The sequence below is a fragment of the Caldiplasma sukawensis genome (assembly GCF_052315375.1).
Taxonomy (GTDB): Archaea; Thermoplasmatota; Thermoplasmata; order Thermoplasmatales; family Thermoplasmataceae; genus Cuniculiplasma.
Window position 1 is genome coordinate 56,133 of the sequence record NZ_JBLSDG010000004.1, and the last position, 52,627, is coordinate 108,759.

General features: G+C 35.4%; 49 protein-coding genes, 2 tRNA genes and 1 pseudogene (1 of these 52 running past the window's edge). 21 read left to right on the forward strand and 31 right to left on the reverse strand.

The window, feature by feature from the left end; translation table 11 throughout:
* The 3 genes in view from ACNF4Z_RS03645 to ACNF4Z_RS03655 are tightly spaced (at most 21 nt apart) and all read right to left on the reverse strand, a layout consistent with a single transcriptional unit that may run on beyond the window.
* A protein-coding gene (locus ACNF4Z_RS03645; RefSeq protein WP_458327891.1) for an N-acetyltransferase family protein crosses the window boundary here: on the reverse strand, positions 1 to 52 show its start. The gene continues 455 nt to the left of window position 1, outside the view; only the first 52 of its 507 coding nucleotides appear in the window; the start codon lies at positions 50 to 52; the stop codon falls past the left edge of the window.
* A gap of 2 nt (positions 53 to 54) precedes the next feature.
* Positions 55 to 384 carry a transcriptional regulator gene (locus ACNF4Z_RS03650; RefSeq protein ID WP_458327892.1) on the reverse strand — a complete coding sequence of 110 codons (330 nt, stop codon included), beginning with the start codon at positions 382 to 384 and terminating at the stop codon, positions 55 to 57.
* Between the two features lie 21 nt (positions 385 to 405).
* Positions 406 to 645: a hypothetical protein gene (locus ACNF4Z_RS03655; protein ID WP_458327893.1), complete on the reverse strand. Its 240-nt coding sequence runs from the start codon at positions 643 to 645 to the stop codon at positions 406 to 408.
* A 48-nt stretch (positions 646 to 693) separates the two neighbouring features.
* Between ACNF4Z_RS03655 and ACNF4Z_RS03660 the strand changes: the two genes are divergently transcribed.
* The 3 genes from ACNF4Z_RS03660 to ACNF4Z_RS03670 all read left to right on the forward strand — a co-directional run bounded on the left by ACNF4Z_RS03660 (position 694) and on the right by ACNF4Z_RS03670 (position 6,160).
* Entirely contained in the window at positions 694 to 2,106 is a 1,413-nt protein-coding gene (locus ACNF4Z_RS03660; RefSeq protein WP_458327894.1) for an RtcB family protein, read from the forward strand.
* Positions 2,107 to 3,102: an amidohydrolase family protein gene (locus tag ACNF4Z_RS03665; protein WP_458327895.1), complete on the forward strand. Its 996-nt coding sequence runs from the start codon at positions 2,107 to 2,109 to the stop codon at positions 3,100 to 3,102.
* Positions 3,103 to 3,163: 61 nt separating this feature from the next.
* Positions 3,164 to 6,160: a hypothetical protein gene (locus tag ACNF4Z_RS03670; protein ID WP_458327896.1), complete on the forward strand. Its 2,997-nt coding sequence runs from the start codon at positions 3,164 to 3,166 to the stop codon at positions 6,158 to 6,160.
* A gap of 11 nt (positions 6,161 to 6,171) precedes the next feature.
* Here ACNF4Z_RS03670 and argS read toward each other — a convergent pair whose 3' ends face one another.
* The 8 genes from argS to ACNF4Z_RS03710 all read right to left on the reverse strand — a co-directional run bounded on the left by argS (position 6,172) and on the right by ACNF4Z_RS03710 (position 16,615).
* Positions 6,172 to 7,812 carry an arginine--tRNA ligase gene (gene argS, locus ACNF4Z_RS03675; protein WP_458327897.1) on the reverse strand — a complete coding sequence of 547 codons (1,641 nt, stop codon included), beginning with the start codon at positions 7,810 to 7,812 and terminating at the stop codon, positions 6,172 to 6,174.
* A 30-nt stretch (positions 7,813 to 7,842) separates the two neighbouring features.
* On the reverse strand, positions 7,843 to 9,114 hold the full coding sequence (locus ACNF4Z_RS03680; RefSeq protein WP_458327898.1) for a 3-phosphoshikimate 1-carboxyvinyltransferase: 1,272 nt from the start codon (positions 9,112 to 9,114) through the stop codon (positions 7,843 to 7,845).
* Positions 9,102 to 9,899: a shikimate kinase gene (locus ACNF4Z_RS03685; protein WP_458327899.1), complete on the reverse strand. Its 798-nt coding sequence runs from the start codon at positions 9,897 to 9,899 to the stop codon at positions 9,102 to 9,104. The genes ACNF4Z_RS03680 and ACNF4Z_RS03685 overlap by 13 nt, the downstream gene beginning before the upstream one ends.
* On the reverse strand, positions 9,896 to 10,696 hold the full coding sequence (locus tag ACNF4Z_RS03690) for a shikimate dehydrogenase family protein (protein ID WP_458327900.1): 801 nt from the start codon (positions 10,694 to 10,696) through the stop codon (positions 9,896 to 9,898). The genes ACNF4Z_RS03685 and ACNF4Z_RS03690 overlap by 4 nt, the downstream gene beginning before the upstream one ends.
* 1 nt (position 10,697) lies before the next feature.
* Positions 10,698 to 11,753, reverse strand: coding sequence for a 3-dehydroquinate synthase (locus ACNF4Z_RS03695; protein WP_458327901.1), 1,056 nt, complete (start codon positions 11,751 to 11,753; stop codon positions 10,698 to 10,700).
* An 11-nt stretch (positions 11,754 to 11,764) separates the two neighbouring features.
* Positions 11,765 to 12,406 (reverse strand): HAD family hydrolase, encoded by a 642-nt coding sequence (locus ACNF4Z_RS03700; protein ID WP_458327902.1) that lies wholly within the window; start codon positions 12,404 to 12,406, stop codon positions 11,765 to 11,767.
* Between the two features lie 5 nt (positions 12,407 to 12,411).
* Positions 12,412 to 14,091, reverse strand: coding sequence for a B12-binding domain-containing radical SAM protein (locus tag ACNF4Z_RS03705; RefSeq protein ID WP_458327903.1), 1,680 nt, complete (start codon positions 14,089 to 14,091; stop codon positions 12,412 to 12,414).
* Positions 14,092 to 14,236: 145 nt separating this feature from the next.
* Positions 14,237 to 16,615: a M1 family metallopeptidase gene (locus tag ACNF4Z_RS03710; RefSeq protein WP_458327904.1), complete on the reverse strand. Its 2,379-nt coding sequence runs from the start codon at positions 16,613 to 16,615 to the stop codon at positions 14,237 to 14,239.
* 89 nt (positions 16,616 to 16,704) lie between these two features.
* Between ACNF4Z_RS03710 and ACNF4Z_RS03715 the strand changes: the two genes are divergently transcribed.
* Genes ACNF4Z_RS03715 through ACNF4Z_RS03725 form a run of 3 tightly spaced genes read left to right on the forward strand, consistent with a single transcriptional unit; the run spans position 16,705 to position 18,844 of the window.
* On the forward strand, positions 16,705 to 17,637 hold the full coding sequence (locus tag ACNF4Z_RS03715) for an ABC transporter ATP-binding protein (protein ID WP_458327905.1): 933 nt from the start codon (positions 16,705 to 16,707) through the stop codon (positions 17,635 to 17,637).
* Positions 17,634 to 18,410, forward strand: coding sequence for an ABC transporter permease (locus ACNF4Z_RS03720; protein WP_458327906.1), 777 nt, complete (start codon positions 17,634 to 17,636; stop codon positions 18,408 to 18,410). Before ACNF4Z_RS03715 ends, ACNF4Z_RS03720 begins: the two co-directional genes overlap by 4 nt.
* A 56-nt stretch (positions 18,411 to 18,466) precedes the next feature.
* A complete protein-coding gene (locus tag ACNF4Z_RS03725) occupies positions 18,467 to 18,844 on the forward strand; it encodes a 30S ribosomal protein S8e (RefSeq protein WP_458327907.1) in 378 nt (125 codons plus the stop codon).
* 243 nt (positions 18,845 to 19,087) lie between these two features.
* Here the strand turns inward: ACNF4Z_RS03725 and ACNF4Z_RS03730 are convergent, their stop codons facing one another.
* Genes ACNF4Z_RS03730 through ACNF4Z_RS03740 form a run of 3 tightly spaced genes read right to left on the reverse strand, consistent with a single transcriptional unit; the run spans position 19,088 to position 22,699 of the window.
* Positions 19,088 to 20,104, reverse strand: a complete 1,017-nt coding sequence (locus ACNF4Z_RS03730; protein WP_458327908.1) for a hypothetical protein — start codon at positions 20,102 to 20,104, stop codon at positions 19,088 to 19,090.
* Complete coding sequence (locus tag ACNF4Z_RS03735; RefSeq protein WP_458327909.1) at positions 20,085 to 21,623, reverse strand: gamma-glutamyltransferase family protein; 1,539 nt, start codon at positions 21,621 to 21,623, stop codon at positions 20,085 to 20,087. Before ACNF4Z_RS03735 ends, ACNF4Z_RS03730 begins: the two co-directional genes overlap by 20 nt.
* Entirely contained in the window at positions 21,620 to 22,699 is a 1,080-nt protein-coding gene (locus ACNF4Z_RS03740) for a M24 family metallopeptidase (protein WP_458327910.1), read from the reverse strand. Before ACNF4Z_RS03740 ends, ACNF4Z_RS03735 begins: the two co-directional genes overlap by 4 nt.
* Positions 22,700 to 22,836: 137 nt before the next feature.
* Here ACNF4Z_RS03740 and ACNF4Z_RS03745 point away from each other — a divergent pair.
* The 3 genes from ACNF4Z_RS03745 (at position 22,837) to ACNF4Z_RS03755 (ending at position 24,346) form a co-directional block, all read left to right on the forward strand.
* A tRNA-His gene (locus tag ACNF4Z_RS03745) sits at positions 22,837 to 22,908 on the forward strand.
* A gap of 149 nt (positions 22,909 to 23,057) precedes the next feature.
* Complete coding sequence (locus ACNF4Z_RS03750; protein WP_458327911.1) at positions 23,058 to 23,381, forward strand: DNA-directed RNA polymerase subunit L; 324 nt, start codon at positions 23,058 to 23,060, stop codon at positions 23,379 to 23,381.
* Entirely contained in the window at positions 23,378 to 24,346 is a 969-nt protein-coding gene (locus ACNF4Z_RS03755) for a methyltransferase domain-containing protein (RefSeq protein WP_458327912.1), read from the forward strand. The genes ACNF4Z_RS03750 and ACNF4Z_RS03755 overlap by 4 nt, the downstream gene beginning before the upstream one ends.
* Here ACNF4Z_RS03755 and ACNF4Z_RS03760 read toward each other — a convergent pair.
* From ACNF4Z_RS03760 to fbp, 5 genes are read right to left on the reverse strand one after another with little or no spacing between them, the layout of a single operon-like run.
* A complete protein-coding gene (locus ACNF4Z_RS03760) occupies positions 24,333 to 24,914 on the reverse strand; it encodes an ArsR/SmtB family transcription factor (protein WP_458327913.1) in 582 nt (193 codons plus the stop codon). The two genes, ACNF4Z_RS03755 and ACNF4Z_RS03760, sit on opposite strands and share 14 nt — an antisense overlap.
* A 10-nt stretch (positions 24,915 to 24,924) precedes the next feature.
* Positions 24,925 to 25,515: an archaeal heat shock protein Hsp20 gene (hsp20, locus tag ACNF4Z_RS03765; RefSeq protein ID WP_458327914.1), complete on the reverse strand. Its 591-nt coding sequence runs from the start codon at positions 25,513 to 25,515 to the stop codon at positions 24,925 to 24,927.
* 55 nt (positions 25,516 to 25,570) lie between these two features.
* Positions 25,571 to 26,230 carry a DedA family protein gene (locus ACNF4Z_RS03770; protein ID WP_458327915.1) on the reverse strand — a complete coding sequence of 220 codons (660 nt, stop codon included), beginning with the start codon at positions 26,228 to 26,230 and terminating at the stop codon, positions 25,571 to 25,573.
* Positions 26,227 to 26,709 carry a deoxycytidylate deaminase gene (locus ACNF4Z_RS03775; RefSeq protein WP_458327916.1) on the reverse strand — a complete coding sequence of 161 codons (483 nt, stop codon included), beginning with the start codon at positions 26,707 to 26,709 and terminating at the stop codon, positions 26,227 to 26,229. The genes ACNF4Z_RS03770 and ACNF4Z_RS03775 overlap by 4 nt, the downstream gene beginning before the upstream one ends.
* A gap of 3 nt (positions 26,710 to 26,712) precedes the next feature.
* On the reverse strand, positions 26,713 to 27,870 hold the full coding sequence (gene fbp, locus ACNF4Z_RS03780) for a fructose-1,6-bisphosphate aldolase/phosphatase (protein ID WP_458327917.1): 1,158 nt from the start codon (positions 27,868 to 27,870) through the stop codon (positions 26,713 to 26,715).
* A 142-nt stretch (positions 27,871 to 28,012) separates the two neighbouring features.
* Here fbp and ACNF4Z_RS03785 point away from each other — a divergent pair, with 142 nt between their 5' ends.
* From ACNF4Z_RS03785 to pyrI, 3 genes are read left to right on the forward strand one after another with little or no spacing between them, the layout of a single operon-like run.
* Positions 28,013 to 29,335 carry an aldehyde dehydrogenase family protein gene (locus ACNF4Z_RS03785; protein ID WP_458327918.1) on the forward strand — a complete coding sequence of 441 codons (1,323 nt, stop codon included), beginning with the start codon at positions 28,013 to 28,015 and terminating at the stop codon, positions 29,333 to 29,335.
* Between the two features lie 43 nt (positions 29,336 to 29,378).
* Positions 29,379 to 30,299: an aspartate carbamoyltransferase gene (pyrB, locus tag ACNF4Z_RS03790; RefSeq protein ID WP_458327919.1), complete on the forward strand. Its 921-nt coding sequence runs from the start codon at positions 29,379 to 29,381 to the stop codon at positions 30,297 to 30,299.
* Between the two features lies 1 nt (position 30,300).
* Entirely contained in the window at positions 30,301 to 30,777 is a 477-nt protein-coding gene (pyrI, locus tag ACNF4Z_RS03795) for an aspartate carbamoyltransferase regulatory subunit (RefSeq protein ID WP_458327920.1), read from the forward strand.
* A gap of 1 nt (position 30,778) precedes the next feature.
* Here the strand turns inward: pyrI and ACNF4Z_RS03800 are convergent, their stop codons facing one another.
* The 4 genes from ACNF4Z_RS03800 to ACNF4Z_RS03815 form a co-directional block, all read right to left on the reverse strand.
* Complete coding sequence (locus tag ACNF4Z_RS03800; protein ID WP_458327921.1) at positions 30,779 to 31,417, reverse strand: hypothetical protein; 639 nt, start codon at positions 31,415 to 31,417, stop codon at positions 30,779 to 30,781.
* A complete protein-coding gene (locus ACNF4Z_RS03805; RefSeq protein ID WP_458327922.1) occupies positions 31,414 to 31,830 on the reverse strand; it encodes a ribbon-helix-helix domain-containing protein in 417 nt (138 codons plus the stop codon). The genes ACNF4Z_RS03800 and ACNF4Z_RS03805 overlap by 4 nt, the downstream gene beginning before the upstream one ends.
* A 91-nt stretch (positions 31,831 to 31,921) precedes the next feature.
* Positions 31,922 to 32,428, reverse strand: coding sequence for a hypothetical protein (locus tag ACNF4Z_RS03810; RefSeq protein WP_458327923.1), 507 nt, complete (start codon positions 32,426 to 32,428; stop codon positions 31,922 to 31,924).
* A gap of 32 nt (positions 32,429 to 32,460) precedes the next feature.
* Complete coding sequence (locus ACNF4Z_RS03815) at positions 32,461 to 34,785, reverse strand: valine--tRNA ligase (RefSeq protein ID WP_458327924.1); 2,325 nt, start codon at positions 34,783 to 34,785, stop codon at positions 32,461 to 32,463.
* 80 nt (positions 34,786 to 34,865) lie between these two features.
* Here ACNF4Z_RS03815 and ACNF4Z_RS03820 point away from each other — a divergent pair, with 80 nt between their 5' ends.
* A complete protein-coding gene (locus tag ACNF4Z_RS03820) occupies positions 34,866 to 35,348 on the forward strand; it encodes a DUF2240 family protein (RefSeq protein WP_458327925.1) in 483 nt (160 codons plus the stop codon).
* On the opposite strand, the gene ACNF4Z_RS03825 is transcribed toward ACNF4Z_RS03820, so the two are convergent.
* Genes ACNF4Z_RS03825 through ACNF4Z_RS03835 form a run of 3 tightly spaced genes read right to left on the reverse strand, consistent with a single transcriptional unit; the run spans position 35,335 to position 38,649 of the window.
* Positions 35,335 to 36,087: a hypothetical protein gene (locus tag ACNF4Z_RS03825; RefSeq protein ID WP_458327926.1), complete on the reverse strand. Its 753-nt coding sequence runs from the start codon at positions 36,085 to 36,087 to the stop codon at positions 35,335 to 35,337. The two genes, ACNF4Z_RS03820 and ACNF4Z_RS03825, sit on opposite strands and share 14 nt — an antisense overlap.
* Positions 36,071 to 37,354, reverse strand: a complete 1,284-nt coding sequence (locus ACNF4Z_RS03830; RefSeq protein ID WP_458327927.1) for a hydroxymethylglutaryl-CoA reductase, degradative — start codon at positions 37,352 to 37,354, stop codon at positions 36,071 to 36,073. The genes ACNF4Z_RS03825 and ACNF4Z_RS03830 overlap by 17 nt, the downstream gene beginning before the upstream one ends.
* 53 nt (positions 37,355 to 37,407) lie before the next feature.
* Complete coding sequence (locus ACNF4Z_RS03835) at positions 37,408 to 38,649, reverse strand: MFS transporter (RefSeq protein WP_458327928.1); 1,242 nt, start codon at positions 38,647 to 38,649, stop codon at positions 37,408 to 37,410.
* Positions 38,650 to 38,749: 100 nt separating this feature from the next.
* On the opposite strand from ACNF4Z_RS03835, the gene ACNF4Z_RS03840 reads away from it, so the two are divergent.
* The 7 genes from ACNF4Z_RS03840 to fen all read left to right on the forward strand — a co-directional run bounded on the left by ACNF4Z_RS03840 (position 38,750) and on the right by fen (position 44,574).
* Positions 38,750 to 38,911: a hypothetical protein gene (locus tag ACNF4Z_RS03840; RefSeq protein ID WP_458327929.1), complete on the forward strand. Its 162-nt coding sequence runs from the start codon at positions 38,750 to 38,752 to the stop codon at positions 38,909 to 38,911.
* A gap of 6 nt (positions 38,912 to 38,917) precedes the next feature.
* Positions 38,918 to 39,000: transfer RNA gene (locus ACNF4Z_RS03845), tRNA-Ser, on the forward strand.
* A gap of 49 nt (positions 39,001 to 39,049) precedes the next feature.
* The gene (locus ACNF4Z_RS03850) at positions 39,050 to 40,759 is read left to right on the forward strand and encodes a DUF2079 domain-containing protein (protein WP_458327930.1); all 1,710 of its coding nucleotides are present in this window, start codon (positions 39,050 to 39,052) and stop codon (positions 40,757 to 40,759) included.
* A 73-nt stretch (positions 40,760 to 40,832) separates the two neighbouring features.
* Positions 40,833 to 42,200, forward strand: a complete 1,368-nt coding sequence (gene proS, locus ACNF4Z_RS03855; protein ID WP_458327931.1) for a proline--tRNA ligase — start codon at positions 40,833 to 40,835, stop codon at positions 42,198 to 42,200.
* Positions 42,157 to 42,837: an HAD-IB family phosphatase gene (locus ACNF4Z_RS03860; RefSeq protein ID WP_458327932.1), complete on the forward strand. Its 681-nt coding sequence runs from the start codon at positions 42,157 to 42,159 to the stop codon at positions 42,835 to 42,837. The genes proS and ACNF4Z_RS03860 overlap by 44 nt, the downstream gene beginning before the upstream one ends.
* Before the next feature lies 1 nt (position 42,838).
* Positions 42,839 to 43,549: a DNA repair and recombination protein RadB gene (gene radB, locus ACNF4Z_RS03865; RefSeq protein WP_458327933.1), complete on the forward strand. Its 711-nt coding sequence runs from the start codon at positions 42,839 to 42,841 to the stop codon at positions 43,547 to 43,549.
* 5 nt (positions 43,550 to 43,554) lie between these two features.
* Positions 43,555 to 44,574: a flap endonuclease-1 gene (gene fen, locus ACNF4Z_RS03870; RefSeq protein ID WP_458327934.1), complete on the forward strand. Its 1,020-nt coding sequence runs from the start codon at positions 43,555 to 43,557 to the stop codon at positions 44,572 to 44,574.
* Here the strand turns inward: fen and ACNF4Z_RS03875 are convergent.
* The 5 genes from ACNF4Z_RS03875 to smc are packed head-to-tail and all read right to left on the reverse strand — an operon-like array spanning position 44,563 to position 50,664.
* Entirely contained in the window at positions 44,563 to 45,555 is a 993-nt protein-coding gene (locus tag ACNF4Z_RS03875; RefSeq protein WP_458327935.1) for a tyrosine--tRNA ligase, read from the reverse strand. The two genes, fen and ACNF4Z_RS03875, sit on opposite strands and share 12 nt — an antisense overlap.
* Before the next feature lie 20 nt (positions 45,556 to 45,575).
* Positions 45,576 to 46,088, reverse strand: a complete 513-nt coding sequence (locus ACNF4Z_RS03880) for a hypothetical protein (protein ID WP_458327936.1) — start codon at positions 46,086 to 46,088, stop codon at positions 45,576 to 45,578.
* Positions 46,085 to 46,348 carry a hypothetical protein gene (locus tag ACNF4Z_RS03885; protein ID WP_458327937.1) on the reverse strand — a complete coding sequence of 88 codons (264 nt, stop codon included), beginning with the start codon at positions 46,346 to 46,348 and terminating at the stop codon, positions 46,085 to 46,087. Before ACNF4Z_RS03885 ends, ACNF4Z_RS03880 begins: the two co-directional genes overlap by 4 nt.
* The gene (locus ACNF4Z_RS03890) at positions 46,317 to 47,120 is read right to left on the reverse strand and encodes a hypothetical protein (RefSeq protein ID WP_458327938.1); all 804 of its coding nucleotides are present in this window, start codon (positions 47,118 to 47,120) and stop codon (positions 46,317 to 46,319) included. The genes ACNF4Z_RS03885 and ACNF4Z_RS03890 overlap by 32 nt, the downstream gene beginning before the upstream one ends.
* Entirely contained in the window at positions 47,110 to 50,664 is a 3,555-nt protein-coding gene (gene smc / locus ACNF4Z_RS03895; RefSeq protein WP_458327939.1) for a chromosome segregation protein SMC, read from the reverse strand. Before smc ends, ACNF4Z_RS03890 begins: the two co-directional genes overlap by 11 nt.
* A gap of 1,003 nt (positions 50,665 to 51,667) precedes the next feature.
* On the opposite strand from smc, the pseudogene ACNF4Z_RS03900 reads away from it, so the two are divergent.
* A pseudogene (locus ACNF4Z_RS03900) lies at positions 51,668 to 52,627 on the forward strand (hypothetical protein); the annotation flags it as partial.

The following is a 52,627-nucleotide window of genomic DNA, read 5'->3' on the forward strand; positions in this document are numbered from 1 at the left end:
CTGAAACCTTTGCTTTTCTTATAATAATGTCATCTTCGCTGGAAACTTTCATGTTTACTTTCCAAGAAGCTTTTTCAATCTTTCTTCTGTTTCCTCAAGATCCTTCAGTATTTCCCTTAATTCTTCAAGAATCTTTCCCTTATTATTTATAAATTCGGGAGAAAGAAAAGCGCCCTCCATGGATGGCTCTATGACACCAGCCTTTTCAAGTATCCTTAGGGAATACCTTATTTTATGTCCGGGAATTCCAGTGGTTTGTGATATCTTTAATATTCCTGCGGGTTGTTCTATCATGAGAGTCTCTATTATCTTTATATGTCTTTTTGTTGTTTCCAGATTTTCCTTAAGTTCCTGAAACATACTGTGGGTCTCTTTGTTTTCCATACATTACCTCATATTTTATTTTTATAAATTCTTATCTGATAGATTTTCTGGTGGATAGATTATGATACCATTTTCCCTTACAATTTTATCCCCTGCAATCTTTTTTATCTCTTCAATCCTTTTTGAAATGTAGCTGTCAAATCTTTCTCCATCTTCAGATAGTTGTTTAATTTTCAACGCACTCCTTAGGAGGTATACTTCTAGCCTCAATTTGAATCTTAAGTCCTCATCTTCAATACTTTCCACATCAAGAAACTGCATCTCACATGTATAGTTAAAATCTCGTTATGTAATTTCCCATGGTTTCTCATGGATATAATTAAAGAAGAGGAATTAAAATCAACATACTTGATCAGGGACAATGGTAGAGAAGCACGGGTAATAATGGACGAAAATGAAATTTTTGATTACAAAACCAGAATGGAAATACCTCTCAATCAGCTATTGTCCCTTTCAGAGTTTCAAGGTCTTGTGGGTTTGCCACTGGGATTGCCAGACATTCATCAGGGGTACGGTTTTCCAATAGGTAGTGTTGCAGCATATGATCAATACAGTGGTGTTGTAATTCCAGGTGGAGTAGGTTACGATATAAACTGTGGTGTATCAATTGTGAATACTCACCTGAAAAAAGAACAAATTGGGGAAAAGTTGAAACACATTGGCGAAAGAATATTGAAGGAAGTACCTGTGGGGATGGCAAGATCAAAGAACAAAATTACTTTTAACGATCTTTCTCAAATATTGACAGAAGGTCTGGACTGGATGATTGAAAAATACCCGATTCAGAAATCTATTAAGGAAAAAAGTGAAGAGAATGGTTCCATAAAGGACACCGATATTTCAAAAATTTCTGAAACTGCATTGAAACGAGGGATCAATTATTTTGCCACACTCGGTTCAGGAAATCATTTCATTGAAATAGGTGAGGTGGATGAAGCATATGATGAAAGTCTGGCAGAACACTACAATATAGAAAAGGGAGACATCTATGTTATGGTGCACTGTGGTTCAAGGGGTCTGGGACATCAGATTGCTTCAGAATACATTCAAAAAGCAATAGAAAAGACAGGGAATATGGTAAGAGATAAACAAATGAGTTTCATTCCAATGAATGATGAATTATCACTTGAATATATCAATGCCATGAATTGCGCTGCAAATTATTCATTTGTAAACAGACAATTTATAATAGAGAAAATAATGGAAATTATTTCAAAATTTTCTGATCAAAGTGAAATTCAAAATACATTGCTTTATTCAATTTCACATAATATAGCTAGATTTGAAGATGTGGAATGGGAGGGCAAAAGAATCAGATCAATAGTTCACAGAAAAGGAGCAACAAGGGCAATGAAACCATCAGATTCCCACTTTGGGGGAGAAGGTTTCCCTCACCCTGTCATAGTTCCGGGAAGCATGGGGACCGAATCATTCATATTGTGTGGAAAAGAAGATCAAAACTATAGATACATGAGATCAAGTTGCCATGGATCGGGAAGAAAAATGGGAAGAAAAGAGGCAGAAAATCTCCTTTCGGTGGAAAAGGAAGCCAGTGAAATGAATAGAAAAAACATAATGATTTTCACCCCTACTGGAAAGTTTCCCATAGATGAGGCATCTCCTGTGTACAAGGATCCAGAAATTGTTGTAAGGCTGATGGAAGATGCAGGTGTAACTAAAAAAGTGGTAAAACTTAAACCTATGGCTGCGATAAAAGGATAGATGAGAATAGAGGGAAGGTTTTTCGTTGACGGTGAATTTTTAGAAGGTTATGTGGATTCCTCCAGCCTGAGATTCATTGAATCCTCTCAGTCAAGAGATAATGTTTTCATATTTCCATTTCCTGTAAATTCACACACTCACATAGGTGATTCATTTGTAAATGAAGAGCCATTTGGAACGCTTGAAGAGATAGTTGGTCCTGGAGGTTTTAAATTCAAGCAGTTTGCAAGCGTGAAACAGGAAACAATAACAGAATACATGATAAATTCAGCAAGATTTATGCTGAATAGATACACGGATACATTCATTGATTTTAGAGAGGCTGGCCCTAACTTGATTGAACAGATAGAATCTGTAAAAAAAATTGCCCCTGATGGTATAATCCTTGGGAGACCTGCCGATTCAGAGGAGTTTCAGACAATGAAAAATTACATTGAGGGGGTTAATTTTAGTGCGGTTTCAGATATAGACATGGAAAAATCCATAGAGATTTCAAGTGAGGCAAAAAAGGTTGGTAAGATAGTCGCAACCCACTTCAGCGAAAAAAAGAAAGAACCAGTTGAAAAGCTTTCAGAATTGAACCCAGACCTCGTTGTTCACTGTACTGCTCTCCAGAAAAATGAACTTAATGATCTGAAGGAGGTTTGCAGGAACATTGCAATAACACCAAGATCAAATTTTTTCCATGGGATATATGCTGATTATTCTATTTTTTTTAATGAATCCATTAATTTAATGCTTGGAACGGATAATGTTATGACTGCTGAACCCGATATTTTTACAGAAATGGAATTTCTTTATCGCATTTCAAGGAATAGAAATAGAATATCCCCAGAGGATATTCTTAAAATTGCCTTTTCAAACCCATATAAATTCCTTTATGGTAGAAGAGAAAAATGGAAAAGACTACTCATTGTGGAAGACGCAAGATTTTCCCCTTATAGGATGGTAACGTCATTCCATGCTATGAAAAAAATTAGTTCAGCTGTACTTTAATCTTTTTAGAAGAGAATGTTTATATTAGAGGGTTTATTTAGCGAAACAGAGGAAGATAATATTGATCAGTAGTAAGGCAATGTCTGCAATTCTTGTGGCTATGTTTTTAGCTATGATGGCAAGCGCTGCAGTGGGAGCGTCTGGAGCTCCACCATCCTCGCAAGTGTCTGTTAGCGAATATTTGTTGCAGGGTGGAAATCAAATAGGATTTTTAGCAAATCCAATAGTGTATGTAAATTCCACGGTTGGTTCATTTTCAGTTAGCCCTTCAGGAAATCCCGGAACACTGACACTAACATATGGAACTTACAATTTCACAGTGATGCCAGACCGTACAAGTATACAAGGTAATGTTTACCTGACTAACAAGTATAGTGAAATTGTTAACATAAATCAAGAGTATCAGACAGTGGAGATAAACATTACAGCAATATCAACAGTTTATGGAAGTGTAAGTGTTTCTGGCTTAAATGGACAGAATGTGACTGTACAGTTTTCAACAACAGAAGGTTATGTATTCAAAACAGCTTCACTGACTAGTGAGCCCGGGGTCATATCATCTAACATAATAGACAGTCATTTTCCAAACACAGAATTCTTTATGGCAAACATAATATATAATGGAAATACAGCAGACGGAGTTCAGGCATTTGAGCTTGCGCTTGATTCCAGTGGAGCCGCAACCATATACCTGGGAACTAATGTTGTGGATTATTTTGGAACAGTTATTAATAAAACATCTGGCACCCCAATTTCAAGTTTTTCAATAGATGAAGTTAATGTTTCTAAGGATTATTCTTATTCAAAAGTCACGTTCTCTAATGGCATATTTTCAATTGATGCATATAAAAATATAAGCCTGTATGCAGTTGCAAATGGATATGAGCCTATGTCGCTCAACAGAACTGTTCATACTTACGATATGGTATCAACAGTATCCTCAATAGCAACAAAATACAAGCTTTCCAAAAATCTCAAATATGCAAACGAGACAATTATTTACAATCTCTCTTATACCGCAATTCCAGATGTATCATACAGTTATCTTCCAACACTTTCTCTTCAGATTAATGCAATAAATAAATCATCTACAATTAAAAATTTCACTGAAATTTTTGAAGAACAGGTTTTGAATTCACTTCCTAACAATACATATTTCAATTTCCAGGTGAATTCATCCTATTATTCAGTCAACAAATCAAGTGAGAGTGCAATTAAAATTAAATATAACAGTACAAATTTGATGGCAGAATTTTCTGTCTCATATTATAACATGAATATGAGTTCAAAAGACTACAGAAATGCCACAATGGACATATTTGCAAGAGGATACAGTTACACTCCAGGAAAAATACTGTATCCAATTTATGTTGCATATAATAATTCAACTTATTCAGTTAAAAGTGCAACTTCTTCTGTAACATTCGGCAATCCATTTGAAATATATCCTGTTTCAAAGTCAACGGACGTTAAAGTAACATTGGCACCCGGACAGAAACCTTATTTTGTTATTTCTAAAATTATGGAGTACTACAAGGGATTAATGACCTCTAATACAGTGTTGAACAGTTCATCAAAGAATCCAATCATAATAGCACCATACAACTACAATTTCAGTTTAAATGTAAGCAATGCATTTTACAATCCTGTTACAGGGCAATTTGAATACAATCTTCCTGGAGATATGTTCTCGTGGAATGTCAGTGGTACCATGTATTCAGGATATAATATAACACTGAACCTTACTAAATCAACTGTTGTCACTGTAACTGGTAGAAGTTCCTCTGGCTACTATAATTCCTCAAACATTTTAATATACGTTTTGAACAGTTCATACGCCCCATTCATAAATATGAGTTACTCTGTTAACGGAAAAGAAAAATATCTGAACAGCACAGTCACATCAACAGGAAAGGCACAGATATATGTTATGCAAAATCAGGCTGTGACATTCGATGCAACAGCAAGTTCACTTAATGTTACGATTAACTCTGTGAAATATTCAATTTCACTTTATTACTTGTGGGATTTCCCAACATTCAGCACATCAGGGGGAACCGCAACATACAGTTTCACCACTCCATCTTTTGTTGATCCAAACCAGAGTTTCTATCTCAATGTGTCAAGTGCCGGAAACACTAAAACCTCATTGAAGGTCAGTGTGATTGTAAACGACACAACATTACCTGTACCAACGCAGACCTTAATGTACAATGGAAAGAACACATCTACTATAACTGTTGGGTCACCGGATGTAATTACAGCCAATTACACCACTGATTCATATTATCCTGTTTCAAAATTGACATTCAACTGGTCATTCCAGTACTCCAATGGAACTGCATTACCATCAGGAAGTTATTCTGTAATATCGTACAATGTGTCCGACATAAACTATACAAAATCAAACTGGGTGATGGTAACATTCTTCACATTAAATCCAGTAACCGTATCCCTTAAGGTTACAGATCCATCAAATCTGAGCGCATACAGCAATGTATCTTACAAATACTCATATAACGGGCCTCAACTGAAGATAAGTGCCCTGTACTTTACGGGATCTGTAGCACAGGGTGTTTCATCATCACTGCACGTAAATGTTACCAACATAGGAAATTCAACAGCAACCGGAATTAGTATACTTATTTTCGATGGTTCTTCACTTCTTGTGAATGACACCTTTGTTTCTGCCACACTCACAAAGAATCAGACAAAGACATTCAACATAACTGTAAACATGCCAAATTCTGGTTCACAGGTATTAAAAGCAGAGGCATTCACATCAACCCAGCCACTTTACATTCAGGATCAGAATTCTCTTTCAAAGACAATAAGTGTTGGAGTAAATCCTTACAGAATACCTATAGTTATTGCTGTGATTGTCTTAATAATAGTTGTAATAGCTCTGGTTTATTACAGATACTCAACAGGCAGATTCCCATTGATTTCAAGAAAACAAACTCAACAGAGTCAGACTATGCCAGTTCAACAACAAAAGAAGCAGGACACTGTGCAGAAGTCTGATAATCAGGGAAATAAAAACAATAAAAAGAATTAAAAATTAAATTTTTACATTTTGTTTACTTTTTCTAGACCCAGTGTTTTTATGGCATCATTCATTATTATGCTATAAATTCTTGTTAATGCAAGTCTTCTCCCCTCAATTCCATTTTTCTCTCCCAATACCCTGCAATTTTCATAAAATACAGTAAATTTAGTTGCAAGTTCATAACAAAAATTTGCGAGAATGTCTGGTCTAAACATTTTGAAACTTTCCATTAGAATAAAAGGGTACCTGTACAGATTGACAAGGAGATCCTTTTCCTCCCTCCTGAAATCATCAAAGGTATGATTATTAATTGAAGATTCTTTGGAAAGGATGGAATTTGCCCTTGTTAAGGAATACAGTATGAATGGCGCTGAATTACCTTTAAAATCCAATGCCTTATCCCAGTCAAATGTTATGGTCTTACTTGCATTTATTCTTACCATGTCGTACCTTAATGATGATCTTGCAATATTTTCCACAATTGTATTGTCAGTATTTTCATCACCTCGTTCCACCATTATATTTTTCAATCTCTCTATCATTTTATTGTAAACATCCTTCAATGCGATGGCATTACCCTTTCTGGTAGACATTTTCCCTTCAGGAAGATTTACATATCCATAGAACACAAAATCTAGCTCATTAGGATATTTCATTAAATCACTTAGTATATATCTCATTATTTTTCCATGTTCCTTGTGATCCTCCCCAAGTACAACCACACACCTGTCATAATTTGAAAATTTGTACATGTGGTATGCAACATCCCTTGTCACATAAAGGCTTGTACCATTTGATCTTCTCAGGTATATTTTTCTCACCCCAGGCACATCTATATACATGGCATTTCCATCCTCTTTCAGTTCGTCTTTTAGCATCTCAAGAACTCTTTCTGTCTCTCCTGATGTTATGAATTCGGATTCCCAGTTATACTCATCAATTTTTATACCTATTTTACTAAGATCTATGTTTATGTCATCAAGCATTATTTGACATAATTCTCTTATTTTTCCAATAATCTCAACATCTCCGTTTTCATATCTCTCCATGATCTGTTCTGCTTCTTTCTCACTACCTGTTTTCTCGAAGTAATCATATATTTTCCTGTATCCATCAAGAAGTATTTCTGGGGTTGGTTTTTCACCCTTGTGAAATTTCTCATAACCCAGATATAGTGAAACAACCTGTTTGCCTGAATCGTTGACATAATACTGTGAGGTAACTCTGTACCCCATTCTGTCAATAATCCGTACAATGGTATCTCCAATAATTGAATTTCTCACCCTCCCCATGTGAATAGGGCCCGTTGGGTTTATGCTGGTATGCTCAACAGAATATCTTTCAGGGTCCTGGAAAACTTCAGGATAAAGTCCTTTTTCAATTGCCTCATCATACAGATAATTAAAAAGAGCACTCCCGTCCAGCTCAATATTTAAATAATTTTTTTCTAAATTTGCCTCTTTGATCCAGTTAAAATTTTTTAATTTTTCCATGTATATTTTGATCTCTTCCTGAAAATTTTTCCTGTCAGCCAGTCTGAACGTCTTTATTGCAATATCAGTATGACCAGTATTATCGAATTCAATATCACCAATGGTAAGGTCAAATATTCCATCTGAAAGTTTGACCAACTTTTCCTTTATATTTTCAAACAGGAGCATCTCAATCTTATGGTAAATATTCCTGATCTATTAAATTTTAAAGTATTTCAAGCCAAGGACAGTCATGTCTTTTAGAAAGTCGGGGTAACTTTTTGAGATACTTTCCACGCAATCTACTGTGCCACCTTTTGAAAGTAATGATGCAGCGATAGTTTGCATCATAGAAATTCTGTGGTCAGATGCACAGTCAAAAATGGCACTTTCCTTCAGTTCACCTCTTTCAAATGATAAGATTCCTCTATTAATTGTATGTTTCACTCCAATAATTTCTGCATTTTTTTCTATCCAGAATTTCCTGTCACTCTCCTTTCCCTTTAGATATTCTGAATTCTCAACATTTACCAACTTTTTATTGACAGTACTTAAAAGAACCATTGGAGGTACAAGGTCCGGATTTAACTTGGCATCAATTCTATACTCTTTAAAAGAATCATTTTGTAGAGGTTGAACAAAAATTGACCCATTATGCCTCCTTTCCAAGTTCTCATTTACAAAATCAATTATGGCCCTGTCAGGTTGTTTGCTATTTAGATTTAATTCCTTTATCAATATGCCATTTTTTGAATTTATAAGTGCCGAAGAAATAATAAACGATGCCGACGAAAAATCTCTCTCAAGTTTAATATTTTTTTTAATTCCATGGATTGGCCTTTCAATAATGAATTCCTCATCTAACTTTGAAATTTTACCTCCAAATTCCTCAATTATATTAATGGTAAGATCAACATAACCTGAAACAGGCACATGTTTGTTAATTTTAACAAAATTTCCTGAATTTCCGAATATTGCTTGCATCATGAGTATCCCGGATAAAAACTGAGAACTTTTTTCATAGTTTATAAAAGACACTTCAGGAATTCTGAAATTTGAGCCATCAATTATTATCATGTTATTTTCAATGTTCACAATAGACCCGAATTTCCTCAAAAAGCTAAACATATCATCAAGAGGCCTCTGAAGTAGTCTTCCAGATGAGAGTATTTTTGCTCGCATCTTTTTCCCGGCAATTAAAGGCAATATTAGCCTTAGAAGGGTACCGGATTCACCAACGTCTATAACAGAATCATTTGAATTCAAATTACCTTTTATATTTAGAAATCCACCTTCATGCTGAATCTCACCGCCCATTTTATTAATGGAGTCTAAGGCATGTTTCTCATCATCTGACATATTCCACTCTTTTATACTCACACATGATTCTGTGAGCCCTGCAATCAAAAGGACTCTTTGAGAATAGCTTTTGCTGACTGGAGGTATAACTTCTCCATCAAAGTCAGATTTTAAAACCTTTATGGCAACCATTCAAATCCCATGTTATTTAAAATAGTTTTATAAACCGTGAAGCCCATTTTTAAAAACAGTCTGTGATCATTTTCCATCTTTGCTGAATCATCATAAATTAGGAACAAGGATGGCCCTCTTCCATTTATTCCAAGATAATTTGCAGAACTGTTTTTCACTATGTTTTCTGGTATTTTGAATCCACTAATTTTGGAAAGAAGAAAACCGTTTTTAACTGCAATTTCAAGAAAATTTTTTTCATTTATTTCATATGGATCTGGAAAGAGGTCCCTAATCGTTGAAAAATCATTATCACCGAATTTTTTACTTGAAATCTCACCGGAAAATGAAATAATAATTGCGTAAAGAGGAGGAACATCCAATCTCTTTATTAGTTTCCTCTCTTTGTTATCACATATTGTAAGTCCACCCAACAATGAAGCAGCCAGATCATCGGTGGCACCTGTGGCGGATAAGCCAAGTTTAATTGAGATCTCACTACCAATTTTGAGAATGTCATCCATTTTTATCTCAATGTTATTTGTTAAAATATTGAGCATTAAGGCACCCCCAACAATTGCACTTGAACTCTTAAGACCCTGCATTTGTGGTATTTCCTGAATAACTCTGAAATGAATCTGATCTCCCCCGGTAAATTCTGAGATCAACTGTGAAATATGATCTGTCTCTTTCACAATTTTATTTGTACTTTCGATGCACATCTGCATTTTTGTTGCAACTGCTGAACCTCTGCCTGTAGCAAATGCACTCAGAACGGAAATGCCGGAATTGGTATATATTTTCATTTTAAATCAAAATGTTCAATTGTTTCCTTGATTGCATTCTCAAAAATATTTAATTTGCAATAATCCTGAAAGAAAACCCTATATGTTTCATATGCCTGTTCAAAAAACATCAGTCTCCCATTATAAATTTTTTTGCCATATTTTTCTCCCATTCTAAGCAATTTTGTTCTCTCCCTCTGATAAGTCAGATCTATTATATGTGAAGAGTTTATGATTAAATTTTCCTTAATGGGGGGAATATCATCCTCCATCATTCCAATGGTGGTGCAGTTAATTATTATGTCGGCATTGAAATTATCTGAATATGAAATGTATGATCTGTCATTTTTTAGATTTTCCCGTACTGCGGGATTTCTTGTCATAATCTTTAAATTGATATTGGAAAAATTTGTAATAAGGTAATATTTCACTGTATCTGAAAGGTTTCCTCCGCCGAGTATCAGAATATTTTTATTGTTTAGTGATAAATTATTGCTTTCAAAGGTTTTCTTTACTCCAAAGTAGTCAGTATTGAAACCGTGATACTGATCCCCAATCCTCACAATTGTGTTTACATTCCCAATGGCCCAGGCTCTCTCTTCCTTGAACCAAAGATATTTCATAACCTCTTTTTTGAAAGGCGATGTTACATTGTAGCCATTGAAACAGTTTATTGAAGGTTTGAAATATTTACCAATATTATTTTCAGAAACATTCATTGCGCAATAAATTTCATCCCTCCCTTCCATTTCAAATATTCTGTTAAATAAGAATTCACTCCATGATCTATATACAGGGTTTCCCAAAAGTCCGTACATATTAAATCTCCAGACTCACATTGTTGAGCATATTTAAGAATTTTTCAATTCTGATGGGTTCAACCCTTGAAGTTCCTTTACCAGTAATAATTGGAAAATTTAACTTTCCTTCGTGCAATTTTTTATCGTTCATAATATATCTGGCAATTTCAGATGAATTAAAATTTTCTGAAAAGTTTAGTTGAATTTCAAAACTTTTCAATATGTTTTTTAACCTTTTTTCCACATCAAAGTCAGTAAGTTTCAAGTTAAGAGCAATTCTATTTTCTATTATTGTTCCATAAATCACCGCTATTCCATGTTTAATTCTGTTCTCCGTTACTGCCTCAACCGCATGGCCAATTGTATGTCCTATGTTAAGCACCTCCCTAATATGTTCTCTCTCAAAGGGATCCTTCATGCAAATACTCATCTTTGCATCCACATTTTCCATTATTATATTCCCAAGATAGTCCTGATTTTTATATGATTGAACATCTTTCTTCATCAGTATATCAATAATTTTATAATTTAAGGAGAATCCATGCTTTATTATTTCTCCAAGTCCATCTTCAAATAGATTTTTCTTACCAACAACGAAATCAATTATATCAACAATTTTTTCAGGAAATCTGAATGTTCCGATTAAATTCTTTATATTTTTGAAATTAATGCCATTTTTACCACCAATTGAACTATCTACCATTGAAAGTATTGTAGTAGGCATCATAGAAATCCTCAATCCTCTTTTGTATATTGAGGATAAAAATCCTGCCAGATCACCTACGGTTCCGCCTCCTATTGCCACAATCTGGGCATCACGTTCAACATTCATTTCATTAAGTTTTTCAACAACCTCTATGGCACTTTCCATGGATTTTCCATTTTCTCCATCCATAACAGTTATTATTCTATTTTCATCGAATAATTTGTAAATAAACTTGTAGGAGTCCAGAAGTCCCTGGCTTACAATTGCATAACTGTTTGAATCAAAATTTATCTTGTCTATTTTTTCAGAATCTATTAACATAAAATCCTCAGTAGTACCTGCAATTTCGAAAGTTTTTCTGTAGAACATTTTTATAAGCCTCAGGCATTAATTTCATTTATGTATTTTAAAAAATCTAAAGGCCTGTAAAATATTTTTTCGGCACCGCTTTCCTGCAGACAGCTGATACAGGGATCCCCCCATCCCGCACCAAAAGCCTTTATTCCAGCCCTTTTTGCAGCCAAAATATCATACTGTGTATCACCAATGTATACAGTTTCATTAGGTTTAGCTCCTATCCTCTTCATGCATAGAAGTATTGGTTCAGGATCAGGTTTATGCATTTCAGTATCCTCTGCACAGACAATTGCAGAAAAGAATTCAGTTATGGAGTTTGCTCCAAGCATTTTATAAGCTGAAATCTTTTTGCTTGAAGTAACAATGCCAATCCTATATCCATAATTGCTGAATTTTTCTATCACTTCCCTTATCCCTTCATAAAGGCCCAATTTATGCACATTATTGTTAAAGTGCTCCCTGGCAATTTTATAAGCATTTTTGCCTGCTTCTCCATATTTCTCCTCCATTATCTTGGAGACTAGTAAACCTCTAAGATCCTTTACATTCTCATTTTCTGGAACCTTACCAAAAACCTCTATCAAACCGTATTGAGTACAGAGAGCAGAAAACTCTTCACTGTCTATTATTGTACCATCAAGGTCAAATAAAATATTTTTAATCATAAATATTATGCCCTTGAAAGGGCAGACAAGGTAGTTATCTCTTTTATGTTTTCTATCCCGTACCTTTTCACTTTTTCTATGTCCACACCAGCTTTTCTTGCTCTTCTTTCTATGAATTTCATCATAAGGTATCCGCCACCTGATATTATGGAGCCGGTTCCAACCCTGGCGAATACATTTCCGTGGGTGTCTCTGAAACCATCTCTCCTTGCCATCTTTGCAAGATGTCTATAGGATGCATAGTAAACCGCGTACATGTCCTTTGTCAGAAGATCAGTATTAAGATTTCTTGATTTTATCCTTCCAAGTGGCACATTTACCAATGGTGTCACAGTAAATTCGAAGGGTCTGCCCTCGGAATAAGAGTTGCTAAGTCTGTTTATCATTTCAATTGTCTGCCAGTTATCCTCGGGAGTTTCCTCTTCCTGACCTACCTGAATGGTAAATGCTGGTCTCCAGTAGTTTTTAGTTTCAACGTAGACACCTTCCCAAACAATATCCTGCCAGCTTCCATCGGGCCCGATTCTCAATGGAAGTGTTTTATTTGGCATGTGCTTTCTTGCAAGTTCATCACTGCCTGTTTCCACACCAGTCTGAATTCCAATCCAATTATCCGGACCGGCCTTTAATATTTTTGATAATTTTTCCATCAACTCTGGGTATCCTGCCGGGATTGATATTCTCCCATGTGTTGGATTTGAGGTTTTAATTCCCTTAACAGACATAACTGCCTGGAACAGTTCCGTAAGGGCCTCTTCATTGGGTGCAAAATAGTTTCCGTGTTTGTATCCAAATGCCTCATCAGAGTGTAACCAGGCATTAGTGATACCTGCATCCCTGTTTACTTCAATCTCCTTCACAATCTTTTCAATGGGGTAATATCTCAGAGGTCTAAGTGTTACTTCACAGAAATCACAGCCAACACCGCAACCTCTCATAATCTCCACCATCCCTTTCATTGCAGGATTGACTATATTTGGAATCTCTTCCAGCTTTGGATAGGCTGCCTTTGAAAAACCACGGGAGAGGAACAGGGGGTCGTTTTTTGTAACTCTCTTGAAATTTTCATCATAACTGAAATATCCTCTCTGAAACATTTTATTGTCAATGTCGTCATTCATAATTTGTTCAAATAAAAAGGGTGCTATATCATCCGCTTCCCCCTGAAAAACATAATCAAAGTTGTATTTGTCTATCTCATCTCTAAGAATAGTGAATTCCCAGACACCAGGACCTCCAACTATCAGTTTTGCTTTTTTTCCTTTCCTAATTGCATTAATCTTTGATATTAGGGCATCCCAGTCCCTTCTAACCCAAGCATCAAGATTTCCACCAAAAAGGGCGTAGTATGACATGGTTGTTGGGCCTATCCCAAGAGGATCCATTGTTGTTACACCAATTATCTCTGTATCATCCTTTATGAAATTTTCAAGATAATCCTCGTGTGCAACTGCTATTTCCTCTCTTTTGTATTTTGTGAGTAAAGATGCCTCCAGTTTTCTTATTGAATAAGGGGCAAATAGTGCCTCTCCATTTGGCTTTGCTGGTGGTGCAGGGCCTTTGAGAAATTTGTATATCCTTTCCGGTATGGCATTACCAGGGGCGCAGGGTAAAAAATCCAGCAAAGGAAAATTTCTGTATTCATAACTTAGTGTGCTGTCAGAAACAAGTACAATCTTCGTCATCCAATCACTTTCATGATAAATTTTCATAAGTATTAAAGGTTTTTGTCTAATTGACAAAATTTATAATAAAACGGTTGTTCAAAACATACTAAAATAGAGGCTTTTTTTAATATTCAATTTAGTTAGTTTATATATAATAAAAGGATTAATGTTTTAGTAATTTATAGAATCTGTCATTGATTTCCAATCTTTCAAGACCTTTAGAGATGCCCATGTGTATCTTTGCATTATCAATTTTTTTAAGCATATCTCTGGCTTCATTTAATCTACCTATTGCTGTGTATGGTATTGTAGAATATACAAAATTTGAAGCCTGAGATGATCCACTGAAATATTCATTAATTATGTTTACAATCTCACCTGTTTTTTCAAACGCAAGATCCCTGTTTGTTTTTTGCATTGCAAAGGATAGGAAATATGTTGAAATATCCTGTTTCTTTATAATGCCTGATGAAATCAGTTTAATCACTTCATTGAATTTATCTTCACCCGAAAACATTCCAAGTGCTGAAATTATTTTTGTCCTGTCTTCGTCACTTTTGAGCAATTTAAGTTTTTCAATCATCCTCTGGAAATCTTTTTTCCAGATTGCATAGGAGGCAACTACACCATCTCTCAGATCTGGTTCTATTTCCTCTATTTTTTCAAATCCTGATGAATTCTCCCTTGCAAAATTAATGTCAAGCTCTGCAAGTCTTCTTGTTACCATACCAAGAAGAATACTGTCATTGGTATCCCTCTTCTTATTAAGAAGTCTTTCATACTGAGCCTTATGGAATTTTTTGGCAACATTCTCTATTCTGGAATTATCCCCTATCCTCAACAATTCCCATAGATCGTTTGAAACCTGCATAACTGTATTGAAATCTTCCTCTGAGCTTATTTTTTCAACGAAATCAAGGTACAAATCATATTTTATCTTTCCTGAGATCAGAAAAGCATAAAGATCAAATGCAATTCCAAATTTGTCAGTGTAATCAAGTGAACTCCAGATTTTTTCAATGTTTCTATAAAATTCATCATGGTAAAGAACTCTGTAAAATCCCTTCTCATTTACATTTAGTTTTATAAAATTTTCCCATGGAATCTCAATCTCTTTCTTATCAAATAATAGAGTTTCCTTTCCATTTTTTCTCATGACTGTAAGAGGAATTGGCCAGATTTTTTCCTCCTCCTCTCCATTCAATAGAAATCTTGCCTGTTTCAGTTTCAACTTATTTTCATTCTTTTCAATCTTTATAAATGGGTATCCTTCGTTTTTTATCCAGAAAGACATTATATTCTCTATGCCCTTTTTTGCAAATTTCTCGATGCTCCTCCATAGATCGTTGCCCTCAGCGTTTGAATATGAAAATGAAGAAAGGTACTCATGCAAACCCATCCTGAAATTCTCTTCACCTGCATAATCCTCAATCATTCTAAGAATCATTCCACCCTTGCCGTAACTTATCTGATCAAATATCTGTTCAATTTCTTCGGGTGTTCTTACGTTTGCCTCAATTGGATGTGTACTTTTAAGTGAATCATCTGTGAAGGCCCCTCTCCCTCTGGTGAGGAGCATATCACCTGTCACCTTCCAATCAGGATAATATTTTTCCACCATCTTGTACATCATGAATGTTGCAAAAGATTCATTTAACCACAAGTCGTTCCACCATTTCATTGTAACAAGATTTCCAAACCACTGATGGGCAATTTCATGTGCTATAACTGCTGCAACTCTCTTCTTTTGAGCATTACCTGTACTTTTATTTACGAGAAGAGCAACCTCTCTGAACGTGATCGCTCCCCAGTTTTCCATTGCTCCTGCTGCAAATTCAGGGACTGCAATAAGGTGCATTTTTGGAAGCACATAATTTATTCCGAAATATTTGTTGAAAAACTCAACTGATTGAGATGCAATGGTAAGTGGAAAATCAGAAGTATCTAAATTACCTCTTAATCCTGAAAGGTGTAGTTTCACTCCATCGTAATTGGATTTCATAGTTTCAAAATCCCCAATACCTATGTATACCAGATAGGTGCTCATTCTTGGGGTTTTTTCAAATATGTATTTTACACCGTCTTTGTTTTTTTCAATTTTCTCTGGTTCCATATTTGAAATTATCTCAAGATCTTTGTTCACAGATACAGTAATCTTGAAAGTGGACTTCATGGCTGGTTCATCAAAGCATGGGAACGCTTTTCTTGCTCCTATGGACTCAAATTGCGTAGTAACCATCTCTTTCCCTTCCGGTGTCCTTGCCAGATACATACCAGTAAGTGTTTTTGAGACCTCCTTATGAAATTCTATGTGCAAAATCCCTCCATCTTCCGATGAAGCAAATAAGAGCAGCTCGTCCTTTCTTTCTCCCATTTTAGCATTTAAATTTTTACCGTTGAACATTAATTTATCTGGAAAATCACCGTCCCAGTTAATTACGGGATTTTCAACTTTTCCTTTAAGGGTGATGTCCACACGACCATTATAGAGCTTTTTATCCCAATCCATTTTTAATTCAAGGTTGTAGTTCTCAATATCCATAAGGGGTCAGATTAACATAAGAGATTAATTTTTATCCTTTTTTAATAGCACTCACAAGAGAATAAATACCTAATAAAAATATCCTTTAAATGGAAAGCACCATTCTTGTATCAGATTTATGCAAATCATATGATGGTAAAACAAACGCAGTGGATAAAATTAGTTTTTCAGTTGAAAGAGGAGAAATATTTGGATTTCTTGGAAGGAATGGTGCGGGAAAGAGTACAACCATAAAGATCCTAACTTCTCTCATCAAATACGATAGTGGGATTGTGAATGTACTGGGTTTTGATCCCAATGTGAACGGAATGGAGATCAGGAGAAGAATAGGTGTAGTTCAGCAAGGAGACGCATTTGATTTCACAACCGTTGAAAGAAATTTTGATATATATGGAATACTGTGGAATATACCTAAAGAGAAGAGCAATAGGATGAAAGAGGAGCTCATGGATCTTTTCGGCCTGACAGAAATGAGAAAGAAAAGGATGTTTGATCTCAGTGGTGGTCAGAAGAAAAGGGTTCAGGTTGCTAGGGAATTCATGCATCCAATGGATATACTTTTTCTGGATGAGCCTACTGTGGGTTTGGACCCTATAATGAGGAGAAGCATACTTGATTTCATAAAGAAAAAGGCAGAAGAGGGTTTAACAGTATTTTTCACCACCCAAAATCTGGAAGAGGCAGATTACATATGTGACAGAATATGCATAATAAACAAGGGAAAGATCATGATGGAAGGAACACCTCAGGAATTGAAAGGAAAAGTAAAGGTTAAAAAAATAGCAAAGGTAAGATGTTATCTTGATGAAAGGTCTAAATCATTATTTAGTGAATGGTTTTCACCCGAAGATGATGAGGAACTCAAAATAAATGAGAGTGAGATAATAATAATTAGTTCAGACATTGATAAATCTGTAATAAAATTACTTAGGGTTCTGGATTCAAATCAAATAGAGGTTGAGGGTATATCGATGGATTCCACAACACTAGATGATGTATTTCTGGAGGCTATGAGAGAATGAAAATTCCAGGTTTTCTAAAACTTACATTAAGAAACATTCTTGTTAACATAGATGTAGGGACAATGATATTTATGCTTGGACTTCCAACACTGTATCTTTTTGTGATGGGGCAGATGTTTTCATCAATCATACCATCTGTTTCAATTTCAGGTCAAACCAACAGTTCTTATCTGGATTTTCTGGCACCAGGAATAATTGCACTTCAATCATTTACAGCTGGGAACATAGGTGGGAGTATGTTATGGTCAGACAGAAGATGGGGTATGTTTGAACAGATAATGGTAGGCCCTTTCAGAAGGAGTGAATATATTCTTGGCATTCTTTGTGTATCTATATTTTTCTCCCTGGTCGGGAGCGGCATAATGGTTTCATTTTCTTTCCTCGCAGGGATATCATTTTCAACAAGTCTTATTGGTGTACTGACAAGTATCCTTGCAATTGTTTTTGGAACAATGCTATTTTCTCTCATATTTATTATAATATCAGGAGTTGTTAAAACACTTGAAGCATACAATACAATAACAATTGTACTTTTCTTTCTTCTAGATTTTGCAAGCACTGCATTTTATCCAATTGATAACAAGACCCCGGACTGGCTAAAATTTATAGCAGGCTACAATCCTTTAAGTTATGTTGTAAACTCTCTGAGGTTTTCACTTCTATACAATGCTCCATTTTCAATATTAACGGATGTTTTCATACTGTTTATAGCAATGCTATTATTTTTCATAATGGCACTCATCGTTTACAGAAACATAAAGACCGGCATATGAATGGAGATTAGAAAAATTTAAATGTCATTTTCAATAAAGGTTAAAAAGGTGAAAAATTGACATATTTTCAGGGAAGGGCAAAAAGAAAATTCACTGGTGGAAAATATAAAAAATTAAGATCAAAAAGAAGATCAGAAATTGGCAGAGAGCCATCCTTAACAAGAATTGGATCAGAGAAAAATTCTGTTTTGAGGGTAAGAGGAGCCAACACAAAGGTTATGCTGATGAGAGCAGAATATGCAAATGTATACATTCCTGCTGAGAAAAAAACAATAAAAGCAAGGATTAAAACTGTCAAGGAAAATCCTGCAAATCAGCACTATGTACAAAGAAATATCATAAATAAAGGAGTCATAATTGAAACAGAAAACGGTAATGCAAGGGTAACTTCCAGACCTGGTCAGGATGGAGTTGTAAACGCCATACTTATATGAAATGCACATTATACTCTCAGTATTTTAATCCAAAATTATCAAGACGATTGGGCAGAAAGATAAAGATTGAATCTGCTAAAAATTTTTCAGAACAGAGGCTTGAAAGTATTTTGAAAGGTATGGGCCTTTTTTTTACTATAAGAGAAGGCAGATATCCCAGATTACCTCATGAAAACTGTAAAATTTATGAAATTGACTCAAATCTTAAGAAGACAACCATAATAAAAAATATTGAAAGAAAGCTCATTTAGTTTTCTTTTTAATTTTGTAATAATTCAAAGGATGTTTTGTTTTTTCGTCATGGCATAATTTATCGTTTCCCATATAACAAATGTGGTTAGATCTCAGTGTTTCACATTTTGGAGGACTGTATTTCGTTCCACTTATTTCTCCCATTATGTGCCTAACTTGATACTGCGTAATTTCTTTTGCAAAATCTGGTACATTGCCAAATATGCCAATTATTGATTTTTCATCCATTCCAATCTGATTCAAAAAAGCAACTAGTGTGAATCTTGCAAGGTGGGGTAAATTCTCACTCCTTTCGATCTGTCCCATATATTCCTTTATGCATGGGGGAAAGGCTGACGTATCTATTGAACCATATGATGCTTCCTTGTAAAGTGAAGAAGCTTTGTTTTTTATTTCCTCAAGTTCATTCTTGAAGTCTGAGGTTAGTTCTTCTGCTTCCTGTCCATGGATACTATTTACCCTGTCCTTACACTGTAGTACAAAAAGTTCCCTAAGTATCTTTTTCATAAGTGAAGGTACAACAATAACACGCCCATCTTTGAATGTCTGATATTTCAATCTGTAAGGTGGACCGGAAATTCTTCTTGTCGATCTTGTAAATACACCTATTGAAACACTGAAAGTGTTATTATCAACATTATAAAATACGTTAAATCCAAGATTCATTGCACAGTCCCTGTAAAGCTCAGTTTGAATACCGTTCAGACTTTCCTCATATATTCTTCTTAGTGAAATCAATGCTTTGTTTGTGAAATATTCAAGATTTATAGCCGCCAGGCAATGAAGAAGAAAGTCCAATGGTTCTATATCAAAAGCTGAAGAGATAATCCCTCTTAGAACCCTTTTCATTTTTTCTGTATTTTGCTCTTTCTCCTTCTTATTCAGGTGTTTCAGATAACTGATTACATCCTCCATCATCTGAAACTTTGTTTCTTCAAGATTTTCTAGATACTTTTTTATGTTGGATTTTCTAAAGGCACTGTAGTTTTCAGATAACTGGGATTGCATAACCATCACCTCTTGGATCTGCACCACCAGTCAGAATACCATCCTTATATGTAATGGCCTGTGCATGTCCAAAAAGGGAACTTCCGTAGTTTATTTTTCTTATTCTTTTGAACATTTTTAAAACTTCATTCTGTGGTTCAAATCCCTCCTCATATAAAAACTCGTACTCATCAGAATAGATCGTACCGTTGAATACTCCCCTTGGCCTGTCAATAGATTGCTGTGGGGTCATTCCATCAATAAGAATTCCGTTTATAAGATCAAAATTAACTATTGGCTGAATATCCCCACCCATTGTACCAAGAGTTGCAAACAGGTCTCCTTCATTCTCAATCATTGTGGCACACAGTGTATGGAATGTTCTTTTTTCTGGCTCCAATCTGTTATGATGTTTCTCATCTAATGTAAAATAAGAACCCCTGTTTTGCATGACTATTCCTGTACCTGGTACACCAACAAGTGATCCGAATCCCATGTAATTGCTTTGAATCCATGACACTGCGTTCCCATCTGAATCACCTATTGTGAAGTATGTTGTATCTCCATTTTTTGCATTAAAAATACCATTTTTCTCCTCCATCATATTACTGATGAAATTTTCATCCAGAAAATTCTCAGGGAATGGAACCTTTTCGGGATCACCAATAAACTTTTTTCTGAATTCATATGCAATAAGACCAGTTTTATATTTCTCATATGATTCATGCCATGAAGCCACATCTGTTTTTTCTTCCTCAAATAATTTTAACCAAAGATTTATTATTGCTCCTTGACTGTTAGGTGGCAATTCATATATGTAATTGTTTCTGTACAAACTTTTTAATGGTTTCTGTTCCAGGATTTTATGCCTTCTGAAATCATCATCTTCTAAAATGAGTTCAGTATTTTCAATTCCTTTCATTAATATGTCAAGAGCATATCCATCATAATATGAATTCAGGCCATTCTCAATCAAAGATTGCATGAACTTACCAAGATCAGGTTGCCTTAGGAGATCACCACTTTTCAGCCTTCCATTGGGTTGAAAAAGACTTTTGAAATATCTGTCTTGTGTAATCTCTGCAGATCTGTTGGCGCTTTCAGCATATTTCTCTGTGACTATTCTCCCATCAATTGCAAGTTTTACCGGGTCATTTAATAACTCCTTCAATTCCATGCTGCAATAATCTTTGAACACTTTTTCCATAAGAGATGGTAATCCGGGTACTGTAAGAGCGCTCATGGGACCATGTGATGGAATGCTGGTAATACCTTTTTCTCTGAACATCTCAATATTGGCATTTTTGGAAGATTTTCCTGATCCATTCAAAGCCTTGATTTTTCCATCCTTACGGATCAATACAAATCCATCACCTCCGAGGCCACACAGGTTATTCTGTGTAACACAGAGAGTGGCTGACGCTGCAATGGCAGCATCGAAAACATTTCCCCCATTATTTATAATCTTCTGGGCAGCCAATGATGCCTCCATACTTGAGGTTGCCACCATTGCTTTTCTTGAATAAACATCAGCCCTCATATTTCCCTCAACTCTTTGGTAGCTCCAAAGGTTAGTTTTTCAAAGCCATCTTTCTTCACAAGTACGTCATCCTCGATTCTTATTCCAAATTTTCCGGGAACATATATGCCTGGTTCATCAGTTACAACCATACCGGCTTTCAATGGAAAATCAAGTGAGACAGAAAGTGCAGGATGATCGTGAACATCCATTCCAAGTCCGTGACCAAGGGAATGTATGAATCTGTCTTTATATTCAGTGCCATCAATTATGGATCTAGCCTTTATATCCACATCTTTGCCATTAACTCCATCCCTTATCATTTTCATTGAATTTTCCTGAGCCCTGTAAACTATATCATAGGCATCCTTGATCTTCTCCTCTGCCTTTCCAAATGAAACTGTTCTTGTAACATCAGAACAGTAATCCTGATAGAGAGCACCATAGTCTATGAGTACTATATCACCTCTTTTCAATTTTCTCAACTTAGGGGAGTAGTGTGGTTGAGAGGCATTCTCACTGAATGCCACGATGGTTGAAAATGAAGGATTGTCTGCTCCGTTTCTCATCATCTCATATACAACCAGTGATGCTACTTCCTTTTCAGTCATACCTTCCTTAAGTTTTTCGTAAACCTTCTCAATTGATTCGCACGCTATTCTTCCTGCCTCCCTAATTTTTTTAATCTCATCATCATCCTTTATCCTTCTGGCCTCCTGTATTGAAACGCTAACATCAACAAATTCTTTATCAGGAATAACCTTCAGAAGATATTTGTAGTTTTCAAGTGTGAGTGATGAATAATTTAATCCTATCGTATTGTATTTTGAAAGCTCATTTTTCAATATTTCCTCAGTATCCTTTCTTGATCTTGTTGTCACTACCTTCAGGCCTGTTTCTCTTGCGCTCTCTTCCTCAAGCACTGAAGTTACAATAATTGTTTCATCAGGCTTTGCAATCAGAAAGGAACCTTCAAATATTCCGCTTTTTGGTCTTGCAATATATCTGAAAGTTTTATCAAGTGATCCCTCTCCCCCATTAACAATGAGAATCGCTTCTGCTTCCCTTGCATAATCAAATATCCTTGAACCGTTCATGAAAGGTCAGTCAAAATTTACTTTTAACGTTTTTCTTTATTGTTATGCATTTATATTTTCTTAATTTCCATTCCATGGTTCATTCATAAATAGAAACAGTTAATATTTTCCAAATTATTTAGAAAACAATTTTTATGGCCGGGTTGGGGTAGTGGCTATCCTTGGGGACTGTGGATCCCCGGACCCGGGTTCAATTCCCGGACCCGGCCCTTTATTTCATAATATATTTGTAACAATCATAGATAATGAATTTAACCCTAATTTGGTATTATGGAAACGCCATGACCGTCAACTGATATGTAGTTTATTCAAAGTTTTAAGATGTTAATTTTTAATATTGTGTTTTGCATACCCATATATGGAAAGCAGGATAAATATAGTGGAGAAGCAAAAAGATTCAATAACCTTTGAACTAATGAATTACGACAACACGTTGCTGAGACCACTGGTAGAGGAGATCCTGAAGGATGAGCAGGTAACAGAATCCAGATACTACATAAAACATCCTGTTATAGACAATCCCAGAGTATATGTGAAGGTAAAGTCTGGAAAACCTCAGGCTGCTGTAAAAAGATCAATTAAAAGACTTAGCAAGATTTTTGATACACTTTCTCTTGAACTTAACAAAGAACTGAAAAAAATAGAAAGTGAAGAGGAAACTGAGATAAAAGGGGCAAATTGAAATCTAATTTTTTACTTGAAAGCTGGAGAGGTTTTCCGGAATTCTGTCTCGAGGATTTTCAATCTGTAACAGAGAAAAAATATTCCGGGAAACTCTCAATGTTGAATAGTTTTATATTTACTTCAGAGGTTGAGGAATCAGCAATAAGGGAATACTCATTTTTGAAAAGGGCTTCCTATCTACTTGACATATTTCAAAATGAGGATGAATTTAGTAGACTGAAAATACCGGAGGGTAAATTTTACCTTAGAATCATTGATCCAGATGGTTGCCACAACACAGATTACGAGTCTCATATAGGAAATATAATAGGGGCAAAGGGAAGAGTGGATTTTAAGAATCCTGATTTCATACTTTATTTTTACCACATAAAAAAATGGTATGTTGGACTTGAAAAACTGAAGATAAACTATGAGGAGACAAAAAACAGATCCGCTCCTAAAAGGCCTTTTTTTTCTCCAGTATCTATGGATCCAAAGTTTGCTTCCTTTTTAGTAAATTTAGGATATTTTCATAAAAATTCAGTTTTACTTGATCCATTCTGTGGTAGTGGAGGGATTCTGCTTGAAGCAGGTTTAAAGGGCTACAGTGTGATTGGTATTGATATTATGAAATCAATGACCGTGGGAGCCAGTCTCAATCTTAAGTTTTATGGAATAAGAAATTACAAAATAATTTGCAATGATTTTTTCAAAATTGAGGAAAATTTAATGGTTGATGGAATAGTTACAGATTTTCCATACGGACGGAATACAGTAATATCAGAAGAGCCAGAATATTTTTTTAAAAATTCAGCTGAAAAATTTCATGAGGTATTAAGTCCAGGTGGAAGGGCATGTATCGTTTCAAATACCAGGAACATTGAAGAACACTTTTCTAAATATTTTATAATAGACAGGATTCTGCAGCAGAGAGTGCACAGAAGCCTGAATCGCTATTACTACAGAATGATTAGAAAAAATTAAGATTATCATGTATTATTTTTTCAATAAAATACTTGTCAATACCGTACTTCTGGCTTAGAGTTTCTTCGTCAGATCCATCCAGATATTCTATGAGAAGCTCTCTTATTCTTGGGTTTTTAACATTTTCAATTACTTTTATTTTTAGTTTTCTTATTATGCTGTCTTTCTCAATCAGCAGATTGATTCTCTCTTTTTCAAGATTTTCAATCTTCTTGTTTATATTTTCCAGAGTGTTAAAGTCAACCTCCTCATTGCATTTATCCTTTGTCTCATTAATATTATAAGCTTTTTCAGACACAAATGAAGGCATGTAATCAAGATGAATCACTGTAAATCCGGTTGGCCTGTATAGTTTTCTTGGAGGTCCAAAAGGATTATTCTCCATTATTTCTGATATAACCAGATTTGCCTTTTCAAGAATTTCAAGTTGTTTGTTAATGGCCTGCTGTGATATACCAAGATCTCTGCTTATTTCAAGGGCATAAGATGAGTCAGTCAACAATCTTCTCAATATCCTTCTTCTTGTTGTATTTTCAAAAATAGATAATAAAAAATCTATGTCATCCATATTCGGATCATCATTCGATTTTTACTGATTTTCCTGAGGGATTGTTTTTTCCAACAATTTCTATTGATACATCCAGTATTCCGTTCTGGAATTTCGCCTTGGCAGTCTCTGGTTTAACCGGAACATCGAATTCAATTTCTTTGTAATACTTTCTGCTTGGATTGTTAACAGTTATTGTCATGTTTTCCTCGTTCACCTTTAGATCAATTTCTTCCTTGGATACACCGGGGAGTTCGAATGTTACGTATATCCTCTTATCATCCTTGTTAATGTCTGTTATGGGTTCCCTGTATTGTTCTTCCTGTGGCAGTGCCCCTGGATTGAAGAACTGTCTGTTTGGAACGTTTCCAAATTCCTGGAAATACGGTTTTCCATCTGGCCCCATCTTGTAAGTGAAACCGTATATGAAGGGTCCGTATGTTTTTATGTCTGTATTTTCTGAATTTTTAATGAACCTCTCAAACATTTTCCTCATTCTCTCGTTAATTCTGTCAAAGTCAAACCCAAAGCTCTCAAATATGTCATCAAACATATCATCGTCTTCATCCCAGTCATCTTTCTTCCTTCTTACTACCATTTTCATCCACCTCTTGTCAACCATCAGTTGACAACTTGATATTAATAATACCTATATAAAGGTTACTTTTTTAAAAAATTTAGGTAGATTTTACTCTATTTCTTGAGGTGGAAAGTCTTTTGTATATATAATAAAGGGTAAGCAATGCAAGGCCTACTGATATGTATGTATAATCATTGAACGCTCCCAGTATATCTTTCCACCTTGGCCCAAAATAAAGCCCCAGGTAAATCAACAGACTATCCCATAATATTGCACCAAGAAAAGTAAGTGTTAGAAAGCTTCGCAATCTCATTTTTGCAATTCCAGCAGGTATTGATATAAACGTTCTGAAAACAGGTACCAGCCTTGTAAGAAAAACTGAAATTGTACCATATTTTTCAAACCATCTCTCTGTCATCTGAAGTGTCCTTTCATTTAATTTTATATAAGAACCGTATCTCAAAACTGCCGGCCTTCCACCATACTTCCCTATAAGATATGCAGTGTAGGCACCAAGTGTATTTCCCAGAGATCCTGCCAATAAAACAGCAATATATTCTGGAATAAGACCTGATGAAGGCAGCATGTTATCAAACGCAAGGTATCCTGAAAACACCATTACAACTTCAGATGGAATTGGAAGCAACAAGCCCTCAAGAAACATTAGAAAAAATATGCCCGGATAATTTGATCTCTGTATTATAAATATTATTCCGTTTATAACATATTCAATTGCGTTTGTAATTATGGAACTCAATCTACACCCCTCAGTTCATTCAACTCTTCAATCTCCCCTTCAAATTTTCTAGTTTTTATCTTGCTCTCTATGATCATAAGCTCAGCAAGTTCATCCGGATAACCCTCTGCATAAATTATTTCATTTATCTTTGCATTTATTATCATCTTTGTACATACAACGCAAGGGTGTGTTGTAACATATATTACAGAATCCCGGATACTTGTTCCATGAACAGCAGCCTGGATTATTGCATTCTGTTCCGCGTGCAATCCGCGACACAGCTCATGTCTTTCACCTGATTTAATGTTCATGTCAATTCTTATGCAGCTCACATCTTCACAGTGGAGAAGGCCACTTGGAGGACCGTTGTATCCTGTTGCCAAAACATTCTTATCCTTTACGATTACGGCTCCAACTTTCCTTCTTACGCATGTTCCCCTAGAAGCGGCAAGAAATGCCATCTTCATGAAGTAGGTATCCCAGTCTGGTCTTGACATTATTTAATCAAATTCTCCTGAGCTGTTTTTTATTTCTCCCTTTCCAGAGTTGTCAGGGATGTCCTGAAATCTATTTGAGAATTTCTTTATAACCTTTGGAAGAGTTGTATATTCCATATCCTCAGATGGCAATCTGTGAGGTTCAAACGGCCCCATTCTTCTCAGATAATCGGCAATGTTTGTGGCAGTTCTTCTTGCCTCATCGAATGCCGGATCATCAAACATATCTATTGGACCGCTAAGTTTTTTGTCTTTATAAACAAATCCTAATGCAGAAACTCTGGGAGGCCCATCAAATCTTGACATCTTTGCGTTTTTAAGTCCTACCGGCATAAGAGGACCATTGAAAGACCCTCTCATCCAACCAGAAACAAGATATGGGTGGGTGAATGCCTCTGTGGTTTCTCCTGCGGCGGGCAATCCAGATTGTATTCTTACTATCCCAGCCGGATCATCCTTACCAACATATTCTCCAGCAATAAAGGAAAGTTTGTCTGTTGTTATTACGGCAACATTTTCATCTGGCAATTTTTCATGAGATTTTTTTGTGTACACTCTCTTTATAACATATTTACTCTTTGTTCCAATCAGAGCAAGTAGATCGTAAAGTTCCTCAGGTGCACTTAGTTTTATTGATTTACCATTCTCTATGTCCCACACTTCAAAAATAAATCCATCATGCATGTTGTTGTCTATTACTAATCCAGGAGTGTTAAACGGGTCTGCAAACATTTTGTATATTGGAAAATTAAATGCTCCAGGTTCTGTTTTATCCATCATAAAAACTATGAAAGGCTCGCTCTTTCTCGGTGTTATCTCCATCTCAGCAACACCGGGTCCCATACCTTTTATATTACCAGAAAACGCATCCTTCAAAAGATCCTGTCCGGCTCCGTACAGACCAAGTTTTTTTGCCACCTCTGTTCCAGCCTTAAATGCGTCCCATGCGAGCTTATGAACCTCTGACGCATCAATCCCATTACCATGAACCATTGTAATCTGGATATCGTCTCCCACTGAGCATATATGGTGATCCCAGATGATTCCTTTTCCATTATTTTTAACATAATTTTTAACTTCATTTATCACATCATCATGAACAAATGTGTGTCCTGGCAGGCTTCCTATATCTGCTTTTATGTGGCTAAGCGTTACTTTCATAATTTATTAATACTTTTTACATATTAAAATGATTCCATCTGTTAATGTTAGAATAAGGAACTATTTAGTTAATTTTATGCACACAGCAATAAAAATATAAACAATGAAAAACAATAAAATGTTTACCGTCATATAGATTAATATGAAGATCGAAACGTTGAACCCTTTTGATGACAGCAAAGTAGGTACTTTTGAGATTGATGATGAGGAAAAAGTGAAAGATGCATTTGAAACAATGAGAAAAAATCAAAAGACCTGGAAAAAGGATCTTGATGAAAGAATTGAATATGTTAAAAACGTTATAATAAAGAACCTTGAAAATGAAAAAAAGAGTCTCTCAGAGTTAATGTCCATGGAGATGGGAAAACCAATAACCCAGAGTATATCTGAGGTGGAAAAAACAATAAGAACAGCAAAATATTTTGTAGAACATGCCAGAAAGTTTTTGGCAGATGATATAATCCCAACAGAGGCATACAGATCATATGTGAAGATTGAACCCTTGGGTGTCATTTATCTCATCATGCCTTGGAATTTTCCTCTATGGCAGGTATCAAGGGCAGCCATACCGGCAATGTTGGCTGGAAACACAATAGTTCTAAAGCATGCATCAATTGTGACGGGAACATCAAAAAAGATAGAGGAAATTTTTGGAAAGGATTATTTCAGATCCATAATAGTTTCAGGAAAGGATTCACTTCAGTATATTAAATATTCAAATGGAGTATCTTTCACAGGCTCTGAAAATGCAGGGAGCCAGATAGCTGCAGAGGCCGGAAGAAATCTTAAAAAGACAGTTCTTGAGTTAGGTGGTTCAGACCCATTTATAGTCCTGGATGATGCAGACATAGAGAATGCTGCAAAGAACTCGACCTTTGGAAGACTTCAGAATAATGGCCAGAGTTGCATAGCATCAAAAAGATTCATAGTATCAGAAAAGATTTTCCATGAGTTTTATGAGGCTATGAAGGAAAACTTCTCAAATGTAAAAATTGGAAATCAGATGGACGAAAAAACATTCATAGGGCCACTCTCCTCAGATAATCAGAGGGATATAATAAAGTCTCAGATAGAATTCCTCTCAAAGAATTCACAGGTGTTCAGGGCAGGAGAAGACAAAGGCAACATTGTTTCACCAACTATTATAAATTACGAGGGTGTGTACAATGAGGAGGTTTTTGGTCCGGTTGCAATCATAAAAAAATTCAAAACACTTGAGGAAGCGGCAAAGATAAGCAATGAAACAAAATTTGGCCTTGGTGCATCAATCTGGGGTTCCTATGAACAGGCGGAAAAATTAATTCCTCAAATAGAGTCTGGAATGGTTTTTGTTAACAGTGTTGTTGCATCTGATCCAAGACTCCCCTTTGGTGGTGTTAAAAATAGTGGATACGGAAAGGAACTTTCAAAATACGGAATATTGGAATTCACAAATATAAAGACAATTTGGGCTCAAAAACAGTGAATATTAACTAATATTAAATACTGATAAAACATACAAATTTTTAATGTTGAATAAAAAAAGCATAGTTGGCATTGAAGACATTGGAAACGACGATCTTTTCAGTATTTTCCAGGAGGCTAAGGAATTAAAGAGGAGACTGCTCAACGGGGAAGTAATGAAGGATCTTGAAGGGAAAATAATGTGCACACTTTTTTTTGAACCAAGTACGAGGACAAGACTGTCATTTGAAAGTGCCATGGAGAGGCTTGGCGGAAAAATTATTTCTGTTTCAGAAGGAAAATCCAGCTCTGCTGCCAAAGGGGAAACGATAGGGGATACCATAAGGATGGCAGCATCTTATTCAGATGTTGTTGTCATGAGGCATCCCCTTGAGGGGGCTGCAAGATTGGCCTCAGAATTTTCAAGGGTTCCAGTAATTAATGGAGGTGACGGTTCAGGGCAGCATCCCACACAGACAATACTCGATCTATTTACAATATGGGAGAAGTTTTCAAGGATAGAGGGACTCAAAGTTGGCCTAGTTGGGGACCTGAAGTATGGAAGAACAGTTCACTCACTTATAAGGGCACTGGACAGATTCGATAACAAAATATATCTCATCTCTCCAGAAATATTAAGTTTACCAGATTACGTAATGAGTTCTCTCAAAAGGCCTGAAAACGTAAAAATAGTTCACAATCTTGACGAGGTAATTTCAGAATTGGATATTTTTTATGTCACAAGAATTCAGAAGGAAAGGTTCATAGATCCCAATGATTACAGTAAGGTAATAGGATCATATTCCTTTGACAGTAAAACTGTCAAAAAGATGAAAGATGAGGCTATAATAATGCATCCTCTTCCAAGGGTCGATGAAATAAAACCAGAGGTGGATGAAGATCACAGGGCTTATTATTTCAAACAGGCAGAGAACGGTGTTTATGTGAGAATGGCAATTCTCAAAAAAATACTTAAGGGTGATTGATTTGGAAGCTGAAAAAATTCTGAAAGTTGGAAAAATAAAGGATGGAACAGTAATAGATCACATATCAGCGGGGAAGGGAATAACGGTTTTGAAGGTTCTTGGCCTTCTTTATAACACAGAAATGACAATAAGTGTGCTTATGAATGTATCAAGCAGGGTGAATGGGAAGAAGGACATAGTTAAAATTGAGAACAGATCATTGGAAAAAAATGAATTGGACAGGATAAGTATATTATCACCAGGTGCTACAATTAACGTAATAAGGGAATTCAAAATTGAAAAGAAGTTCAGGGTTGAGCTTCCACAGGAGATTATGGGGACAATAGTATGTTCAAATCAAAACTGCGTTACAAATCACAGAGAACCTGTACGTACAATTTTCAGAAAAGAGGAAAATAGAGGATCAACATCATACAGGTGTTACTACTGTCAGAGAACAATGTCTTTGAAAGAGATTGAACAGTCATTAAACTCATAATTTAATTAAGTGAATATTCCTCTATTTTATTCATTATTTTATCAAGTACGTTCAGTAATGTACTTTTTTCCTCCTCACTCCTAAAATTACCGGGTGCTCTGAATATCTCCTTTTTTACCTGAACCTGAGCTGCCATGGATGATGCTGTTATATTCATTTCAGATCTAGGTGGCAACAATATAAATGAAATAGCAGGAATGTTCCTTTCAATTGCAGTCTCAGAAATGTTCACTGTGAGATTTCTTGCAAAGGCGTCTGTAAAATCAGACACCATGTAAAGTATTGCCCCCATATCGTAGAAATTAAGAAGGATTTCAGAAGCCTCTCTTGTCTCATTTATATTGTTAATTGGTCTGAATATTACCTCTGTTGCATATCCTTTCTGACCATTCTTTTCCCTTATTTCATTAAATTCGCTGTATTTCATTGAATTTAAATTAAATCCTGTGTCTACATATCTGTATCCCGTATTATTTCCTGAATCTTTCTCCCACGAAAAGGTAACATCGGTGGACCTTGAAAATTTCTTTTTACAGGCTTCGTTGTATGCATATTCCAGATTTTTCCCTAAAACAAGTATAACGTTATATACTGGAAATACAGTATCAGCTTTCACATTCTCCAGTCTTGTAGTTATCATCGGAAATCAGCCTCCGATTCATCACTGTCATTGAGATTCCGCATGAATCTTTTGATTGAGTCAGCCTTCTGAAGATTCTTTTCAAGAATTTTTGACATAGTTCCATTATCAAAAGACATGTAAATTATGTCAAGTATAACATCTGATACATCCCTGTAAAATCCTGAGTTACCTAGTTTTTTCAAATAATTCTTTAACTTTGCCGGTAAGTATACTGTTATTCCTCCATCATCTCTACCCTTCAGACCAGATTGTTTCTCCTTAATGTATGAAAGTGCACAGTTTCTTAAAAATTCTGATCTGGTTCCTACCTGAGGATTCTCCTCTATGAATTCATCAATTATCTCAAGGTCCTCTTCGGAGATTCTCAGATTGATCTTATTATCCTTAGACTCCTGATTCATCTTTTTCATTTACATATAATCTAATATGTATATAAATGTATTGACAACTAAAAATTTTGTAAATACATGTTTATAATCGTATATACATTCTTAGATTATATCATCTTTTTTTGTATTTGTAAAAACCAACAATTATTATTCCTACTATTAAAAGTGAAGCTCCTGTGTAAGCACCAGTCCAGCTATATATGGATATGACTCCTACAAAAATGGATAGTGTGGCACCTCTTGTGGTGTTTTCATTTTTCACTATAAAGTGCCACAATCCTCCATTTTGTGATATAATTGATTCACTTGTACCTATCCCTGTAAAATTTGAACAGGCAAACTTATTACCTTGTGGCGAAAGAAGAAAGGATTGAAATTTATTTGTATTGTTAGTCAAAATGTGTACACTGTAATCTATTGTGTTCCCAGGTGAGTACATGAATGAAATGTTCTCTGTGCCATTTTCACCTATTCTGTATTCATTGTAATGGTTAATTGTACTGTATATAGTAAATACAGAGACTCCAAGAACTGAGGCAGAAACAGCAATCATTATAACTCCAACTATGAATATTTTATCAATAAATCGTTCTGTTGAGCCAGTGCCTCTGCCTCTCATGTGTATATTATTATTATATAATTAATAAATATTTAGAATATTTCAACAACAAGTTCATTTCCTTCCTTAAATTCTATTGTATCCTTGAACAATTTTTTGATCAGATTTCTGTCTGCCTTTTCAAAGTTTTCAGGTATCATCACAATAATCTTCTCGTAGGATTTTTTCAAACTTTTTGCTTTCCCTCTTGTTTTTCTTATCTCTGAAATGATTGCAATAGTTTTATCAAAATCTTCAACTTTTTTAATTTTAAGACTTTTTGGCCATTCTGTCTCATGAATGGAATTTGAGTTTCCAAGCTTATGATAGACCTCTTCAGTTATGAAAGGCATAATCGGTGCATACATTTTAAGCATCTGTTCCATAACATATCTGGCCACATTGTATGTCTCCTTGATCACGGAAGGATCTTCATCCCTCAGGAAGGGTTTAATTATTTCAAGATAGCTGTCACAGAACACTGGCCAGAAAAGGTTATCAAGTTCAAATCTGGCTTTTGACATATTATATGAATCCATTGCTGAAGTTACTGATTCAATGGTTTCATTCAATTTTTCCAGGATCCAGATATTGAAATTTTTTTCAATATTGAGATTCAGAATGTCAATTTTTTCCACAGATTCATTGTATAATAAAGAGGCAGCGTTTATCATTTTTATTGCAGTTTTTCTCCCTCTCTGCATATCCTGTTCATTGAAATTTACATCCTCATAGGTTGTGGACGAAATGCTCCAGTACCTCACTGAATCGGCCCCATACTTATTTATCATTTCCCAGGGATCAACTGTGTTATTCTTGCTTTTGCTCATTTTATTCCCATATGGGTCATTGACATTTCCGCTTATAACAATGTTAATCCAAGGTATATCTTTCTGATGGATCATTGATCTGAAGATAGTTGTGAATGCCCAGGTTGAAATAATATCCTGCCCCTGAAACCTCACATCCATTGGTACATCCTTCAGATGGTATTTTTCCCTAACAATTGTTGGTGTAATGGATGAGGTGAACCAGGTATCCATCACATCCTTCTCTCCAATAAGTTTATCAGAACCGCATGTGGAACACTTTCTCCCATTTTCGAATCTGGGATCAACAGGCAACTCCTCCTCGCCTGGTGTATTAATTGAATTACAGTGAGTACAGTACCACACAGGTATTGGTATACCCATTAATCTCTGTCTTGAAATACACCAGTCCCATTTTAATCCTCTTACCCAGTTGGAATACCTATCATTCATGAACTCAGGTATCCAATTAACCCTGCGGCCATATTCAAGAAGATCTTCCTTCCTGTCCAGGTATCTCACAAACCACTGTTTACTTATATCAATTTCAATGGGTGTGCCACATCTTTCGTGAACGTTTACACTGTGTTTTATCCTCTCTTTTTTTACAACAAATCCATTTTTCTCAAGATTTTCAATCATTATTTTTCTCCCATCATCTATATTTTCACCAGAGAGTATGTGTCCATCATTAAGTCTGCCATTTTCATCCATGATCTTACGATATTCAAGATTATGTCTTTGATAAAGAATAAAATCATTCTGATCTCCAAAGGTGCATATCATTTCTGATCCGGTACCCTTATCCAGCTTAACCATATCATCAAGTATCACCGGGACGGAAAAGTTGAAAATTGGTACTATAATCTTAATATTTTTAAAATCATCAGCCCTTGGATCATCTGGATTCATTCCTATGGCGACACAAGCACCAAGCATTTCTGGTCTTGTAGTTGCTATTGTCAATTCCTTCCCATCTTCTGATCTGAATTTTAAATAAACAAACCATGTTTCTCTTTCCTCATCATTCATTTCGATCTGAGAAATGGCTGTTTTACAAACTGGACATCTCACAGTCATGCCTTCATTTCTGTAAGCTATACCATCATGAAGCATTCTTATGAAATATCTCTGGGATATACTCCAAATATCTTTGCTGTATGTAATATATGGATTTTCAAGGTCAGCAGAGAAGCCCATTCTGTAAAAAAACTCCGTCATCTTTCTTATTGTTTCTTTACTGACCATCTCAATTTTATTTATGCCATCCTGACCCTGAAGTGTCCCGGGTTTTACCTTAAGAATTTTCTCAGAGTACCTTTCTGTTGCCAACCCATTGTTATCAAAACCAAATGGGTATATTACATTAAAACCCCTCATTCTTTTGTATCTGCCCATAATATCCTGATGAGGGTATGAAAATGCATGGCCTATATGGGGGAGACCAGAAACTGTTGGAGGGGGTGTATCTATAATATATGTATTTTTCAAATCTCTATTGTAATTTGGTGGGTTTTCCCTCCAGTATTTCATCCATTTTTCCTCAATGGAATTAATATCTTCAGGCATAAGGAGTACATATATGTATGAATAAAATTCTTTCCCATTAATTACCGATAAAACCATATCTTTTTACAGCATCTTCCTCTATGAATAAAGAGATGGCCAAGGCGTTACTGGTCATTGCAATAAGGGAGAGGAAGGATCAGAAAAGGTTGAAAGAAGAGGATCTGAAAAATATAATAGTTTTCAAGAGAAAAATACTAAAGGAGGAAACATTCAATGAATTCTTCAAACAGTGCATTGATTCAGGATTAATAACCAAGCTGGATGATAGAATTGAGATGAATTTTAACTGGATGGGAATTAAGATTCCCGTGGATTTTTCAGTTTCAGAGGAGGATCTCTTTTCAGATCAGGGACAGGAGGAGACACTTTTTGAAAAATTGCTGAACATTGCTTCCAGTTCGGAGTTGATAACAAAAAGGGAAGCCCTTCGATCCCTGAATAACATTCTTCCAAACACAAAGTATTCCAACAATGTGATCAAACTCTGTGCATTGATGAACGATCTGTACATTGATTTTTCAAGTCTATATGGTGAAATTGAGGCTGAAATTACTCGGATTTGAGTGCCTTCAGCCTGTTTGCAATTTCATTAGCCCGATTAAAGTCCATGCCTTCCATGTACAGATCAATGGCCACGTCGTAAAGATAGGAAACAACATTAATCATCTCTGATTTTTCTTTTTTAGTCTTACATTCAGAAAGGATTTTCTCTGATTTTTGAAGATTTTTTTCTGCCTCATTTATAGCCTCCTCAATGTTCCCACGATCTCTCAGTATCTTGATTCTTCCAACCAGAGCCTCAAAATAGTTATCCCAGTCCTTTTCCTTCTCCGCCTCTTTTTCCACACTGCTGTATACTTCAAGAGCCTGGTCAGACATTTCATTTTTTTCAGATAGAATATCAGCCTTTGCGTTTTTAAGGGAGAGTATAAGCATTTTATCACCTATCTTCTCCGACACACTTAGTGCTTCATCTATGGATTGTATAGCCTTCTCCGGGTCCCCAGCCTCGTCCTGCATGTAGGCCAGATTCATCATTTCAAGGGCCAGAAGATCATACTGCTCAAGTTCGTTCCTCAGTTCCAGTGATTTTATAAGATTTTCAATTGCAGAATTTGTCCTGACTCCTTCCTTACTATAATATATCTGTGATTTCTTTTCATATATCTCTGCCATTATCTCCTTGTCACCTGAATAATTTTTCTCCATTTCCTCTGTCTGCTTTAATGCCTCATTGTACATTCCCTTGGATATTAGTTTATCAACATTTTTGAAAAACTGTTCATCAGTTTTCTTTTCCATCAGACCCACTCCTTATATTTTTCAATATATCCTCAGCAAATTCAGTATTAATTCTGTTCGCCTCAACCATTCTTTTTGCAACCATCTCTATCTCATCTCCTATTGCACCTGCCCTAATTGCAACATTTCTTGAATGCAGTGACATATGACCCTTCTGTATACCTTCCATTGCCAGTGCTCTCATTGCTGCAAAATTCTGAGCAAGGCCAACACTTGCCAGAATCTCACAGAAGGTTTTTGCATCTTTAACTCTCATTATTTCCATTGCAATCTGGGCTTTCCTTGAACTTTTGATTGTTCCACCAACCGTACCAACACTGAGGGGTATTTCTATGTATCCTTCTATGTTTCCATCTTCATTTAGAGTGTAATGTGTAAGAGCCTTGTATTTACCAGATAGTGATGCATATGAATGGGCATTTGCCTCTGCCTGTCTCCAGTCATTCATGGTTGCAAGGAGAACTGCATCTATTCCATTCATTATTCCCTTATTGTGTGTGGAAGCCCTGAATGCATCATGCTCTGACAACATTGCAGCCTGCATAAATCTCTCTGCAAACTTCTTTCCTCCAAGTTTCTCAGTTGGAATTATACATTTTGATCTTGTTATTCTCAGAGGTGTTAGATTACTCAAAATTCTGAGAACAACTTCTCCACCAGTTAATTCTTCAATTAATGGTGCAATGGTCTCTGCCATGGAATTGACTATATTTGCCCCCATTGCATCCCCCACATCAACGGTTAACATTAAAACCAGCACATTCTTATCATATTCAGGTTCTATAAACCACAGGTCTTTAAGTCCCCTGTTCTGTGAAGATAGTGTTTTACTTATAGTATTTGCAGTTTTAATTATTCTTTCCTTATTTTGTAAAATGTTTATCTTTGCTGAATTTCTCATTTTAACCTTAGTTATCTGTACCTGTGCATATATGAGGGATTCTGAAGATATGGCTGTAAAACCACCGGTTTCCCTTACTATTTTTGCAGCATTTGAACAAGCAGCAATAACAGAAGGTTCTTCAATTGCCATAGGGATAAGCCTTTCCTCTCCATTTATTACAAAGTTTGTTGCAATTCCCACAGGCAACTCAAGTTTGTACGTAAAATTCTCAACCAAATTGTTTGCAACAGACTCTGGCATACGTCCGTCCTCACCTAATTCTCTCTCAAGATCCTTTATTTTAGTGATCTCACTAAGTTTTTTTCGCCTCTCCTCTGGCGTCATATTCCTGAAACCTTCTATCCTCGAACTGAAATCAACCATGCTGATTGTAAAACCTATGTATTATTGATATTAAATATATGTGTTTGTACTTTTTATTGCTCAGAAATCTGAGATGGAAGCCTGTTTGCAATTCTACCTATGAAAACATTTGTGATCACGGAAAGAATCATCAGTATGTAAAGAACCAGAAATACAGATGATATATTTTTGCTATAGTAGCTTATGAGTGTATCATAAATGACTATGCCTGCTGCGCCACCAACTGTATTTCCTATTCCCCAAACCCATGTATTGGCCCTGGTTGCAGTTTCTTTTGGAATCTTTTGGCCTATGAAGCCAAGCAATGATGGGAAACCTGTGAAGGCCGCGAATGCGTATATGGCAAAGAATACAAGGTCAATGTAAAAATTCCTGAAAAGAATGAATGGTAAAAATGAAACGGCTGAAATTATGCCTGCGGATAGTATCATTATGTTTCCACCATATTTTTTTGTGAGGTGACCGAATAATGGCTGCCCTAAAATTGGAGTAGCAAGTGAAACAGAAACAAATATTAGAGAGTAAAGGTTGTTTTTGAAAACATCATTAAGATATGTGAAAATATTTATAGAAATTGCAAGCTGAAATGCGGATCTCAGGAACATAGTTAATGTGAGTATGAAAAGAAATGGAATAACTCCAGAAAACGAAGAAATTTTAATTGCCTTTACCTTTTCATTTTTTGAAATGTAATCCTTTCTTTCTGTTCTTGTAATTAAATATATTATTAGTGTGATTATAAAATAGTACAAAGCAAGAATTAAAAGTCCCTGGGATACACCAAGGAATATTACAAGTGCTCCAGTTATAAAAAGCACAACTGCTCTACCAACGCTTCCCATGGAACCGTTCAAACCCAGATAAAAAGAAGAATCCTTATTTTTAAGTGAATATCTTAAAATTGAAGCTCCCAAAGGATGATAGAAAGCTTGTCCAAGTCCAAGAGTTATTGCACCGGAAATCACGAATAGGTACCTTTCATTAATGTTAATTTTTGCTGCGAAGAGGAAACCGAAAGCAAAAAATAGTACCGATATTCCAAGAATCAAGATTCCAAGACTCATCAGTTCAGGATCACGGTCAGATCTGTCAGAATATGAACCAAGTGGAAGGCTTAGCAATCCTGAAAGAAGTATGTAGAATGCAGCTATTATTTCAAGAACAGATTGGGAAAGACCAAAAAAACTTTTTGTAAAGTATGGAATGAGAAATGAAAATAACAGAAAAACACCATCATTGGAGAAATGGGCCAATGAAGTACCTGTTAATGCTCTCAGTCCCGTGATTTTTTTCATTTTTGGGCATTACAATTGTCTATATAGATTATGATAAAATTCAATTGTCTGTTACTGCAGTGTTAAAAAAGGTATTATATAGGATTTGATTAAAGGTTTTATGTCAACAAAGTTGGCTGAAATCGAAGTCGTAAAGGTGAGTGAGATTTATCAGGCTAAAATTATGCTGCCAACCGGTGAGGTTATTAACCTAGAAAATGAAGACTTCGAAGAGATCCTGGAGCAAATTGCCAACGATCTCGAAGAGAGATTTTCAAACTGATTGTATGCGAGGATGGCCCAGTGGTACGGCGGCAGCCTGCTAAGCTGTTTCTCGTTTAGAGAGCGTGGGTTCGAATCCCACTCCTCGCGTGGATTTTAGATGTTTATCAAAAAAAATTGGTGGTTTCCTCGGATTAATTTGTTCTTTTTATTGATTTTACTATCTCTGATTATATTTGTTGTATACGATTACATCTCATATCTTCGTTACATCTCATTTTCTGAGAATATCTATGATCTGGGAGTAAACAGTTCAATAGCTTTTAATGTATTGAGGGGAGAAACCCTTCTTGGAGAAATAAGGAGTGGAGATGTTGCTTTCAATAAACTCATATACATACCAATTGGCCTGGTATATTCAATTTATCCGAAAGAATATTTTCTTATGTTTATTCAGAATTTCTTTCTTGCTTTCTCATCCATACCGGTATATTTTATAGGAAAACTGGTTTTAAACAATAATAAATATGCCTTCCTTTCAGCTTTTTTGGCCCTTCTTTATTACCCACTTGGTGGTGTTTACTGGTTTGATTTTCATTACATGGCATTCCTGCCGTTCTTTTTTTTATCAGGAGTATATTTCTTTCTTAGTAAGAATTATAGATTTAGTTTATTATTTTTCTTCATTGCCTCTATTACAGATTTATATTCTCCTGTAATAATTTCAGCATATCTAATTTCAGAATTAATAATGTCAAAGAGTGGATTTAGGGAGAAATTAGATAAAAAAGAAACATTTTATTTATCAATAATATTTTTAATTTCCATAATTGTATTCCTTCTTCCATCCTTAACCACTCATTATTTTTTACCTGATAATTATGTGGGTGTAAAAAGCAATATTCTCTATAATGGAATTGCCAGTTCATTTTATTATAAGATAGAATTTCTCTTTCGTATATCATTTTCATTGGCTTTTATTCCTTTTTTAGGATTTGAATATGTTCTAACACTTGTTTCTTATGTACTTTTTATATTTTTTAATGCAAACATACCATATCAGTCCCAGTTATTTTTTCAGTACCCTTCATTGTATTATCCTGCTGTTGTTTTAATGCTTATATCTGGATTCAAAAGGCTTCAACATCCTGCATTTAAGAGGATTGTTAAAAAAATTTCATTAACAGCCATTGCCGTAACATTGATTACATTCATACTGCTCACACCCGCAGGAGTCCTTGCAATTCCGGGTAAAGATTCAACTGGATCATACTTCATTACAGGATCTCCATATGGATACAATGAAAATCAAAAGATAACATATACAAAAGTTGACCAGAATCTATGGAGTATGATCTCTTTAATTCCAAAAGGCTCTTCTGTTCTAGTTCAGGGAAATTTTCCAGAATTTTTTCAGGGCTATGATTATATTTGCCCAGGGACCGATTACAATATAACAGTTCCTCAATACATAATTACGGATCCTTACTCATATCTGTTTTACAATTCAGTCACCTGTATTAATGGAGTTCAAACCCCCATTAAGAGCGTAAATTATCTCCTAAATCACTACAATTATGGTATTGTCTATGACTATGAGGGTGCTGAGCTATACGAGCTTAACTATTCACTGCCTCCTGTCTCTGTCCATTACTACAATAGAAACATAACGGGATCTAACATTTTATTTTATGGCAATTCCGGGCAATCAATACTATATTTAGATTTCAACGCCGGATATTTTATACCGATAGGCACATTCAATATATGCGTTTACAATTCAACATCACTGATTTACAGTGGAAATTATTCCTTCAATTCCTATGTAACTGATTTGAAAATTAATATGAATTTTAAATCTGTATATACACTGGTCATAAGGCAGAAGTCTTTATCACCGTTATCATAAATTGCTTTACATTCGTGTATTTTTCATACTCTCTCTTAAAACGCTTAAATATTTCAATAATATTAATGAGAGAATGGAAAATAAAAAATCTGATTTCAGTGAATGGTACAATGAAATCCTTGATCTTGCAGAGCTTTCAGATAAGAGATATCCTGTTAAGGGAATGAACATATGGCTTCCCTACGGTTTTCAGGTCATGAGAAATATTGATAACATGATTAGGGAAAAATTTTACGAGGATCAATTTGAGGAAGTGATGTTCCCATCATTGATTTCAAGAGATATGTTTGAAATAGAGTTTGAACACATTAAGGGTTTTGAAAACGAACTATTCTGGATTTCCAGTGGGGGAAAAGAAAAGCTGGAAGAGGATCTTGCAATGAGGCCAACAAGTGAGGCAGCAATGTACCCCATGTTTCGTCTGTGGATAAGAGATCATTCAGATTTGCCAAAAAAAATATTCCAGATAGTTCAGGTTTACAGATATGAGACTAAACACACAAGGCCATTCATAAGGTCAAGGGATATCCATTTTATAGAGTGCCACACTGCCCATGAGAAATATGAAGAATCTGAATCACAGATGGAGGAATACAGAAGGCAGTGGGCATATTTCACAGAAATGCTTGCATTGAAGTATTTTGAGGTAAGGAGGCCTGAATGGGACAAATTTCCTGGGGCTAAGTATACAGTTGCATTTGATACGGTTATGCCATCAGGTAGAACACTTCAGATAGGAACCATACATGAGTATGGCGAAGGTTTTGCAAGAAATTATGACATAAAATATTCTGACGAAATTGGTGAACAGAAATACGTCAATCAGACAACGTTTGGAATGAGTGAGAGGCTGGTTGCAGCAATCATTGGTATCCACGGTGATGACAAGGGTCTGAGACTGCCACCTGCAGTTGCTCCATATCAGGTAATAATTGTACCAATCCCAGGGAAGGGTGTGGAGGAATATTCCAGGGATATTTTTTCAAGACTTATTAAGGCTGGAATTAGAACAAAAATAGATGAAAGGGAAAATTACACTCCTGGGTACAAATACAATTATTGGGAGATGAAAGGTGTTCCGGTTAGAATAGAAATCGGTGAAAAAGAGGTAAATAGGCATACTATCACAGTGGCCAAGAGAACTGGTGGCAAAAAAACCGAACTTGCAGAGGATGACATTAATGGCATATTCTCATCACTTGATGATGTACATAAAAAACTAAAAGAGGAGGCGGCAAGCATGGTTGATAAAGCCTTAGAAAATAATGGGGATGAAAACATAAGGTTTCCAATTTTATGTACCGAAGAAAAATGTTCAAGAGAGATGGAGAAAAAAACAGGCCTGTCAATGATGGGACACATTCTTAACATTAATAAGAAAGGGGAGTGTGAAATATGTGGATCTGAGGGAGCAATTTCTCTCTTATCAAGGCCCTATTGAAAAAAAGATTATATTTTTCGATATGGATGGTGTACTTACAGAGGAAAAAAGCAGCTGGAACTTTGTTCACAGATCCCTTGGAATTGACAATTCAAAAAATTACTCATTGTATAAGGAAGGAAAGATTTCATACTCTGAATTTCTTGAAAGAGATATCGAATCATGGATAAATAGTGGTAAGTGTGTCAGCAGGAGCATTCTTAGAGGGGTACTTTCAAATATTAAAAGAAGGTCAAATTTCACTCAGGCAATGAAATTATTAAAAACGGAAGGTTACTCACTCATGATTGTGAGTGGTGGTATTATGGATCTGTGCAACATTATTGATCCTGATGGTCTCTTTACTCACTATTTTGCAAACGTAATAACTTACAAAGGGGATCAAATTGTTCCACCTGGAATTCCAGTGGTGGATCCTAAAAAAAAGGACGATATAATCAGAAGGGTAGTATCAGACCATTCCCCTGAGGTCACAGTTTCCGTAGGAGATTCATATGAAGATGAAAAGATGTTTAAGAATACGGATTTTTCTGTTTGCTTCAATGGGCCAGAGGATTACACAAATCCATATGGAGTAGATCTAAAATCAAATGATCTCCTTCATCTTCTTAAAAAAATAAAGGAGATCACAGGTTAAAATGGTTGAAATTAGGGAAGATTCAAAAATACCAGTAGGTATAGGTTGTATCGATGAATTGTTAGAGGGTGGAATAGAAAAGGGAATTTTAAGTGAAATTTATGGTGAAGGGGGTGCAGGAAAAACAAATCTAGCTCTTCAGTTCTCAGTAAACTGTTCTCTGTCGGGAAGAACAATATACATAGATACGGAGGGTTTTTCATACGAAAGGTACTCTCAGATATCTTCAGGTTTGGAGGATTACAGACAGAATTTTGTGCTTTACCAGCCAGAGGATATCCCGGGATTAGAGGCAACACTGATAAAAATAAGAAGGTCGATGGAAAAGGGAGAAAAATTTATCAGTATAACGGTGGACTCCTTAACCTCTTTCATAAGAATTATGCAGGAAGAGAGTGAAAGAAATGCTGAACTTCAGAGGATCATTTCCATTCTCTCAGATATGGCAAGGAAGTTTTACATTCCAGTATTTGTAACAAATCAGGTCTACTTTGATCCTCAGTCATCAGATATTGTACCGTATGGTGGTTACCTTCTGAATCATTTTGCCAAATCAATCTATTCAGTTCGTAGGAGAGATAATGGAAAGAGGGATTTCACAGTGGTAAAACACAGATCAATTAAGGATGGAAAATTCACTTCTTTTTTAATCGGGCAGTCAGGAATAATCTGTGCAGGTACAAAAGATTTACATAGCAAAACCACATATTAACACCAATGGGAGTAGATCTTGAACCCATCCTGATAAAACACAAGACATCAATATCAGAATTTGCAGGTAATACTGTTTCAGTAGATGCTTACAATATTCTTTATCAGTTTTTAAGCGGAATAAGGCAACCTGATGGAACACCACTTATGGACAGGAATGGTAATGTTACCTCTCATCTCAGTGGAATATTTTACAGAACAGTATCACTAATTTCAGAGGGATTAAAACCAGTTTTTGTTTTTGACGGCAAACCATCTCCTATGAAAATGAAAACCTTGGCCGAAAGAAAAATAATAAGGGAAAAAAATGAAATGAGCCTCGAAAAGGCAATAATGGAGGGTGACGCAGACAGGATCGCAAGGCTCAAGAGATCAATAAATTCTGTAACATCTGAGATGGTTGAGGAGAGTATTACTCTCCTTAAATATATGGGAATACCATTTGTTAAGGCACCATCTGAAGGTGAGGCACAGGCCTCCTATATGTCAATGAAGGGTGATGTACAGGCTGTTATCACACAGGACTATGATTCAATGCTTTTTGGCGCAAGGAGGGTTTTGAGGAATTTTGCCATATATGGTAAGAGAAGGGTTTCAAGCAGGAATATATACGTGACGGTTGACCCAGAGTACATTGATTTGAGAGAGAACCTTGCCAATCTTGGTATAACAAGGGAGCAGCTGATAGATGCTGCAATACTTATAGGGACAGATTTCAATGATGGTGTGAGAAATATCGGCCCGAAAAAAGCATTGGACCTCATTAAGAAATATGAAAATCTTGAAAATGTTATAAAAGAAAAAAATTTAGAGGTTCCTGAATTCGAAAAAGTGAGGGAAATATTTCTGAAACCTCAGGTTACAGATTCTTATAGTGTTTCCTACAATAAACCGGATGAAGAAGGAATACTTATGTTTCTTTGTGAAAAGAAGGATTTTTCAGAGAATAGGGTGAGACCTTACATTGCAAAACTTCAGGAAGCATATTCAAAGGGAGATCAAAAAAGTCTGGATTCATTTTTTTAACTTCATCTGTATCTTTTTGAATTCTTCCCCAATTGATGTCAATGGTTTCATGATTTCTATTATCTCTTGTGCAGTTTTCTCCTTAAGATCTGATGGATGAATGGATCCATTTTCATAATTTTCTTTAAGTTCCTTTGCATTTTCAACCTTCACATCCCCTTCCTTTCCTGGAATTGTGATTTTTCCTCTTGATGGAATTATAATGTACTGGAGGATATCAATCACTGGATTTCCAGTTGCTTGATTCATGGGACAGAATGCTTTTGATATCTTCCTTTTTACCTCGTCCTCATTATCAGTTATGAGTATTGTACTTCCAGGATCGCTCTTTGACATTTTCTGGAACATATCCATTCTTCCTGATCCCTTCAGACTTCCAAGAAGGGGGACATGAAGACTTATTACTTTTTTTCTTCCTAGTTTTTCAGCAACATCTCTCTGAAGCATGTGGGCATGCCTTTGATCCATACCTCCAATAGCTATGTCATAATTCATCACAAAAATATCTGTTGCCTGCATTATTGGATATATGTATTTGCTGAAATCAGATTCAGCATCCTTCTCTGTTCGTCCCATTATTGGCAGTGCTCGTGTGAGCCTTGAGAGTGTAGTGTTCTTTCCCACTCTTATTAGCGTTTCAAAATATTCCTTTTTTGATATGAGATCGGAAGCCCAGATGAATGATGGATTTGGTTTTGTAGTTTTTTTAAATGCCTCTTTTAGAAGTTCACCACTCTCCCTTATAAGGTCCATGTCCCCGTTCAGTTTATCATTTATTGCAGCATGCCAGTCTGCAAGAAGCACATCCATCTTAACTCCTGATTCAATTAAATTTGATATTCTGCTGTTAAACATGAAAATTGAGGCAATGTGTGGAATTCCTGATGGTTCAAAACCTATGTACCCTTTACCTGAATCAAGGGTTTCCAATTCCTGTTTTGTTATAATCTCCTCGTATAGTGATTCATTAATCCTTACCATCAGCAGTCCAGAGATGAAATCTATATTAATCTTTCAGTGCAGATTTGTTGAAACTTGCAAGCATAACACACATTTGGATCCTGATTTGTCCTGTGAAAATCCTTAAGTTTTTTCATTCTTTCAATTGCACTTTTTGTTGAGATTACAACGCTTTTAAGGTACTGGTTATTATCAACAACAAAAAGGCAGTCTTCATAATATATAACACCATATTCCACATCATCATCAGGCATGGAGTCTTCAATTGCAATAAAGTATGAACCCATTAACATTATGTGGTATCTGTTAGGCTCACCTCCAGATTCTGAATGTACGTAGATCTCAGGAATAAGAGTTCTTTCATCTCTTCTAACAGTCGAGGGCCTTCCTCCAATCCCGTATTTTTCAGAAACAAAAAGATGATCCTCATATTCAACAGGTGCATTGATTACATATGTTCTGCTGTATTTTTTATATTTTACAGAATCCTCAACTCTCTTTCCAATAAAAATCGGTATTACTGAAAACATTGAAATTAGAAGGAAAATCATCAAAGGAATATCACCAGCAGTATTATAATTACAATGACAACTATAAATAGTAAGATCCATGGATTAATCTCTCTCTCATTAGCAGGATGGTGTGATTTAGTATTTTTTGACTTTCTTTTTTTATTTGTAGTTGCATAAATTCCAGATTTATTTTTGGTTACAGGTGTTTTTGCGTAGTAATATTTGAGATTGCACCTGTCAAAATCTGCTATGTCTCTTGCATCAATATATTCAGGATAATTTTCTGATTCTGATTGGTCCATATGGAACATCCTGTTCTAGCATTATATAATTATTTCTGTGAAGTGTCAGACAGTTTATGAAGAAGGATGGGAAATCCATTCCTGTTTTATAGTACACATCATCTATGTCTACAATTTTGTCTGCAAACATTTTTATTGCATTTATTACATTTTCCCTCTCCATTGCAGGATTTCCTTTGTTTAGTTTGGAGAAAATTCTTTCGTCAAAATTTTGAATGTTATCTGAGTTATCCCTTGTTTTAACTTCCCCCCTAATTTTTCTTGTGTCCCTTAAAGCATCTACCAATTCAGCAAGGGTTACAGTTCTCTTCTCCCCATGGGTTATTGGAATCTTAAGCAGGTCAATTTTTCTTTTTTCCCCACCCATTATTGTTAAATTTTCCTCCATAGATGGCTCATTTCCCATGTCAATGGAGATTAAATTCTCAAACTGTTCTTCATCATCATCTTTCTTTTTTATAAGTTCCAGTATCTCTTCAGTTTTGGCAAAAAGCTTTACCCAGACCCTTACAATGAGATAGCCTGCCTCTCCAAGTTGAAGAAGTTGTCTGTCAATCAAACTCTTTATTATTTTTACGTATTCAACAATGTCAATGAGCCATGGATTAATATCCATTTCAAAGCATTCTCTAATCACCTCATATATGATTCTTTTTTCCTTTTCAATTGATTTGGGGTTTATGTCTCTCAGATAATCATAATCCAGACCAAGCATTGCTGCCTGTGTTATTAGAAGGGTCTTAATGTTTTCCAAATCATCTTCAGGCTGCATTGATGCTCCTCTCCATCACTCTGGTAAAAATTCTTGTACTCATCGTCTCTCTGTCCATTGTAACACCAATCATGTTGTCAGCAAAAGATCCAACAAAACTCTTCAGACAAACAAATAGAATCTGTGCCCTATCCCTGTTCTCTTGAAGAAGTCTACCCATCTTTTCAGCATTGCTTCCATCAAAGAAGGCATCAATTTCATCCAGAAAGTAAAATGGTGAGGGCTTAATCTTTTGAACAGCAATTATGAAAGAGAGAGATACAAGGCTCTTTTCTCCGCCGCTCAGTACTGAAAGTTTTTTGAATGTGTCATTTTTCTTTGGAATTGCCAGAACGTTTATTTCTGAATTCAATGGGTCATTCTCATCGCTCATCTGAAGAAGAGCTTCACCTCCGTCTGAAACCCTTCTGAAAACAGCTGAAAATTCCCTGTTAATGTTTTTGAAAAGTTCAACCAGTATATTCTTTTTCTTTTCTTCAAGTTCGGCCATTAGCTGTTCAACGTTTCTGATCTCATTTTCCAATCTTCTCAATTTATCTGAGATCTCCTCATATTCTTGAGCTTTATCATTGTAAAGCTTTTCTGCCCCCTCATTAATATCCCCAAGCTTTACTATTTCATTATCACAGCTTTGAATTTCTACCTTTATCTCTTCCTTTGAAATAATGTCATTCAGAACATTACCTCCATTGCTTTCCATATCCTTTCTAAGCAGTTTGATTTTCTCCCTCAGTGAACCAAGTGAAACACCAAGAGACATGTTTTTTGAATTCAGTACTTTGATCTCCCTTTCTAAATTCTGAACCTCCATCTCATATTTCTGCTGTTCCTTTTCTAACTCCTTTGTTTTCGAAACTATTTCTCTGTTTTTCTCCTGTAGATTTTCAATCTCCTCCTCTATGCCAGTGAGTTCAAGTTTCTTGTTTGAGCTTTCAAGATCATTTTTTGATATTAAGTTACGAAGTTCTACATTCTTTTTCTTAATTTTATCAATCTCTTTATAAATTTCCTCTTTTCTTTCACTGTATCTTTTGATGTTGGTAGAAATCTCAGTTATTTCTTCACTGATTTTTTTAATCTCATCATTTTTTATTTGCAGCTCATTCTGCATCTCCTTTAGATTGATCTTCTCTGTTTTTGTATTTCCCATTTCAGTTATCATTTCCTTCTTTTTCTCTTCAAGTTTTGCTATTGTATTTATGTTTTCGCTCTCCTCCCTTTTAAATTCCTCAATTTCTCTCTCAATGCTATCTCTTTCAGCCTGAAGTTTCTTGATCAAATTTTCTTTTTCAATTCTTTTTAGGTTTTTTTCCTCCATTTCTTTTCTATATTCTTCAGGCGGTCTTATGCTGGAAGTTTTATTTTTAGAAATCAAGGTGTGTTCAAGTTCCTCTTTTTCCTTTGAAAGAATCTTTATTCTTTCATTCAGGGACTGCTCTTGCTGTGTGTATATGGCAAGATCACTCTCCTTTTTCAGTACGTTTCCTGAGAATTGATTTCTCTGTCCAACTTCATAATAACCACCTGTCATGGCCCCTGACGAATCTATGATGTCACCATCAAGGGTTACTATCCTTGCCCCCCTTGGTGCGTTTTTTGCATTTTCTATACTGTCCATAAGAACTGTATCCTGAAAAGCATACCATATGATGTTTTCATATTTACTATCATAGCTTATATTTTTTGAAATTAGGTTCATTGTCTTTCCTGACTGTATTAGTAATATTGTTGGGCTTCTCGGTTTCCCACCAACAAGTTTATTAAGTGGGAGAAAGGTGAGTCTGCCCATTTTATTTCTCCTCAAAAATTCTATGCACTCCTGTCCTGTATCCTCATTTTCCACTACAATTGAGTATATCCTTCCACCTGCGCTAGAGTAAACTGCCTTCTCAAGCTTTGGATCAAATGATATAAGTTCGGAGACTGTGCTGATTATGCCAGTTATTCTACCTTTTGCTTTTTCTTCCATTAAGGATGAGATGGCCTTAAACATGCCACTCTGGGAACCCATCTTAATCTTGATGTTACTTATTTCATCCTTGAGATTTGTTATTCTTTTCCTAAGATCGTCCCTCTCATTTGTAAGTTTTTCAATCTCATTTTTTACTGAATAAAATTGATCGCTTGTTTTCTTCACTTCTTCCTCTATCAATTTTTTTTCTTTCTCTGAGGAGTTCATCTTGTAATTAATCTCATTTATCTCAAGTTTAAGATTGTATACTTCCTCCTCAAGTTGTGAAATTTTTCCCTCAATTTCCTTCTTCTTTCCTTCCTTTTCAGACCTCTCGCTTCTTGTAATTTCCGTTTCTTTTTCAATCTCCTTGATCTCTTTTTCAATTCTATCCATTTCTTCTAAATTTTTCCTGTTTTTCTTCTCATTCTCGTTGCTCAAACCAATTATTTTATCAATTTCTGCACTCATTGTTTTTATTCCAGATTCTAGTTTTCCCTTTCTAATTATTTTCTCGTTGTAATTAGCATTGTATTCCAATAATTTGTTTTCTATTTCTTCTATCTTCTGAGAGAACTCCTCTATCTCATTTTCATTATTTTTTATCTGGCTCAAGCTGTTCTCTGAAGAAATGGTAATCCTTGAAATTCCGATCTTAAGTTCATCCCTTATTTTTATTAATTCGTTCAATCTGTTTCCGACTTCTCCCATTTTTTCATTATTTATCTTTTTGATTTCACCCTTTATTTCATCTATTCTCTTCTGCAGATTGCTTATTTTTGATTCAAGTTCACCTATTCTTCTCTCATTGTCTTGTAGTGCCTGACTTGTATTATTCTCATCAATGGTATTTTCTCTGAGTTCCTTTGACAGCTTGGTCTGTATTAAATCTCTCTTTCTGTCAATTAATTTTTTGTAAGTTCTTAATTTTTCAGCTTCAATTTTAAATTTTTCAAGGTCTTTTTCAATCTCTCCTCTTAGTGTATTCATGGTTGAAACGTTGTTTAATGTATTTTCCCTCTCTATCTTTGCCTTTTCCAGTTTCACGTTGTATGTCTCAATTCCACCAATACTCTCAAGAAGTTTTCTCCTTTCTGTTCCGCTCATTGTCATAAAATGATTTACATCACCTTGAAGAACAAAACTGTATGAATCCTCATTTATACCGTTTGAAACAAGAAATTCATCAACATCACTCCTTTTTACCCTATTTCCGTTGATGAAATAAGATGATTTTGCCTCGTAATTATTCACCTCTATGGTTCTTTTTAGCTCAGTTCTAATGACCTCCCCATCATCCCCCTCTTCAACGAATGTTACTGCCACCTCTGCATTACCATTTTTCAAACCTTTTTTTAGAAGGTCTTCATTGTCATTCTTTTTTCCAGTATTGTGTATTAATTCTTCCAGCCTGTCTACACGAACAGTCTTTGAGGATCTTCCTCCCAATACAAACAGTAGTGCATCTCCTATGTTACTTTTACCGCTCCCATTGGGTCCTGCAATCATTGTTACCCCTGGTTTAAAATCTATTTTCGTTCCGTGTGGAGAGAAACTCTTAAAATTTTTAATGTAAAGGCTTTCAATAATCAACTTTTATCAGCCCTCTGTCAGACGATTATTTATTATATAGTATTTAATTTTTCTGTTTAAAAAATAAAATAAATCATATAATAGAGAAAATTTTAATAATCAATAAGCCACTAAAGAGATTTGTAAATTTCCCTCCAGATAGTTTTTTATTTTATTTAGGGTTATCTCACTGATAGAGTGGGAAAAAATAAGTCTATGGAATTTATAAATACATTTTATTTTTATAGATATTTTTATTATCATCGGTTTCAATCTATTTCAATGAAGGAGAATCCGAAAGGAAGTATCAATAAAAAAACTTCACTATCAGAAAGCCTTTAAAGATAAAAGTTTTAAAGGCTTTGGAATGGAGTTCAAACCAACTCAGTCTATCGTAATAATTCCTGATCTGATTTGGTATAACTAGATTCCCATCTGCCATTTCAAGCAAAATTATTTGGCATGAAGGTAAAAAAGATGCAATAAAAAGTTGTTAGTATTTTTGCATCCCTCCATATTCAAATTCATCACTAATGATAGAAAAAAAGCTAAATGCCCTTCCATATAGAAAATGAAACTCTGATGGTGAAGATAACATTCCATGATGATGGCTTCTCACAACCTTAAAAAAGAAAAGAAAATGTAAGAGATCCCTGATCCCTTAGATTTGTTCTTTATAAAATATGAGAAAACTCAAAAATGAATAAAGAGTGATAGATCACTGGAAAAATGATTTTTCATGAGACAAAGTATGTATTTAAGACTCCTGAAAAACCAATCAGATACTGCCAAGACAATTTTATGAAAGATATTATATGGAAAAAAATTAAGATATACTTATGCGTCAATAAAAATATTTGAAGGAACATTGAAGCAATTGGAGATGTGCAATATTTCTTTTTTCTGTGAATATTGCTGAGAAAATAATCATCCAAGGCAAAGAAAAATGATACAGTCAAACGGATTTATTTCATAGTAAATGAGATGACAAAAAAATATTAAACCCCCTGTGTATGACTTTTGAATGAAAAAACTACACATTTCAAGAAAGATGTTTTTATTACAGATACTTGCAGTTCTTGTAACTTTTCTGGTTCTCATGAGTCCAGTCCTCTATTCAATGGATCATGTCAGTGGGAATAACATCAGCAAAATGAATTCAAGGATAACACCAATTGTTCAGAGCAGCAATTCATCAGAAGCTGGTTATGTAAAATATACTCATCTAATGTCAAAAAACACACTGCTGAATCATAATATGGTAAATACAGGAAATGGTCTCTCTCCATTTAGAGAAGCATTCCATTCATCCAGCAGGCAAGTACATGTCACGAATTTTAAACAAGGATCTCCAGGTATAATGTCATCTGGAAACATTGCTGCATCCTACGCTGTAACATTTAGAGAGACAGGATTGCCTTCTGGTGTTAGATGGTACATCAATGTTACTGGTTTTCTTCCATCATACAATCCAGCACCTGATTTTATAGAATTTAATCTTCCAAATGGAACATATAACTATACTGTATCTTCAGATTCTCAATATGCCTCAAATATAACCTCGTCATCATTCACCGTAAATGGAAGTAGAATTTCAATATCAATCTATTTCGGTATACCTTATACAGTCACATTTATAGAAACAGGATTACCTTCAGGAACACCATGGTATGTCAACATCACAAGTCATGATTCAGGTCCAATAACAGGAACATCATATTCCTTATCACTTACAAATGGAACATACATATACACAATAGGAACAACCAACAAGTTATATCATGCCAACGGAGGATCATTCACTGTAAATGGAGTAACATCAAATAACACAATAATGGTTTCCTTCTCATTGGTAACATATACAGTGACATTCACAGAGACAGGATTACCTTCAGGAACACCATGGTATGTCAACATCACAAGTCATGATTCAGGTCCAATAACAGGAACATCATATTCCTTATCACTTACAAATGGAACATAC

Bases quoted from the DNA above. Each gene is read 5' to 3' on its own strand.
- ACNF4Z_RS03650 (WP_458327892.1), bottom strand. From the start codon at position 384: ATGGAAAACAAAGAGACCCACAGTATGTTTCAGGAACTTAAGGAAAAT.
- ACNF4Z_RS03655 (WP_458327893.1), bottom strand. From the start codon at position 645: ATGCAGTTTCTTGATGTGGAAAGTATTGAAGATGAGGACTTAAGATTC.
- ACNF4Z_RS03660 (WP_458327894.1), top strand. From the start codon at position 694: ATGGATATAATTAAAGAAGAGGAATTAAAATCAACATACTTGATCAGG.
- ACNF4Z_RS03665 (WP_458327895.1), top strand. From the start codon at position 2,107: ATGAGAATAGAGGGAAGGTTTTTCGTTGACGGTGAATTTTTAGAAGGT.
- argS (WP_458327897.1), bottom strand. From the start codon at position 7,812: ATGCTCCTGTTTGAAAATATAAAGGAAAAGTTGGTCAAACTTTCAGAT.
- ACNF4Z_RS03680 (WP_458327898.1), bottom strand. From the start codon at position 9,114: ATGGTTGCCATAAAGGTTTTAAAATCTGACTTTGATGGAGAAGTTATA.
- ACNF4Z_RS03685 (WP_458327899.1), bottom strand. From the start codon at position 9,899: ATGAAAATATATACCAATTCCGGCATTTCCGTTCTGAGTGCATTTGCT.
- ACNF4Z_RS03690 (WP_458327900.1), bottom strand. From the start codon at position 10,696: ATGTACGGACTTTTGGGAAACCCTGTATATAGATCATGGAGTGAATTC.
- ACNF4Z_RS03695 (WP_458327901.1), bottom strand. From the start codon at position 11,753: ATGTTCTACAGAAAAACTTTCGAAATTGCAGGTACTACTGAGGATTTT.
- ACNF4Z_RS03700 (WP_458327902.1), bottom strand. From the start codon at position 12,406: ATGATTAAAAATATTTTATTTGACCTTGATGGTACAATAATAGACAGT.
- ACNF4Z_RS03705 (WP_458327903.1), bottom strand. From the start codon at position 14,091: ATGACGAAGATTGTACTTGTTTCTGACAGCACACTAAGTTATGAATAC.
- ACNF4Z_RS03710 (WP_458327904.1), bottom strand. From the start codon at position 16,615: ATGGATATTGAGAACTACAACCTTGAATTAAAAATGGATTGGGATAAA.
- ACNF4Z_RS03715 (WP_458327905.1), top strand. From the start codon at position 16,705: ATGGAAAGCACCATTCTTGTATCAGATTTATGCAAATCATATGATGGT.
- ACNF4Z_RS03720 (WP_458327906.1), top strand. From the start codon at position 17,634: ATGAAAATTCCAGGTTTTCTAAAACTTACATTAAGAAACATTCTTGTT.
- ACNF4Z_RS03730 (WP_458327908.1), bottom strand. From the start codon at position 20,104: ATGCAATCCCAGTTATCTGAAAACTACAGTGCCTTTAGAAAATCCAAC.
- ACNF4Z_RS03735 (WP_458327909.1), bottom strand. From the start codon at position 21,623: ATGAGGGCTGATGTTTATTCAAGAAAAGCAATGGTGGCAACCTCAAGT.
- ACNF4Z_RS03740 (WP_458327910.1), bottom strand. From the start codon at position 22,699: ATGAACGGTTCAAGGATATTTGATTATGCAAGGGAAGCAGAAGCGATT.
- ACNF4Z_RS03750 (WP_458327911.1), top strand. From the start codon at position 23,058: ATGGAAAGCAGGATAAATATAGTGGAGAAGCAAAAAGATTCAATAACC.
- ACNF4Z_RS03760 (WP_458327913.1), bottom strand. From the start codon at position 24,914: ATGGATGACATAGATTTTTTATTATCTATTTTTGAAAATACAACAAGA.
- hsp20 (WP_458327914.1), bottom strand. From the start codon at position 25,515: ATGGTTGACAAGAGGTGGATGAAAATGGTAGTAAGAAGGAAGAAAGAT.
- ACNF4Z_RS03775 (WP_458327916.1), bottom strand. From the start codon at position 26,709: ATGTCAAGACCAGACTGGGATACCTACTTCATGAAGATGGCATTTCTT.
- fbp (WP_458327917.1), bottom strand. From the start codon at position 27,870: ATGAAAGTAACGCTTAGCCACATAAAAGCAGATATAGGAAGCCTGCCA.
- ACNF4Z_RS03785 (WP_458327918.1), top strand. From the start codon at position 28,013: ATGAAGATCGAAACGTTGAACCCTTTTGATGACAGCAAAGTAGGTACT.
- pyrB (WP_458327919.1), top strand. From the start codon at position 29,379: ATGTTGAATAAAAAAAGCATAGTTGGCATTGAAGACATTGGAAACGAC.
- ACNF4Z_RS03800 (WP_458327921.1), bottom strand. From the start codon at position 31,417: ATGATAACTACAAGACTGGAGAATGTGAAAGCTGATACTGTATTTCCA.
- ACNF4Z_RS03805 (WP_458327922.1), bottom strand. From the start codon at position 31,830: ATGAAAAAGATGAATCAGGAGTCTAAGGATAATAAGATCAATCTGAGA.
- ACNF4Z_RS03810 (WP_458327923.1), bottom strand. From the start codon at position 32,428: ATGAGAGGCAGAGGCACTGGCTCAACAGAACGATTTATTGATAAAATA.
- ACNF4Z_RS03815 (WP_458327924.1), bottom strand. From the start codon at position 34,785: ATGCCTGAAGATATTAATTCCATTGAGGAAAAATGGATGAAATACTGG.
- ACNF4Z_RS03820 (WP_458327925.1), top strand. From the start codon at position 34,866: ATGAATAAAGAGATGGCCAAGGCGTTACTGGTCATTGCAATAAGGGAG.
- ACNF4Z_RS03825 (WP_458327926.1), bottom strand. From the start codon at position 36,087: ATGGAAAAGAAAACTGATGAACAGTTTTTCAAAAATGTTGATAAACTA.
- ACNF4Z_RS03830 (WP_458327927.1), bottom strand. From the start codon at position 37,354: ATGGTTGATTTCAGTTCGAGGATAGAAGGTTTCAGGAATATGACGCCA.
- ACNF4Z_RS03835 (WP_458327928.1), bottom strand. From the start codon at position 38,649: ATGAAAAAAATCACGGGACTGAGAGCATTAACAGGTACTTCATTGGCC.
- ACNF4Z_RS03840 (WP_458327929.1), top strand. From the start codon at position 38,750: ATGTCAACAAAGTTGGCTGAAATCGAAGTCGTAAAGGTGAGTGAGATT.
- proS (WP_458327931.1), top strand. From the start codon at position 40,833: ATGGAAAATAAAAAATCTGATTTCAGTGAATGGTACAATGAAATCCTT.
- radB (WP_458327933.1), top strand. From the start codon at position 42,839: ATGGTTGAAATTAGGGAAGATTCAAAAATACCAGTAGGTATAGGTTGT.
- fen (WP_458327934.1), top strand. From the start codon at position 43,555: ATGGGAGTAGATCTTGAACCCATCCTGATAAAACACAAGACATCAATA.
- ACNF4Z_RS03875 (WP_458327935.1), bottom strand. From the start codon at position 45,555: ATGGTAAGGATTAATGAATCACTATACGAGGAGATTATAACAAAACAG.
- ACNF4Z_RS03885 (WP_458327937.1), bottom strand. From the start codon at position 46,348: ATGGACCAATCAGAATCAGAAAATTATCCTGAATATATTGATGCAAGA.
- ACNF4Z_RS03890 (WP_458327938.1), bottom strand. From the start codon at position 47,120: ATGCAGCCTGAAGATGATTTGGAAAACATTAAGACCCTTCTAATAACA.